Annotated in this window: 46 protein-coding genes (2 of these 46 cut by a window edge); 22 read left to right on the top strand and 24 right to left on the bottom strand. The window is 54.5% G+C overall.

The window, feature by feature from the left end; translation table 11 throughout:
* On the top strand, positions 1–1,192 hold the 3' portion of the coding sequence (gene guaA, locus C7M51_RS11670) for a glutamine-hydrolyzing GMP synthase (RefSeq protein ID WP_160621945.1). 389 nt of this gene lie to the left of the window's left edge; only the last 1,192 of its 1,581 coding nucleotides appear in the window; the start codon falls outside the window, past its left edge; its stop codon occupies positions 1,190–1,192.
* A 104-nt stretch (positions 1,193–1,296) separates the two neighbouring features.
* Here guaA and mgtE read toward each other — a convergent pair whose 3' ends face one another.
* Complete coding sequence (gene mgtE / locus C7M51_RS11665; protein WP_160621944.1) at positions 1,297–2,724, bottom strand: magnesium transporter; 1,428 nt, start codon at positions 2,722–2,724, stop codon at positions 1,297–1,299.
* 115 nt (positions 2,725–2,839) lie between these two features.
* On the bottom strand, positions 2,840–3,025 hold the full coding sequence (locus C7M51_RS11660) for a YfgG family protein (RefSeq protein ID WP_160621943.1): 186 nt from the start codon (positions 3,023–3,025) through the stop codon (positions 2,840–2,842).
* 263 nt (positions 3,026–3,288) lie between these two features.
* On the opposite strand from C7M51_RS11660, the gene C7M51_RS11655 reads away from it, so the two are divergent.
* On the top strand, positions 3,289–5,499 hold the full coding sequence (locus C7M51_RS11655; protein ID WP_244323725.1) for a sensor domain-containing phosphodiesterase: 2,211 nt from the start codon (positions 3,289–3,291) through the stop codon (positions 5,497–5,499).
* Here the strand turns inward: C7M51_RS11655 and tehB are convergent, their stop codons facing one another.
* Genes tehB through ppk1 form a run of 3 tightly spaced genes read right to left on the bottom strand, consistent with a single transcriptional unit; the run spans position 5,500 to position 9,754 of the window.
* Positions 5,500–6,102 (bottom strand): tellurite resistance methyltransferase TehB, encoded by a 603-nt coding sequence (tehB, locus tag C7M51_RS11650; protein WP_160621942.1) that lies wholly within the window; start codon positions 6,100–6,102, stop codon positions 5,500–5,502.
* A 58-nt stretch (positions 6,103–6,160) separates the two neighbouring features.
* Positions 6,161–7,687 (bottom strand): exopolyphosphatase, encoded by a 1,527-nt coding sequence (ppx, locus tag C7M51_RS11645; protein ID WP_160621941.1) that lies wholly within the window; start codon positions 7,685–7,687, stop codon positions 6,161–6,163.
* A gap of 6 nt (positions 7,688–7,693) precedes the next feature.
* Entirely contained in the window at positions 7,694–9,754 is a 2,061-nt protein-coding gene (ppk1, locus tag C7M51_RS11640) for a polyphosphate kinase 1 (protein WP_160623639.1), read from the bottom strand.
* Between the two features lie 152 nt (positions 9,755–9,906).
* On the opposite strand from ppk1, the gene C7M51_RS11635 reads away from it, so the two are divergent.
* From C7M51_RS11635 to pstB, 3 genes are read left to right on the top strand one after another with little or no spacing between them, the layout of a single operon-like run.
* The gene (locus C7M51_RS11635; RefSeq protein WP_160621940.1) at positions 9,907–12,042 is read left to right on the top strand and encodes an ABC transporter permease subunit; all 2,136 of its coding nucleotides are present in this window, start codon (positions 9,907–9,909) and stop codon (positions 12,040–12,042) included.
* Complete coding sequence (pstA, locus tag C7M51_RS11630) at positions 12,039–13,691, top strand: phosphate ABC transporter permease PstA (RefSeq protein ID WP_160621939.1); 1,653 nt, start codon at positions 12,039–12,041, stop codon at positions 13,689–13,691. The genes C7M51_RS11635 and pstA overlap by 4 nt, the downstream gene beginning before the upstream one ends.
* 11 nt (positions 13,692–13,702) lie before the next feature.
* The gene (gene pstB / locus C7M51_RS11625) at positions 13,703–14,470 is read left to right on the top strand and encodes a phosphate ABC transporter ATP-binding protein PstB (protein WP_160621938.1); all 768 of its coding nucleotides are present in this window, start codon (positions 13,703–13,705) and stop codon (positions 14,468–14,470) included.
* Between the two features lie 76 nt (positions 14,471–14,546).
* On the opposite strand, the gene purN is transcribed toward pstB, so the two are convergent.
* Together purN and purM are read right to left on the bottom strand one after the other, a co-directional pair.
* Positions 14,547–15,185, bottom strand: a complete 639-nt coding sequence (purN, locus tag C7M51_RS11620; protein WP_160621937.1) for a phosphoribosylglycinamide formyltransferase — start codon at positions 15,183–15,185, stop codon at positions 14,547–14,549.
* The gene (purM, locus tag C7M51_RS11615) at positions 15,182–16,219 is read right to left on the bottom strand and encodes a phosphoribosylformylglycinamidine cyclo-ligase (RefSeq protein WP_160621936.1); all 1,038 of its coding nucleotides are present in this window, start codon (positions 16,217–16,219) and stop codon (positions 15,182–15,184) included. Before purM ends, purN begins: the two co-directional genes overlap by 4 nt.
* A 232-nt stretch (positions 16,220–16,451) precedes the next feature.
* On the opposite strand from purM, the gene upp reads away from it, so the two are divergent.
* The 3 genes from upp to C7M51_RS11600 all read left to right on the top strand — a co-directional run bounded on the left by upp (position 16,452) and on the right by C7M51_RS11600 (position 19,262).
* Complete coding sequence (gene upp / locus C7M51_RS11610; RefSeq protein ID WP_141175999.1) at positions 16,452–17,078, top strand: uracil phosphoribosyltransferase; 627 nt, start codon at positions 16,452–16,454, stop codon at positions 17,076–17,078.
* Between the two features lie 63 nt (positions 17,079–17,141).
* Positions 17,142–18,425, top strand: a complete 1,284-nt coding sequence (gene uraA / locus C7M51_RS11605; protein ID WP_160621935.1) for a uracil permease — start codon at positions 17,142–17,144, stop codon at positions 18,423–18,425.
* 135 nt (positions 18,426–18,560) lie between these two features.
* On the top strand, positions 18,561–19,262 hold the full coding sequence (locus tag C7M51_RS11600; protein WP_244323839.1) for a DnaA inactivator Hda: 702 nt from the start codon (positions 18,561–18,563) through the stop codon (positions 19,260–19,262).
* A gap of 3 nt (positions 19,263–19,265) precedes the next feature.
* Here C7M51_RS11600 and arsC read toward each other — a convergent pair whose 3' ends face one another.
* Both arsC and bepA read right to left on the bottom strand, forming a co-directional pair.
* The gene (arsC, locus tag C7M51_RS11595) at positions 19,266–19,619 is read right to left on the bottom strand and encodes an arsenate reductase (glutaredoxin) (RefSeq protein ID WP_208852095.1); all 354 of its coding nucleotides are present in this window, start codon (positions 19,617–19,619) and stop codon (positions 19,266–19,268) included.
* Positions 19,620–19,632: 13 nt separating this feature from the next.
* Entirely contained in the window at positions 19,633–21,099 is a 1,467-nt protein-coding gene (gene bepA / locus C7M51_RS11590; protein WP_160621933.1) for a beta-barrel assembly-enhancing protease, read from the bottom strand.
* Positions 21,100–21,804: 705 nt separating this feature from the next.
* Between bepA and C7M51_RS11585 the strand changes: the two genes are divergently transcribed.
* The 3 genes from C7M51_RS11585 (at position 21,805) to C7M51_RS11575 (ending at position 24,353) form a co-directional block, all read left to right on the top strand.
* On the top strand, positions 21,805–22,407 hold the full coding sequence (locus C7M51_RS11585; RefSeq protein ID WP_160621932.1) for a DsrE family protein: 603 nt from the start codon (positions 21,805–21,807) through the stop codon (positions 22,405–22,407).
* A 51-nt stretch (positions 22,408–22,458) separates the two neighbouring features.
* Entirely contained in the window at positions 22,459–23,064 is a 606-nt protein-coding gene (locus C7M51_RS11580; protein ID WP_160621931.1) for a DsrE family protein, read from the top strand.
* A gap of 227 nt (positions 23,065–23,291) precedes the next feature.
* Positions 23,292–24,353, top strand: coding sequence for an AI-2E family transporter (locus C7M51_RS11575; protein WP_160621930.1), 1,062 nt, complete (start codon positions 23,292–23,294; stop codon positions 24,351–24,353).
* A 35-nt stretch (positions 24,354–24,388) separates the two neighbouring features.
* Here the strand turns inward: C7M51_RS11575 and bcp are convergent, their stop codons facing one another.
* Both bcp and C7M51_RS11565 read right to left on the bottom strand, forming a co-directional pair.
* Complete coding sequence (bcp, locus tag C7M51_RS11570) at positions 24,389–24,856, bottom strand: thioredoxin-dependent thiol peroxidase (protein ID WP_160621929.1); 468 nt, start codon at positions 24,854–24,856, stop codon at positions 24,389–24,391.
* Positions 24,834–25,427 (bottom strand): glycine cleavage system transcriptional repressor, encoded by a 594-nt coding sequence (locus C7M51_RS11565; protein WP_160621928.1) that lies wholly within the window; start codon positions 25,425–25,427, stop codon positions 24,834–24,836. Before C7M51_RS11565 ends, bcp begins: the two co-directional genes overlap by 23 nt.
* Before the next feature lie 157 nt (positions 25,428–25,584).
* Between C7M51_RS11565 and dapA the strand changes: the two genes are divergently transcribed.
* From dapA to ypfH, 7 genes are all read left to right on the top strand, one after another.
* The gene (gene dapA / locus C7M51_RS11560; protein ID WP_160621927.1) at positions 25,585–26,463 is read left to right on the top strand and encodes a 4-hydroxy-tetrahydrodipicolinate synthase; all 879 of its coding nucleotides are present in this window, start codon (positions 25,585–25,587) and stop codon (positions 26,461–26,463) included.
* A gap of 14 nt (positions 26,464–26,477) precedes the next feature.
* The gene (gene bamC, locus C7M51_RS11555) at positions 26,478–27,512 is read left to right on the top strand and encodes an outer membrane protein assembly factor BamC (RefSeq protein ID WP_160621926.1); all 1,035 of its coding nucleotides are present in this window, start codon (positions 26,478–26,480) and stop codon (positions 27,510–27,512) included.
* A 123-nt stretch (positions 27,513–27,635) separates the two neighbouring features.
* Positions 27,636–28,349 (top strand): phosphoribosylaminoimidazolesuccinocarboxamide synthase, encoded by a 714-nt coding sequence (purC, locus tag C7M51_RS11550; RefSeq protein WP_160621925.1) that lies wholly within the window; start codon positions 27,636–27,638, stop codon positions 28,347–28,349.
* 167 nt (positions 28,350–28,516) lie between these two features.
* Positions 28,517–29,380, top strand: a complete 864-nt coding sequence (gene ypfJ, locus C7M51_RS11545; protein WP_160621924.1) for a KPN_02809 family neutral zinc metallopeptidase — start codon at positions 28,517–28,519, stop codon at positions 29,378–29,380.
* 6 nt (positions 29,381–29,386) lie between these two features.
* Positions 29,387–31,381 carry a tRNA(Met) cytidine acetyltransferase TmcA gene (locus C7M51_RS11540; RefSeq protein ID WP_160621923.1) on the top strand — a complete coding sequence of 665 codons (1,995 nt, stop codon included), beginning with the start codon at positions 29,387–29,389 and terminating at the stop codon, positions 31,379–31,381.
* A 307-nt stretch (positions 31,382–31,688) separates the two neighbouring features.
* The gene (locus tag C7M51_RS11535; protein WP_160621922.1) at positions 31,689–32,120 is read left to right on the top strand and encodes a TOBE domain-containing protein; all 432 of its coding nucleotides are present in this window, start codon (positions 31,689–31,691) and stop codon (positions 32,118–32,120) included.
* A 215-nt stretch (positions 32,121–32,335) separates the two neighbouring features.
* The gene (gene ypfH / locus C7M51_RS11530; RefSeq protein ID WP_160621921.1) at positions 32,336–33,034 is read left to right on the top strand and encodes an esterase; all 699 of its coding nucleotides are present in this window, start codon (positions 32,336–32,338) and stop codon (positions 33,032–33,034) included.
* A gap of 35 nt (positions 33,035–33,069) precedes the next feature.
* Here ypfH and C7M51_RS11525 read toward each other — a convergent pair whose 3' ends face one another.
* From C7M51_RS11525 to C7M51_RS11515, 3 genes are read right to left on the bottom strand one after another with little or no spacing between them, the layout of a single operon-like run.
* A complete protein-coding gene (locus C7M51_RS11525; protein ID WP_141175983.1) occupies positions 33,070–33,258 on the bottom strand; it encodes a YpfN family protein in 189 nt (62 codons plus the stop codon).
* A 21-nt stretch (positions 33,259–33,279) separates the two neighbouring features.
* A complete protein-coding gene (gene dapE, locus C7M51_RS11520; RefSeq protein ID WP_160621920.1) occupies positions 33,280–34,407 on the bottom strand; it encodes a succinyl-diaminopimelate desuccinylase in 1,128 nt (375 codons plus the stop codon).
* Position 34,408: 1 nt separating this feature from the next.
* On the bottom strand, positions 34,409–34,789 hold the full coding sequence (locus C7M51_RS11515; protein WP_160621919.1) for an ArsC family reductase: 381 nt from the start codon (positions 34,787–34,789) through the stop codon (positions 34,409–34,411).
* Positions 34,790–35,077: 288 nt separating this feature from the next.
* On the opposite strand from C7M51_RS11515, the gene ypfM reads away from it, so the two are divergent.
* Positions 35,078–35,137: a protein YpfM gene (gene ypfM, locus C7M51_RS11510; RefSeq protein ID WP_141176202.1), complete on the top strand. Its 60-nt coding sequence runs from the start codon at positions 35,078–35,080 to the stop codon at positions 35,135–35,137.
* 133 nt (positions 35,138–35,270) lie between these two features.
* Here ypfM and acrD read toward each other — a convergent pair whose 3' ends face one another.
* The 9 genes from acrD to C7M51_RS11465 all read right to left on the bottom strand — a co-directional run bounded on the left by acrD (position 35,271) and on the right by C7M51_RS11465 (position 50,307).
* Positions 35,271–38,390, bottom strand: coding sequence for a multidrug efflux RND transporter permease AcrD (gene acrD, locus C7M51_RS11505; protein WP_160621918.1), 3,120 nt, complete (start codon positions 38,388–38,390; stop codon positions 35,271–35,273).
* 220 nt (positions 38,391–38,610) lie between these two features.
* Complete coding sequence (locus tag C7M51_RS11500; protein ID WP_160621917.1) at positions 38,611–39,243, bottom strand: response regulator; 633 nt, start codon at positions 39,241–39,243, stop codon at positions 38,611–38,613.
* A gap of 61 nt (positions 39,244–39,304) precedes the next feature.
* Complete coding sequence (gene narQ, locus C7M51_RS11495) at positions 39,305–40,999, bottom strand: nitrate/nitrite two-component system sensor histidine kinase NarQ (protein WP_160621916.1); 1,695 nt, start codon at positions 40,997–40,999, stop codon at positions 39,305–39,307.
* A 182-nt stretch (positions 41,000–41,181) separates the two neighbouring features.
* Positions 41,182–42,291 (bottom strand): alginate export family protein, encoded by a 1,110-nt coding sequence (locus C7M51_RS11490; RefSeq protein ID WP_160621915.1) that lies wholly within the window; start codon positions 42,289–42,291, stop codon positions 41,182–41,184.
* Positions 42,292–42,532: 241 nt separating this feature from the next.
* Positions 42,533–44,854 carry an aminoglycoside phosphotransferase family protein gene (locus tag C7M51_RS11485; RefSeq protein WP_160621914.1) on the bottom strand — a complete coding sequence of 774 codons (2,322 nt, stop codon included), beginning with the start codon at positions 44,852–44,854 and terminating at the stop codon, positions 42,533–42,535.
* A complete protein-coding gene (locus C7M51_RS11480; RefSeq protein ID WP_160621913.1) occupies positions 44,835–46,688 on the bottom strand; it encodes an ABC transporter ATP-binding protein in 1,854 nt (617 codons plus the stop codon). Before C7M51_RS11480 ends, C7M51_RS11485 begins: the two co-directional genes overlap by 20 nt.
* An 11-nt stretch (positions 46,689–46,699) precedes the next feature.
* A complete protein-coding gene (locus tag C7M51_RS11475) occupies positions 46,700–47,848 on the bottom strand; it encodes a glycosyltransferase family 4 protein (RefSeq protein WP_160621912.1) in 1,149 nt (382 codons plus the stop codon).
* A 6-nt stretch (positions 47,849–47,854) separates the two neighbouring features.
* The gene (locus C7M51_RS11470) at positions 47,855–49,102 is read right to left on the bottom strand and encodes a glycosyltransferase (protein WP_160621911.1); all 1,248 of its coding nucleotides are present in this window, start codon (positions 49,100–49,102) and stop codon (positions 47,855–47,857) included.
* A complete protein-coding gene (locus C7M51_RS11465) occupies positions 49,102–50,307 on the bottom strand; it encodes a glycosyltransferase family protein (RefSeq protein ID WP_244323724.1) in 1,206 nt (401 codons plus the stop codon). Before C7M51_RS11465 ends, C7M51_RS11470 begins: the two co-directional genes overlap by 1 nt.
* Before the next feature lie 957 nt (positions 50,308–51,264).
* On the opposite strand from C7M51_RS11465, the gene ansP reads away from it, so the two are divergent.
* Entirely contained in the window at positions 51,265–52,767 is a 1,503-nt protein-coding gene (ansP, locus tag C7M51_RS11460) for an L-asparagine permease (RefSeq protein WP_160621910.1), read from the top strand.
* A 37-nt stretch (positions 52,768–52,804) separates the two neighbouring features.
* Here the strand turns inward: ansP and narL are convergent, their stop codons facing one another.
* Positions 52,805–53,458, bottom strand: coding sequence for a two-component system response regulator NarL (gene narL, locus C7M51_RS11455; protein WP_160621909.1), 654 nt, complete (start codon positions 53,456–53,458; stop codon positions 52,805–52,807).
* Between the two features lie 355 nt (positions 53,459–53,813).
* On the opposite strand from narL, the gene C7M51_RS11450 reads away from it, so the two are divergent.
* Together C7M51_RS11450 and C7M51_RS11445 are read left to right on the top strand one after the other, a co-directional pair.
* Positions 53,814–55,208: a NarK family nitrate/nitrite MFS transporter gene (locus C7M51_RS11450; protein ID WP_160621908.1), complete on the top strand. Its 1,395-nt coding sequence runs from the start codon at positions 53,814–53,816 to the stop codon at positions 55,206–55,208.
* Positions 55,209–55,539: 331 nt separating this feature from the next.
* A protein-coding gene (locus tag C7M51_RS11445; RefSeq protein WP_160621907.1) for a nitrate reductase subunit alpha crosses the window boundary here: on the top strand, positions 55,540–57,671 show its 5' portion. Its footprint extends 1,630 nt past the window's final position; only the first 2,132 of its 3,762 coding nucleotides appear in the window; its start codon is at positions 55,540–55,542; the stop codon falls past the right edge of the window.

Genomic DNA, 57,671 nt, shown 5'->3' with positions numbered 1-57,671 from the left:
CAGCGCTGCCGGACTGCCGCTGCTGGATGTCTGGATGAGTCATGGCGATAAGGTTACCGCGATTCCGTCTGACTTCGTTACCGTTGCCAGCACTGAAACCTGCCCGTTTGCCATTATGGCTAACGAAGAGAAGCGTTTTTACGGCGTACAGTTCCACCCGGAAGTGACGCATACCCGCCAGGGGCAGCGTATGCTGGAGCGCTTTGTGCTGGATATTTGCCAGTGTGAAGCGATGTGGACCCCGGCGAAAATTATTGAAGATATCGTTGAGCGCCTGCGTGAGCAGATCGGTAACGATAAAGTGATTCTTGGTCTTTCCGGTGGCGTTGATTCATCAGTAACCGCTATGCTGCTGCATCGTGCCATTGGCGATCGCCTGACCTGTGTTTTCGTGGATAACGGCCTGCTGCGTCTGAACGAAGCAGAGCAGGTGATGGATATGTTTGGCGATCATTTCGGCCTGAACATCATCCATGTTCCGGCGGAAGCGCGTTTCCTTGATGCGCTGGCGGGAATTGATGAGCCAGAAGCGAAACGTAAAACCATCGGGCGCGTATTTGTTGAAGTCTTCGACGAGCAGGCAACCAGCCTGACCGATGTGAAATGGCTGGCACAGGGCACCATCTACCCGGATGTGATTGAATCCGCTGCTTCAGCAACCGGCAAGGCGCACGTGATTAAATCGCATCATAACGTCGGCGGCCTGCCGAAAGAGATGAAGCTGGGTCTGGTCGAGCCGCTGAAAGAGCTGTTTAAAGACGAAGTACGTAAGATTGGTCTGGAGCTGGGCCTGCCGTACGATATGCTTTATCGCCATCCGTTCCCAGGCCCAGGCCTTGGCGTGCGCGTGCTGGGTGAAGTGAAGAAAGAGTATTGCGATCTGCTGCGTCGTGCCGATGCCATCTTTATTGAAGAGCTGCGTAAAGCCGATCTCTACAACAAAGTGAGCCAGGCCTTTACCGTCTTCCTGCCGGTGCGCTCCGTTGGCGTAATGGGCGACGGGCGTAAATATGACTGGGTCGTATCGCTGCGTGCGGTAGAAACCATCGACTTTATGACTGCGCACTGGGCGCATCTGCCTTATGAATTCCTGGGCCGCGTCTCTAACCGTATTATCAATGAAATCAACGGTATTTCGCGCGTGGTTTATGATATTTCCGGCAAGCCACCGGCCACGATCGAGTGGGAATGATTTTACGTCTGGCAATAGCCTGCACGTATAAGCAGTAAAATACCGCTAAGCCCGCGTAATCGCGGGCTTTTTTTGGGCTGGCATTTTCTGGCTTCCATCCCCCATCAATGCAATAAAAACAGCGTCGCCAGCCCAAGGAAAATAAAAAAGCCGCCGGTGTCGGTCAGCGCGGTAATCATCACGCTGCTGCCAATGGCCGGATCGCGCTTTAGCTTCGTCATGACCAGTGGGATCAGAACACCCATCAGGGCTGCCAGTAACAGATTCAGCACCATTGCCAGCATCATTACGCCACCGAGCGCCAGATTGTCATACATCAGCCAGGTAATAGTGCCCATGATGCCGCCCCAGAAAAGACCGTTGATCAACGCAACGCCCAGTTCGCGCAAAAAGAGAAAGCTAAAGTTGCCTGGTTCCACCTGATGCAGCGCCAGCGCACGCACGATCATCGTGATAGTTTGGTTGCCGGTATTGCCGCCGATGCCCGCGACGATCGGCATCAGCGTTGCCAGTGCCACCAGCTGAGAAATGGTTTCCTCAAACAGGCCGATCACACGTGAGGCGATAAAAGCGGTACAGAGATTGATCGCCAGCCAGGTCCAGCGGGTGCGTACCGCCTTTTTTACCGGCGCGAAGACTTCCTCTTCCTGGCTCAGACCACCCATCTTACGAATATTGCTTTCGTTCTCTTCATTAACCAGATCGATAACATCTTCTACCGTTACGCGCCCGATCAACTTTCCCTGCGCGTCAATTACCGCCGCAGAGATCAGGTTATAGCGCTCAAACGCACCGGCGGCTTCTTCAGCCTTATCGTCAAGACGGAAAGTATTAGGCCGATCGTTCATTACGGAGAAAACCTGCGTCTCCGGCTGATTAAGCAAAATATCGGTCAGCGGCAGCTCGCCCAGCAGTACGTTATCTTTATCGGTAATAAACAGCTTATCGGTGCCTTCGGGGATGGCGCGACGGCGGCGTAAAAAACGTTGCACCGTTGCCAGCGTAATATCGGCGCGCACGCTGATAAAATTGAAGTCCATAATGCGGCCGACGAGATCGCGATCGAAATTGACCACGTTCAGCACGCGGGCGCGCAATGCCGGATCGAGCGAGGCCAGCAACCTGCCGGTAAGATCGCGTGGCAGATAACGGGCCAGATAAGCCTGATCGTCAATATCCAGCGGCGCGATCGCCTGTAAAATTTCCTTATCGCTCATTCCCTCGGTCAGGCTTTCCCAGACCGTTTCCGAGGCTTCCACCAGCACCTGACCGCGACGCGAGTTATCCACCAGCTGCCACAGCGCCTGTCGTTCATCTTCCGGCAGCGCCTCAAGAATATCGGCGATATCAGCCGCGTGAAGCAGCGTTAAATCCTGCTGCAGGCTGGTGATTTTTGCCAGGGTTTCAGGTGCGTAAGAATCGGGTGAAGCGGGAGGATTGAGTAAATCCTCAACCAGTTGCGGGCCATCAAGCAGAAGCGTGAGGATACGACTGCGGATATCAGCAAGCTGCTGTGCCTGAGATACAGACATAAAAAAATCCCTTGTGTCTGGAGGACGAGGCTAAAGATACTTCCTCATTTTCTACAGACATGAGGAAAAGGTAAGTTGCCCTGGTAAAGACAACTTGATGCTCGCGTCATGACCTTTACTGACCGCCAGGTTGGGTAATTACCGGTACTTCAGCGTTCTCTTTGTTGTTCTGATAATGCTGAAATGCGCCAGGTAAGGCATAAAACAGCCGTCCCAACAGCAGGATAAAGCTAATCAGCAAAATAATGCGGGTCATTCGGCCAGTTTTTGGACGTCTTCGTAACGACGTAACGCTGTTCACTCAGGGATTCCTGTATTAAGCCCGAAGGCGATAGGATAATTTAGGCACAGCCTAACCTTAAGGTCAATGACGCATTGCCGTTCACTACTGCTAATTTGTCGCACTGGTATCGCAGACAACGAATGAAATGTGCTGTGAACTATTTTTAATGATCAATTTTGACCTGTATCAAACCGGAATGCTTACCGGAAATTAGTATGGTGCGGTTTTTAAGCTTTATGCGGCTTATTTGTATAAGCCTTATAATTACTGGAGAGGCCGTTTTGTTTACCAGGTTAAAATTGCCTGCGCTAAGACGCTTTCGCTGTAGCTGGTGGGGCGTGCCTTTATGGCTGGCGCTGCTGCTGATGCCCCTTTCCAGTTTACTTTCGGTAAAGCTGACCTTACCCGATGGCCCTATTTATCTGCTGTTCTTGCCGATCACTTTAAACGTAGCGCTGCTGATGGTGTTTGACTGGGCGGCGCTGCCCGGCATTGCTCTGGCGTTGCTGTGGCGCTATATCACGCTTTTTTCACCAGGACATGCACTGCTCACCTGCATCGTATTTATCAGCGGGCTTAGTATCTGCTGGCTGGGCTATCGTATCTGGGCAGGGCGACACTGGGGAGCGGAACCCGGCATGCTGCAGCTGGGCGTGATGCGGCTGTTCTGGATCGGTTTTTTTCTGCCGACGCTGCTGGTCTTTCTGATGCAGATTACCGTTACCCTTAACGCTGTACCTGCTACCAACTCTATTTTTAACCGTAATCCGCTAACGCTGCGTACGCTAATCAACTATCAGGCAATTTTACTCTCCTGTGTTGCCATCATGCCTTTTTATTACATGGTGATACGCTGTTTCCGCCATCCGGGTTATCTTGCACGTCAGTTTGGCCTGCTGCGCCAGCAAATTGCCGATAGCGTTAGCACGGCGGAAATAAAAATCTGGCTTGTCTGGCTGGTTTTACTGGTGATGCTGCTGATGGTACTGCACAGCAAGCTGGAGAATCAGCTAATTGGTGATTTTGCCCTGTTACTGGTGCTGCCGACAATGCTCTGGTCAGCGGTGCGATTCGGCTTTTTGTTTACCGCACTGGTATGGGCGCTGGTTCTGATTGCGCTTTATCAGTTTCGTGCACAGCCGGATATCTCACTGCACCTGGCAGTAATCAGCACCAACCTGTTGGTGTGGACGTTAATCATCTATTTTATTGCCGTTAGCGGAGTACGCCAGCGCCAGCTGATACAAAAATCGCGTCAGGCCGCGCTCATCGATCCTATTATCGATTTGCCCAACCTGCGGGCGCTAAAAAATATGCTGGCGCAGCAGGCGTCATCTACGCTCTGCTTTTTACGCATTCCCGATATCGATCGGCTCAGCCGCACCTGGGGGCTGGATTTGCGGATTGAATATAAGCGTCGGTTAGCTGCACATTTGCAGCCGCTGCTGCATTCAAACGAGACCGTATACCACTTGCCAGGCTTCGATCTGGCGCTGCGGCTGAATAAATCGACGCATGAAGAGCGCATTCAGCAAATTTGCGCGCGGCTTGACGGCTACAGCCTGCGCTGGAAAGGGCTGCCGCTACAGCCTGACATCGGCATCAGCTATTGCCACGTGGTGCCGCCGGTGAATCATCTGCCGGGGCTGCTGGGCGAGCTGAGCGAAATGGCCGAAGTATCGCTGCACAGCCATCAGCCTGAAAGCCTGCAGCAGGATAATACCGGCGCACAGCGTCAGATCAGAGAGAAGCTGGCGCTGCTGAATGAAGTACAGCAGGCGCTGGATAATGAGCGCTTTATCATGATGGCGCAGCGTATTGAAGGGCTGCGCGGCGATGATTACCACGATCTGCTGCTTCGCCTGATTGACTCACGCGGTGAGCAGGTATCGCCGGAGCGTTTTTTGCCGGTAGTGCAGGAGTTCGGTCTGACATGGGAAATCGATCGCTGGGTGCTGAATCATGCGCTGAGCTTTATCGATCGCAGCCGCGAGCATCTGCCAGCCGCTCGCTTTGCGGTTAATATCCATGCGGTAAACCTGTGTCGACCTTTCTTCCTCAGCGAGCTGGAACGGTTGTTAAAACAGCATCAGGTGGAGCCCTGGCAGCTGATACTGGTCATTAGCGAAACGTCAGGGGCGGTAGAGTCGCTGGCGGGCCAGCGCACAATCAATCGGCTACGTCAGTTGGGATGCCGCATCGCCATCGAACATTTTGGCGTAAGTTATGCCAGCTATCTGCAGTTAACCACGCTAGAGGCGGATATGCTCAAAATTGACGGTGGCTTCGTTCACAATATGCTGAACAGTCCGCTGAACTATCAGATTGTGGAATCCATCTGTCGCGTCGCCCGGTTAAAGCGGATGCAGATCGTGGCGGAATCGGTAGAATCCCAGGCGGTGGCGGCGGCCCTGCGCGCCCTGGGCATTGATTACCTGCAGGGCGACGCCATTAGCGAGCCGCAGCCGTTAACGATGCTGGCGGATAGCTGATTATTCCGCAGGCGATTTTTGCGCCAGCAGAGTAGCGAAACGCAGGCTAATGCGGTTGCCGTTTTCATCGATTCTGTGCAACTGGCCTGGATTCTCATTATATTTAACGATATTCCAGTTGCGGTAGTAGTGGCTCAGCTCGCCCGATTTGAAAGTGAACGGGAAGGGCATGGTGCAGGGATAATCATCGGTATCCATCGCCGCGACGATCAGGTTATAGCCATTTTTTACCGTGCTGGCCTGCATATCGGCGATCAGCTGAGGAATGGTTTCCGGCTGCAGGAACATCATTACCACCGTAGACAGCACAAAATCGTATTCGCCGTTAAAGCGCGTGCTGTTCAGATCGGTGATTTGCGTGGTGATACCGCTGAGTGATTCCGCTTCTATAATCTGATTCAGGCGGGCAATACTCTGTGGATTTTTATCCCAGGCGGTGACCTCAAAGCCTTTCATATTCAGGAAAAGGCTGTTGCGCCCGTTACCGCAGCCAACATCCAGCGCTTTGCCTGGCTTCAGTAACGGCAGTGCTGCGACCACTTCGGAATGGGTAGCGGTGAGCTGATATTTTTCAGTGAAATAGTTATCGGGACGTGTCGTCATGCTTATCTGTCTGGTTGAGGCGGGCGGAGAAAGCGCCGCCCGAATTCGCTGGCGTTGGTTACGCCTCTTCTTCAATCACCAGTTTCCAGCCGGAAACATCTTCCCAGTAGGTCTGTTCACGCTCCAGATCGAGCTGCACCAGCGTATTCTGGCTAAAGTAGCCAGCCGGGAAGCGTAGCGTCCAGTGTCCATCCTGGGTAATGAGCGTCAGCCGCTCTGGATGACTGGTGGCCTGCCGCTGATTATTTAACAGCGTACCGAGCCGCAGTAAAAACACCAGTGGCACGATCTGTTTCTTTTTAAACAGCGTAAAGCGCGGCAGATCGTCAGTTTTCACCGCTTTACGGTGATAGCGTACCAGGGTCGCCAGCAGTAGCTGTTGATCCTGGTTAAACCCTGGCAAATTGGTATTTTGCAGAATATAGGCGGAGTGGCGCTGCATACCGCTGTGGTTGATAGTTAAGCCCACCTCATGCAGCAGCGCTGCCCAGCGCAGCAGTGCGGCAAGCTGCGGGTTGGCGAGTCGGGGATTCTGATCGCGCCACTGTTCCCACAGCTGATCGGTAGTTTCCAGCACGCGTCGCGCCTGGTCGCTGTCGATATTGTAGTGATTCGCCAGGCTTTGCGCAGTGCGACTGCGAATATCCTGATGGCGGAAGCGGCCTTCCATCTCATACAGCACCCCTTCGCGCAGGGCACCGTCCGACAGCCGCAGCTCGCGGATTGCCAGCGCATCAAACACGCCGCAAAGAATGGCCAGGCCGGGTACAAACACCGCCTGGCGCTCTTCCGACAGGCCCGGCAGGCTCAGCGCAGAAAAAGATTTATGCCTTATCACCTCGTCATACAGCCGCTCCAGCCGCTCAGGGGTAATCAGCTTCTCTTTTTCGCCCATCGCCTGTAGCACTTCGCAGGCAGCCTTAATGGTGCCGGAGGCACCCAGCGCGTATTGCCAACCGAGCAGGCGATACTGCCAGGCCAGCGTTTCCAGTTTTTGCGCCGCGGCAAGACGGGCGCGGCGAAAATTTTCCTGGTTAATTTCGCCTTTAGGGAAATAGAGATTAGCGAAGCTGACGCAGCCCATGCGGCGGCTTTCTACCAGCTTCGGTTCGAAATCTTCACCGATTACCAGCTCGGTCGAGCCGCCGCCGATATCGATCACCAGCTTGCGGCCTTTTTCCGGCTGCGTATGTTCCACGCCCATAAAAATCAGGCGAGCCTCTTCGTGACCAGAAATTACTTCGATCGGATAGGGGATCACTTCCGCCGCGCGCCGCAGAAAATCTTCTGCGTTCACCGCCTGGCGCAGCGTATGGGTGCCGACAATCGTCACGTTCGAAGGGCTAAAGCCCTGCAGGCGTTCGGCGAATAGCGCCAGGCAGTTCAGGCCGCGCTGGATAGCCGCCTCGCTCAGCACATTATTCATATCCAGCCCGTCAGCCAGATGCACGCGCTGCTTCAGGCGGCCCAGCACCTGCATCGCCCCATCCACCACGCGGGCGATGACCATGTGAAAGCTATTGGAACCGAGGTCAATAGCGGCAAACTCCTGCGGTCGGGGCATATTTTTATGGGATATCGGCATAGTGAATTATTCAGGTTGTTCCAGAGATTTGATGTAATCGTAAATGGCCTGCTGGGCCCGCACCTTACGGCGATTACCGCGCGGAACATAACGGTTACTCAGTTCTTTATCAATAATGCGGGCCTTCACAGTATCACTGAACAGGATGGCAATAATATCCAGGATGCGCTGTTTCAGAACAGGATCAAGGATCGCGACCGCCACTTCTATCCGGTAATCGATGTTACGAGTCATCCAGTCGGCGGAAGAGAGGAACACTTTTTTATCGCCGCCGTTCTCGAAAATATAGACCCGGTCGTGTTCCAGATAGCGGTCAACGATGCTGATGACGCGAATATTTTCGCTGATTCCTTCCAGATTGGGAATCAGTGAACACATGCCGCGCACTAACAGATTCACTTTCACGCCGACGCTGGAGGCGGCATAGAGCCGATCAACCAACCCTTTATCTACCAGGTTGTTAACTTTCAGGGTAATGCCCGCTGGCAGCCCCTGCTGTGCATTGGCAATCTCTTCATCGATAAGCTGGTAGAGCATACGACGCGAGTTTTGCGGCGAGACCATCAGATAGTCGAAGTTTACCGGGCGATAGGGGTTTTCAATAAAATTGAACACCCGGCGCACCTCGTTGGTGATGCGCGCATCGGCGGTCAACAGCGAGTAGTCGGTATAAAGACGTGCGGTCTTTTCATTAAAGTTACCAGTGCCAATGTGGGCGTAACGCACCACTTCATCACCTTCATGACGTGAAATCAGAAACAGCTTGGCGTGAATTTTCAGGCCCGGCGCTGAGAAAATAACATGCACGCCCGCCTCGGTCAGCCGCTTGGCCCAGTGGATATTGGCCTCTTCATCAAAGCGCGCCTGTAGCTCTACCACTACCGTCACCTTTTTACCGTTGTAGGCGGCATGGATCATCGCATCGATAATGCGTGAGTTTTTCGCTACGCGATAAATGTTGATTTTAATCGCCAGCACGCTGGGATCGAACGAGGCCTGACGCAGCAGCTCCAGCACATGCTCAAAGGTATGGTAGGGATAGTAGAGCAGCACGTCGTGATTACGGATCGCATCGAAGCCGTTGCGGAAGCCGTCAAACCAGATATGGCGTAGCTGCGGCAGCGGTTTATTCACCAGGTTAGTTTTACCAACGTTAGGGAAGCTGATGAAATCTTTGAAGTTATGATAACGTCCGCCCGGTACTACCGAATCGTAGTTAGAAATGCTGAGTTTGCCGCGCAGCAGCTCAACCATCGCGTTTGGCATATCGCGCTGGTAAACGAAACGCACCGGTTCCGCCGTCAGGCGCTGCTTCAGGCTGGAGGACATCAGTTCCAGCAGGCTCGACTCCATCTCTGTGACCAGGTCATATTCCGCATCGCGCGTCATTTTCATCGAATAGGCGTTGAGCGCGTCGTAATCGAAGAAGCCTTTAAAAATATCATCCAGACAGTAGCGCAGGATGTTATCCAGCAGAATCATCGGCTTACGACGACGTGGTGACTCCGCAGGCAGGTTGACGAAGCGCGGCACCTTATCGGAAGGAATTTCCAGCAGCGCGTAACGAATCTCCTCGCCGCGAATAATTTCTACCGCCAGATAGGTGTAATCATCCTTAAGGAATTCGGTCAGGTCGGTTTCATGGTTGATCAGAATCGGCGTCACATGCTGCCGTAGCTGATGTTTAAAATAGTGACGCAGCCAGCTCTGTTGGTTTGGCGACAGCTGGCGCTCGTTGATAAGAAAAATCTGGTTACGCGCCATTTCCAGCAGCAGATCGTTATAGAGACCGTCAAATTCCTGGTCGGCGCGCATTACCCGTTGCTGAATCTTTTTCAGCAGGTGGCGCGGTGTACTGGGCGACCCTTGTTCTTCACCAATCAGAATGCGCCTTTTCAAATCGGCGAAGCGTACTTTATAAAATTCATCCAGGTTGTTGGAATAGATACCAAGAAAGCGCATCCGCTCGATCAGCGGGTTAGTTTTATCCGCCGCTTCCTGCAATACGCGCTCGTTAAAGGATAACCAGCTCAGTTCTTTTTCAATATATAGTTTTTCCTGACCCATCATGGCTCCGTTGTGCTGATTAAAGACGAGGGTATCTATTTTCCTTGTTCATTATGGCGAGAGTATGGCAGCAATGTCTAACCTCAACAGTTGTCATATCAGAGAGCTACGGGCAACATAGCGGATTCACCTGAAAGGAATCCACAGGCACGATGATCGATAACCATATTCCCGTTCACTACAGCAATCGCTCGCGGCGTCTTGTCGACCGCCTGACCGCGCGCGCGATTGGTGCCTGCGGTATTGGCGTGTTGCTGGTCATGATGCTGCTGTTTGTCTGGCTACTGTGGGTGGTTATGCCACTGTTTGCCACACCCAGCATGCAGTCCGGAACGATTCAGCCTGCGCTTTCCGCTCAGCCTGCCGTGGCGCTTGGCGTTAACGGTAGCTGGGGATGGCGTATCGATGCGCAGGGCGCAGGCCGTTTCTTCCCGTTAAGCGGCGCTCAACCTGAACCGGCACTAAAACTGGCGCAGGGTCCCCTGGTGAGCGCAGCAAGCGCCGATAACAGCAGCGTACTGCTGTTACAGCCCAATGGCAATTTTCGTCTGGTCCAACCTGATTTCAGCGCGGCGGATAAACAGCCGCGCTGGAAATTTCCGTTAGGCGATGGGTTCATCACTGGGGTGAGCGGGCAGCTCACCCAGGCGGCGCTGGCTGCCGTTGCTGAAAATAGCTGGCTGGCGGCGCTCAGCGATGGGCAGCATATCCGTCTGCTGCGTTTGCGCGTGGGCCAGCCGGTAATCAGCGATACGCTGGCCAGCGGCCCGATCGATCATCTGCTGCTGACGCCAAACGGCAGGCTGCTGTTTGCCAGCGGTGGCGGGCAGCTGCGCGTCTGGCGCATTGATGGCGAACAGGTCACGCTACGCGATACGCTGCCGCTGACGCATCCACCGCGACAGATGGCGCTGCTGAGCGGTGGGCGTTCACTGCTGATTGCTGATGAGAACGGCATCAGCCAGTGGTTTGATATTGCCGATGAAAAAGGAGTGCATCTGCATCGCATTCGTGATGTTGACGGCGCGCGTGCGCAAGCGTTGCTGATTACCGAACCGCAGCGCCGGGTTTTCGCCACGCTGAGCGCCGAAGGAGACATGAAATTTTATGCCAGCAAGCGCGACGGCGCGTTTTACCACCGGGCGATTGGGAAGGATGTGCGTGCCGCCAGTTTTACCCCACAGGGCGACGGGCTGTTGGTTGAGCGCGGTAACGGCTGGCAATACTGGCGCATCGATAATCCCTGGCCCGATATCAGCCTGCGCAGCCTGTGGCAAAAAGTATGGTATGAAAACTATCCGCAGCCGGACTGGGTATGGCAATCAACGGCGGTGGAAGATCCTTTTCAGGCCAAATTCAGCCTGGTGCCAATGGTAGCTGGGACCCTGAAAGCGGCAGCGCTGGCGATGCTGTTTGCTACGCCAATGGCGATGGCTGCGGCGATCTATACCGCCTGGTTTATGTCGCCCGCGCTGCGTCGCTGGATCAAACCGGCGATTGAGATGATGGGCGCGCTGCCGAGCGTGGTGGTCGGGCTGTTTGCCAGCCTGTGGCTGGCACCGCATATCGCCTCTGCGCTCTCCGGCGTGCTGCTATTGCCTTTCGCGTTAACCGCAACGCTGCTGTTATGCGGCCCGCTGCTGCGCCGCCTGCCGCCACGCTGGCGGCAGCGGCTGGCAACGCCGGGGCGTGAGATGTGGCTGCTGATTCCGCTGCTGTTGCTGGTGAGCCTGTTTTGTCTGTGGCTGATGCCGTTGACGGATCGTCTGCTGTGGGGCGCACCGCTGGCCGATCGGCTGCCCGGCGGCTATGAGCAGCGCAACCTGTTGATTGCTGCGGTAGCGATGGGCTTTGCGCTGGTACCGCTGATTTTTACCCTCGCCGAGGAGGCGATTTTCAGCGTGCCGACCGCGCTGGGGCAAGGATCGCTGGCGCTGGGCGCAACGGCCTGGCAAACGCTGTCGCGGGTTATTTTGCCCAGCGCGGCTTCCGGTATCTTTGCCGCCGTGATGATCGGTTTTGGACGCGCGGTGGGGGAAACCATGATTGTGCTGATGGCGACCGGTAATACGCCGGTAACGGAAGGCGGCCTTTTTCACGGCGTGCGGGCGCTTTCCGCCAATATCGCCGTGGAAATGCCAGAAGCAGCGGCAGGTAGCGCTCATTATCGCATTCTGTTTCTCAGCGCGCTGGTGCTGCTGATCTTTACGCTGGTGCTTAACACGCTGGCAGAGGTGGTACGGCAGCGCCTGCGTCGTCGCTACGGACAGTATGAGGGGCAGGGATGAGCGCAATACGTCAAAACGATCGCTGGCGCTGGCTGACAGCGGGTGCGGTGGCTTTCAGCCTGCTGGCTTTTTTGCTGCTGTTGGGGTTACTGGCCTGGCAGGGGCTGCGTCATTTCTGGCCGCAGCCGATCACGCTGTTTACGCTGTCGCAGCCCGCTGCCGGTGAGGTGCGCGTGCTGGGCGAAGTGATTGACCAGCAGTCGCTGTCGCGCCAGCAGCTGATTGATGCCGGTCTGCCGCAGGCACAGCGGCTGCCGAAACAGACTACCCGCTACCTGGTTAAAACCGGCAACCGCGACTTCGCCGCACCCGATTTTCGTACCCTGCTGGAGAGCGATATCCGGCAGCGCGAGCAGCCGCGTGATGTGCTGGTGTTACAGCGCCGCGTTGGTGGCGTGGCGCTGGGCTGGTTTGCCGGACTGTTTGAAAATCAGCAGCCGCTCATCGCTCAGGATATGCGTCTCGCGCTTCAACAGCGTTTGCAGCAGACGCAGCAGCAGCTGGCGCTGGCCGAGCAGCTACGGCGCAATGAGATGGCGCGCATCACGGCGCAGCTTGACGCGCTGGAAGTCGAAGAGCTGAAGCGCAAGGCTGCGGGCCAGGAAAATGAGCAGAGTCGCTCGTTGCTGTCAGCCAATCGCGCCGAGCTACAGCGGCAGTTCGCTATCCAGGCGGAGCGCCGTGCTTCGTTGTTACAGGAGAGTGCGCGTAGCGCGCTGATGCTGCGTGATGCCAGCGGGCAGCTGCACCGCATTCCGCTGGCACAGATTGTGGATGCCTGGTATCCCAACGCCATGAGCTTTACACAAAAACTGCACCATTTCCTGCAACAGCTGTGGCGCTTCGTCGCGGATTCACCCGGCGGGGCTTCGCAGGGCGAGCAGAGCGCGTTCCCGGCTATTTTCGGTACGGTGCTGATGGTGCTGCTGATGTCGGTAGTCGTGATGCCGTTGGGCGTTATCGCCGCCGTCTGGCTGCATGAATATGCCGGGCAGAATACGCTCACCCGGCTGGTGCGCATCGCAGTGGTCAATCTGGCGGGCGTGCCCTCAATCGTGTACGGCGTATTTGGGCTGGGCTTTTTTGTCTGGCTGATCGGCGGCACGCTCGATCAGCTGTTTTATGCCACCACGCTGCCGAATCCCACTTTTGGCACGCCCGGCCTGCTGTGGGCCGCACTGACGCTGGCGCTGTTGACGTTACCGGTGGTGATCGTCGCCACGGAAGAGGGGCTATCGCGTATTCCCGCCGCGCTGCGTCACGGCTCGCTGGCGCTGGGTGCTACCCGTGCGGAAACGCTGTGGCATGTCACGTTACCGCTGGCGATACCGGCAATGCTGACCGGGTTAATCCTTGCGGTGGCCCGCGCCGCGGGTGAGACGGCACCGTTAATGCTGGTTGGCGTGGTAAAAATGGCGCCGGAGCTGCCGGTAGACAACGTCTTTCCCTGGCTGCATCTTGACCGTAAATTTATGCATCTTGGCTTTCAGATTTACGATCTGGCATTTCAAAGCCCCAATGCCGAAGCTGACCGTCCGGTGGTTTACGCCACGGCGCTGCTGTTGGTGATAATTATTCTTGGGCTGAACTTAACGGCGATGGGGTTACGCCATCGTCTGCGCGAGCGCTATCGCTCGCTGGTGCAATAACGGTGAGAACCATGACGGCTGATATCGAAACCGCGCTGATAATTAATCATCTTTCCCTCTGGTATGGCGATAAGCAGGCGCTGGATGACATCAGCCTGTCGATTCCGAAAAATCGTATCACCGCGCTGATTGGTCCTTCCGGCTGCGGTAAATCGACCCTACTGCGCTGCTTTAATCGTATGAATGATGTGATTGACGGCTGTCGTACAGAAGGGGGGATCTGGCTGGATCGACGCAATATCTTACAGGATGAAAGCGATCTTTCTGCGTTGCGCCGTCGCGTTGGGATGGTGTTCCAGCGTCCTAATCCCTTTCCCAAATCGATCTATGAAAATGTGGTTTATGGTCTGCGCCTGCAGGGAGTGCGCGATCGACGCATTTTGAACGAGGCGGTAGAACGGGCGTTACGGGCGGCGGCGCTGTGGCCGGAAGTCAAAGATAGCCTGCGGCAAAACGCCCTGACGCTCTCCAGCGGCCAGCAGCAGCGGCTGGTGATCGCCAGAGCAATTGCGATTGAGCCGGAGGTACTGCTGCTCGATGAGCCAACCTCGGCGCTCGATCCCATCTCTACGCTGGTGATCGAAGAGCTGATGACTACGCTGAAGCAGCACTTTACGCTGATTCTGGTGACGCACAATATGCAGCAGGCGGCGCGCGTCTCCGACTATACCGCCTTTATGCATCAGGGCAGATTAGTAGAGTTCGCCGATACCGATACGCTGTTCACCACGCCAAAGCAGCGGCGTACCGAAGATTATATTACCGGGCGTTTTGGTTAAGCTGAAGGAAAGGGCAGGGAACGGCTCTGGCTAAGCAGAAGAAAAAGACAGAGCCGGTTGGCTCTGTCTGATGAAACTAGTCGCCTGCGTAACCCTGGGCAGGCAGCCGCTGGCCGTCCAGCCAGGCGGCGTTATCGCGCATGATTAACCGCTCGTCGACAAACCAGCTAATGACCAGCGGGTAGATAGCATGTTCCTGATGCTGCACGCGTGCGGTAACGTCCTCTTCGCTGTCGTCAGCGAAAACCGGCACCTTAGCCTGTAAAATCACTGGCCCGCCGTCCAGCTCATCGGTAACGAAATGCACTGATGTGCCGTGCTCGCTGTCACCGTTTTCAATGGCCTGACGGTGGGTATGCAGGCCGGGATATTTCGGCAGCAGAGAAGGATGGATATTGAGCAACCTGTCATGATAGTGCGCGACAAAAGCCGGGCTGAGGATGCGCATATAGCCCGCCAGCACCACCAGATCGGGCTTATATTCATCGATTTCAGCCATTAGCTGATGATCGAATGCCTCACGGCTGGCGTAGTGCGTTGCCGACAGCGCGTGCGCCGCAATACCGCCTGCGCGCGCACGCTCCAGGCCAAACGCATCGGCGCGGTTGCTGAACACCGCGACCACATTCGCTTTTATGCGCCCCTGCTGGCAGGCATCCAGAATCGCCTGTAGGTTGCTGCCGTTGCCGGAAATCAGCACTACCAGCCGCTTCATTTGATAACCACGCGCTCTTCGCTGTCGGAGGCGTGAATCGCACCGATTTTCCACGCCTGTTCGCCCGCAGCGTTCATCAGCGCTATCGCTTTATCTGCTTCGCTGGCGCTGACGGCGATGACCATGCCGACGCCGCAGTTGAACGTGCGATACATCTCGTGGCGGCTGACGTTACCCGCCTGCTGTAGCCAGCTGAAGACAGCAGGCCACTGCCAGCTTGCTTCATCAATCACCGCCTGGGTATTTTCCGGCAGTACGCGTGGAATATTTTCCCAGAAGCCGCCGCCGGTAAGATGGGCGATGGCGTGAACGTCAATCTGCTCAATCAGGCTGAGAATATTTTTTACATAGATACGCGTTGGTGCCAGTAGGTGATCGGCCAGTGGCTTACCGTCCAGCTGTTTGCTGAGCGCGTCGGTCTGGCTGACCTGTAAAATCTTACGTACCAGCGAGTAGCCGTTGGAGTGCGGGCCGCTGGAGGCGAGCGCAATCAGTACATCGCCATCCTTAACCTTGCTGCCATCGATGATCTCTGCCTTTTCCACTACGCCAACGCAAAAGCCCGCCACGTCGTAATCTTCGCCGTGGTACATTCCCGGCATTTCTGCGGTTTCGCCGCCAACCAGCGCGCAACCTGACTGCAGACAACCTTCAGCAATCCCGGCGATAACGGCGGAGGCGGTATCCACATCCAGCTTGCCGGTGGCGTAATAGTCGAGGAAGAAGAGCGGCTCTGCGCCCTGAACCACCAGATCGTTCACGCACATTGCCACCAGATCGATACCAATGGTGTCGTGACGTTTAAGATCCATCGCCAGACGCAGCTTAGTACCTACGCCGTCGGTGCCGGACACCAGCACCGGCTCGCGGTACTTTTGCGGCAGCGCGCACAATGCGCCAAAACCGCCCAGCCCGCCCATAACTTCAGGACGACGAGTCTGTTTCACCACACCTTTAATACGATCGACTAACGCGTTGCCTGCATCGATGTCAACGCCGGCGTCTTTATAGCTGAGAGAGGTCTTGTCGGTCACAGCGGTTTCCCCACGCGGTTTCGGTTTGAATTAAAGCGCGGCAATTCTAACAGCGCAGGCAAACGTTTGCGAGCGCCATCTGCGGCTGACATTGCGGATTACCTCTTTTTGGCTGATGCTTAGCACAGCACTTCTCTTTTGCGCTTTATTACCCGATCGCATATGGCGCTTTTAAGAAAAGGCGGTATAATCCCGCGATTTTTTTTCAGCTCAACACTCCGGGAGTACAACAATGAAGATCGTGGAAGTCAAACACCCGCTCGTCAAACACAAACTGGGCCTGATGCGTGAGCAAGATATAAGCACCAAGCGTTTTCGCGAGCTGGCGTCGGAAGTGGGAAGTTTGCTGACCTACGAAGCTACCGCCGATCTGGAAACAGAAAAAGTAACCATCGAAGGCTGGAACGGCCCGGTGGAAGTAGATCAGATCAAAGGCAAGAAGATTACCGTTGTTCCTATCTTGCGTGCCGGTCTCGGCATGATGGAAGGGGTGTTGGAGAACGTACCGAGCGCGCGTATCAGTGTGGTTGGCGTCTACCGTAATGAAGAGACGCTGGAGCCGGTGCCCTATTTCCAGAAGCTGGTTTCCAATATCGAAGAACGTATGGCGCTGGTGGTTGACCCGATGCTGGCAACCGGTGGTTCTATGATTGCCACTATCGATCTGCTGAAAAAGGCGGGATGCAGCACGATCAAGGTGCTGGTGCTGGTAGCGGCCCCGGAAGGTATCGCGGCACTGGAGAAAGCGCACCCGGACGTGGAGCTTTACACCGCCTCTATCGATCAGGGCCTGAACAGCAAGGGCTACATCATCCCCGGTCTCGGTGACGCGGGCGACAAGATTTTCGGAACAAAATAACCTATTCAGCCGACCGCCAGAGTCGGCTTTTTTTTTGCCAAAAACATCTCAAGGGGATAATTCATGACTCGTCGCGCGATTGGCGTTAACGAACGCCCACCGCTCCTGCAAACGATTCCGCTCAGCTTACAGCACCTGTTTGCCATGTTTGGCTCAACCGTGCTGGTGCCGATCCTGTTTCACATCAATCCGGCAACGGTATTGCTGTTTAACGGTTTTGGTACGCTGCTCTATCTGTTTATCTGTAAGGGTAAAATCCCCGCTTACCTCGGTTCCAGTTTTGCCTTTATTTCACCGGTTCTGCTGCTCCTGCCGCTGGGTTATGAGCTGGCGCTGGGCGGCTTTATTCTCTGCGGCGTACTGTTTTGCCTGGTTGCGCTGATTGTAAAAAAAGCGGGTACCGGCTGGCTGGATGTGATGTTCCCTCCGGCAGCCATGGGGGCGATTGTAGCGGTTATCGGCCTGGAGCTGGCGGGTGTGGCGGCCAATATGGCGGGCCTGCTGCCTGCCGATGGCGCTGCGGTTGACAGCACCACTATCACTATTTCATTGGTGACGCTGGGCGTAACGGTTTTCAGCTCTGTGCTGTTCCGCGGTTTTCTGGCCATTATCCCGATTCTGATCGGCGTGGTTGCAGGCTACCTGCTTTCCTGGGCGATGGGTATCGTTGACTGGAGCGGAGTAGAAACGGCGCATTGGTTCGCATTGCCAACCTTTTATACGCCGCGTTTTGAATGGTATGCGATGCTGACCGTTCTGCCTGCCGCGCTGGTGGTGATTGCCGAGCACGTAGGTCATCTGGTTGTGACCGCGAATATCGTGAAAAAAGATCTTATTCGCGATCCGGGCCTGCATCGTTCCATGTTTGCCAACGGCTTCTCTACTATTATTTCCGGCTTCTTCGGCTCGACGCCCAATACTACCTATGGTGAAAACATCGGGGTGATGGCGATTACCCGTGTCTACAGTACCTGGGTTATCGGCGGCGCGGCGATTCTGGCCATCCTGCTCTCCTGCGTTGGCAAACTGGCGGCAGCGATTCAGGCGATTCCGGTACCGGTGATGGGCGGCGTTTCGCTGCTGCTGTACGGGGTGATTGGCGCTTCCGGTATCCGCGTGCTGATTGAATCGAAAGTGGATTACAGCAAGGCGCAGAACCTGATCCTGACCTCGGTGATTCTGATTATCGGTGTTAGCGGGGCGAAAGTGCATATTGGCGCCGCCGAGCTGAAAGGGATGGCGCTGGCAACCATCGTCGGCGTGGCGCTAAGCCTGATCTTTAAATTGATCAATGTGCTGCGTCCGGAAGAGACGGTGCTGGAACCTGACGAAGAAACCACCGAATAGAAAGATAAACAGGGCGCGTCAGGTTGCTGACGTGCCTTAATGGCAGCCCGTCAGGCGCAGCGCTGCCATTTCATATCGTATGAAAAGATGTGTTAAACTACCGCCGTTTTTAGCCCGTTCACGCTTGAGGTGCTTCTGAACACGCCGGCACAACTGTCACTGCCACTTTATTTACCGGATGATGAAACCTTCGCCAGTTTCTGGCCCGGCGAGAATTCGTCCCTGCTGGCCGCGCTCAAAGGGGCACTGACGCAGGAACACGGCAGCTACCTTTATTTTTGGTCGCGTGAGGGCGGTGGACGCAGTCATCTGCTTCATGCCGCCTGTGCTGAAATGTCTACCCGCGGCGATGCCGTCGGCTATGTACCGCTGGATAAGCGTACCTGGTTTGTGCCGGAAGTGTTGGATGGCATGGAGCAGCTGGCGCTGGTTTGCATTGATAATATCGAGTGCATCGCCGGAGATGACGAGTGGGAGATGGCGATCTTCGATCTCTATAACCGAATCCTTGAAACCGGTAAGACGCGCCTGTTGATTACTGGCGATCGTCCGCCGCGTCAGCTGAACCTGAAACTGCCCGATCTCGCTTCACGCCTCGACTGGGGACAAATCTATAAGCTTCAGCCGCTATCCGATGAGGATAAGTTGCAGGCATTACAGCTGCGCGCCAGCCTGCGCGGTTTCGAACTGCCGGAAGACGTGGGGCGCTTTTTGCTGAAACGCCTCGATCGTGAAATGCGTACCTTATTTACCACGCTGGATCGGCTCGATCGGGCCTCGATTACCGCCCAGCGTAAGCTAACCATTCCTTTCGTTAAAGAGATTCTGGCGCTGTAAAGCTTACAGGATCTCCAGCACCTGTTCCGGTGGACGTCCCAACCGGGCGCTGTTTTGCTTCACCACAATAGGCCGTTCGAGCAGTTTAGGATGCGCCGCCAGTGCTGCCAGCAACTGCTCCTCGCTTAATGCCAGGTTGTCCAGCCCAAGCGCCAGATATTCTTCTTCTTTGCTGCGCATCAGATCGCGCGCGCTGTTCATGCCAAGCGCGTGCTGTAACTGCCGCAGGGTAGCGACATCGGGGGCCTGTTGCAGATAAAGCACGATTTCAGGCTCGATGCCGTGCTGTTGCAGCAGCGCCAGCGTTTCGCGGCTTTTGGAGCAGCGTGGGTTGTGATAGATCGTTACCTTGCTCATGATGTCCTCTTCATTAACGCCCTTTCTGATACTGGCGGAAGCGCTGCTGTAGCTGACGTAGCTGATCGATGCGTGCGTCATAGCGCGCCTGCTTCAGGCTACCCAGCGGCACCAGCGCGCTGGCGCTGCTCAGCGTACTAATCGCCTGAGCGAGCTGCCCCGTCAGCGCCAGGCTTTCGGCGCGCGCGGAAAGCTCTTCGTCGCGCAGGTTTTGCGCCGCCGACGCCTGTGCTAGCAGATCCCAGCCGTTACTGTCATCCGGATGTGCCCAGCTGTAGCGATTCAGAATGCGGCTGGCGGCGGCAGGCTGTTTTGCTTCCAGTAGAGCGTTCGCCAGATTAAGCTGCAATACCGGATCGCTGTTGCTGGCTTTCAGCGCGGAGAGTCGCTGAACTGCCTGCTGAGGCTGATTCAATCCGATATCAATATCGGTCATCAGGTCGAGATACCAGACATTGCCTGGCGCTTTGGCCAGCAGGGGTTCGATGATTTTTTTCGCATTATCGAAGCTTTTTGCTTCCAGAAACAGCAGCGCCCGCCCATATTGCGCTGCCTGCTGCTGTCGCGCATTGCCTTTCGCCCACTCGTTCAACAGATCGTCGCCGAGCTGGTTCTGGCCGGTTGCGTACATGCCCAGCGCACGCGCCTTCGCCATATAATAGTCCTGCGAAGATTGCACGACGATCGGACGCATCTGGTTAGCGCGGTTGCGCGCGTCGGCAAGGCGGCTGTCGGGCAGCGGGTGAGTCAGCAGAATTTCAGGAGGTTTGGAGGTAAAGCGTGACTGATCCGCCAGCTTTTGCAGGAAAACCGGCATCGCCTGCGGATCGAAACCGGCGCGCTGCAATACCTGAATGCCGATGCGGTCCGCCTCCTGCTCATTATTCTGGGTGAAGGAAATAATGCCCTGCTGCGCTCCGGCCAGCGTACCGGTTAGCCCGGCCATACCTGCCTGCGGGTTAGCCATTGCCAACAGAATCGAGCCGAGCGCGCCAACCCAGGTCAGTGGCGCGTTGCGCTGCTGATCTTCCATCGCGCGCGCCAGATGACGCTGGGTGACGTGCGAAATTTCATGCGCCATTACCGAGGCAAGCTGGCTTTCATCATCGCTGGTGCGGAACAGCGCTGAATGCAGTACCACGTTGCCGCCGAAGAAGGCAAAGGCGTTGATATCGTCGTTGCGGATCAGATAGAAATGAAAAGGAGTACGCACCGAATCGGCGTGAGCCACCAGGCGCATCCCCAGCTGATTAATGTACTGATTAAGCAGCGGATCGTTAATCAACGGCGCGCTGGCGCGTAGCTGGCGAACATAAAAATCGCCCATCTGTAATTCCTGATTGATGGACAACGTGCCGCCCGCGGTTGTACCGATATCCGGCAGCGAATCGGCGACATCAGCCTGAGAAGGAAGCACGTTGCCCGCCAGCAGCGTGACGACCAGCGAGGCGATGACATTTTTCTTCAAGCGATTGAACATACTTCTTCCCCAGACCAGAGAGTAACGTTTTGACCGTGCACGGCTCCGATTGTTCCGACATTAGCGCGATCCAGGCGCTCAGGGCGCTATCTTAGCGGCCCCGACTGCATAAAGAAATGGTTGTTTCAGGAGGAGACCAGAAGATGAAAACAGGGGCCAAAACGGAAGCTAAAGTTCAAAGTTCTGTAAACTTATTCAGAGAAATTGAAAGTGGCACGCTATTTGATTAGGTAAGTTCTGAAAATAGAAAACCCTATACAGAGTAATATTTTAAAAACCTTCAGAAAAACTGTTGATAAGGCATTTTTTTATTAATTTATTTTATCCAAAATTGGAACGGTAATTTACCGCTTAATCACCTGCATCTAAAAATTTCAGGTCCAGCATTAATAAATGTTAGCTATCTATTTGCTCTTTGCAGCGGCAGATATTGTGCTTTTAACTGTTTTTTCATGGTTTTTTATTTCCTGAGTTTATTCTTAAAGTATATTGCCATTGATAAATAAGCCAGTCAGAGTAATCCATAAAGAAAAAGCATGTAGTTGTTGTGATTAATTATTTTTCTATGAAATGATGCCATTTATACCGTTGAGTAAGCAGTATTTCCCACCTGTTACTCTGTGATATAGATGAAAAAGGCCGCGAGGAACCAGAGTTAATCCTCCCTTCGTCGCCCGCTGAATATTAATCCGGAGAGACGTAAAAATGCGTTCTGCAGTAACCTGTTTTTTCATTGCTGTCGTAGGTGGCGTGGTGGGCGTTGGATTGACCAAAAGTCCGGAGCTTATCGATAAAGTCTCCGCGCATTTTCATTCCGATGAAGAACCTGCCGGATTCTGGAGTACACCCGCCATTAGCGGCTATGGAAAAATACACTATGAGCCTGATGCGCAATATCAGCCGACATCAGGCCTCAGCAATAAAGTGGTTTTTCAAATTACCCGCAGCGAAGGGGGAATGAAAATTCCTAACCTCGGTCTGGAACGCGTGGCGCGCGTGGTGAATTTATATGTTGCCGCTGGCGTTCCGCGTGAACAGCTGCATTTTGTGGTATCCGTTACCGGTGATGCCACGCCAGCCATGCTTAATAATCAGGAATTTCATCGCCTGTACGGTTTTGATAATCCCAGCCTTAAGCTTATTCAGGCGCTGAATGACGCGGGCGTAAAGGTTACCGTCTGCGATCAGTCGGTTGCCTTTCATCATTTTAAACGTGACTGGATCGATCGTTCAGTCGTGCATGCTTTATCCAGCCCCACAACGGTATCAACCCTGGAAAACCAGGGATATGCCCTGCTGCAAATGTAACAAGTTCGGCCTTTTTATGACTAACATCCTCTTTTAAAGGAGTGCTTTTTTATGCGTCCCGTTTCTTATATCGTTGTCGCGGCTCTGGCCGGATTTATTGGCGGCAATGTGCTTCAGGCACCACAGCTCTATGATAAAGTCACTAATCACTTCAGCGAGCAACCGGAGCCGGCTGGTTTCTGGTCAACGCCAGCAATTACAGGTTATGGAAAAATTCATTACGTCGATACGCCCGCGTATAACCCGCGTAACGATCCCAATCTCAGCAATAAAATTGTTTTTCAGCTGAATAAAAACGATGGCGATATTAAAGACCCGCATCTGGGACTGGAACGTGTCGCGCGCGTAGTAAATCTTTATTACGCTGCGGGTATTCCGCTGAAGAAGCTTGATTTTGTGGTATCCATGAACGGCGATGCGGTGATTGCTGCGCTGAACAACGAGCAGTTCCACAAAGCGTATGGTATCGATAACCCGAACCTGAAAATGATCAGCGAGCTGGAAAAGGCGGGCGTAAAAGTCTCCGTTTGCGACCAGTCGGTCGCTTTCCATCATATCGACCGCGAGTGGATTGATAAATCTGTTACCCACACTATTTCCAGCGGCACTACGGTAGCAACGCTGCAAAACCAGGGCTATGCGCTGTTGATGCTCTGAGTGAAAACGGCAGGCGTGGCGCTTTATAACCCGCTTGTTTTTTTATCCCGGAGAGTCCCTGTACCTTTTAAGCGGACCAAACAAACTGACACGCCTGCGGGCGTGTTATTTTTTGCGCAAAACTTCGAAAAGTTGTTCTGGTTAATGCTTCGCATTCAGGTAATCCTGTCTTCTCTCGTGCAATTCAGTACAATCATCAGCCTGGTTAACACAGGGAAGGGAACGCCATGCTGGCTCTTCTGATTCAATGGTATCGCCGTCGTTTTAGCGATCCCGAAGCCATTGCTCTGCTGGCCATTCTGCTGGCCGCTTTTTTTATTCTGTTCTTTTTTAGCGATCTGCTGGCACCGTTGCTGGTGGCGCTGGTGCTTGCTTATCTGCTGGAGTGGCCGACGGTGCGTCTTGAACGGCTTGGCTGTTCGCGCAGCTGGGCGACCACTATTGTGTTGGCGCTTTTTGTCGGCGTGCTGCTGCTTTTTGTGTTGGTGGTGGCCCCGGTTGCCTGGCAGCAGGGTATTAATTTGCTGCACGATACGCCTAACATGCTGAATAAGCTGTATCTCTTTTCTGCGGGATTGCCTGCGCGCTTCCCGGCGCTGGCCGATGCCGGCATTGTCGATATCGTTATCGAAAACCTGCGTAGCCGCCTCTCCGGGTTAGGCGAATCGGTATTGAAGTATTCCCTGGCTTCGCTGGTGGGGCTAATTACGCTGGCGATCTATTTGGTTATCGTACCGCTGATGCTTTTCTTCCTGTTGAAGGATAAGCAGCAGATGCTGGATGCGGTGCGGCGCATTCTGCCGCGCAACCGCGGGCTGGCGGGGCAGGTGTGGAGCGAGATGAACCAGCAGATCACCAACTATATTCGCGGCAAGGTGCTGGAAATGGTAGTGGTCGGCGTGGCGACCTGGATCGCTTTTTTAGTGCTGGGTCTTAACTATGCGTTGCTGCTGTCAGTGCTGGTGGGGTTTTCCGTACTGATCCCCTATATCGGCGCACTGGCGGCAACGCTGCCGGTTATCTGTGTGGGGCTGTTTCAGTGGGGATTGGGCAGCGATTTCTGGACGATGATCGTGGTTTATCTGATCATTCAGGCGCTGGACGGCAATGTGCTGGTGCCGGTGCTGTTTTCCGAAGCGGTTAATCTGCATCCGCTGGTGATTATCCTGGCGGTCGTGATTTTCGGCGGCCTGTGGGGTTTCTGGGGCGTCTTTTTCGCAATCCCTCTGGCGACGCTGATTAAGGCGGTGGTGCACGCCTGGCCAGATACGCCGCGCGTAGAAGAGTAGCAGACGTTGTGGCGTCCAGGACGCCACGCGTTATCTCAGGCCGATTTCAGGTAATCCATAACGATGTCGTAATGGTTGCTGGTTTTGAAATCATCGAAGACTTTTTCAATTTTACCTTCAGCATCGATTAAAAAACTGATGCGATGAATACCATCATAGGTTTTGCCCATGAACGTTTTCTCTCCCCAGACGCCAAATTGCTCGCTGACCTTGTGATCCTCATCGGACAGCAGCGTAAAGTTCAGCAGCTCTTTTTCAGCGAAGCGCGACAGCTTTTCCGGCTTATCGGTACTGATTCCCACCACATCAACACCCGCTTTTTTCAGCTCATCCATATTGTCGCGCAGACCGCATGCCTGCACAGTACAACCGGGTGTCATCGCTTTGGGATAGAAATAGACCAGTACGCGCTGTCCCTGGAAGTCGGTCAAATTTACTTGTTCGCCATCCTGATCGGGCAAGCTAAATTTCGGTGCAGTATCACCGGCTTTCAGTGGATTCATTACTACTCTCCATTTTTTCGTCATGCTGTGGATAATTCACAACGCTAATAGTGCCCTGTGCATCAAGTTCTGTACATAGGGCATGAAATGCCTGCTCAATTAATGTCGCGTCCCGATGGGCCGGGCTGTGGGCGGTGATCTGAATATAAAGCAATGGCGGGCGATTTTCTTGCGCTGGCTGCGTACGTGAGACCAGCTCCGCAATATGCATTTGATGTGAGTCAAACAGATCGGTAAAACGCTCAATAATGTGTGGCGAATCATTGACCTCTACCTGTACCCAGACGGTTTCCGGCATCGGAGGACGGATAGCTGCATTTGTGCGCTTCATCACAATCAACAGCTCCATCTCTGCGCCTTTCAGCGGCAGCGTTGATTCGATTAGCGTAATGGCGTTCCAGCTGCCGGACAGCAGCATGATAAAGGTGAACTCATCGCCCAGCATTGCCAGACGGCTATCTTCGATATTACAGCCGCAGCTGCTGACATGGCGGGTAATGGCATTGACAATACCTGGACGATCAACGCCCAGCGCCGTAATGACCAGAAAGTGTTGCGGTGTCTGCGGCAAAATTAGTTTTCCTGTCGGATAAGATGATAAGTAATAGTTATACCGCGTAGGTAAACATAAAAAATACCCTCTGCCAAGCGCTCCCGGCCTCTGTTTGCTTGCTTTTATCTGCCGGTCAAACGTACCATGAAGTACTTGTTTGTCGAGGGGATGGCCAATGTTCACGGGAAGTATTGTTGCGCTCGTTACGCCAATGGATGATAAAGGTAATGTCTGCCGTACGAGCCTGAAAAAACTGATTGATTATCATGTCGAGAGCGGAACATCCGCTATCGTTTCTGTGGGAACGACCGGCGAATCCGCGACGCTGAGCCATGACGAACACGGCGACGTGGTTATGATGACGCTTGACCTCGCTGACGGACGTATTCCGGTGATTGCCGGTACCGGCGCGAACGCTACCGCCGAAGGCGTCTCTCTGACTAAACGCTTTGAGAATAGCGGCGTGGTTGGTTGCCTGACCGTAACGCCGTACTACAACCGTCCTACCCAGGAAGGGCTGTATCAGCACTTTAAAACCATCGCGGAAAGTACCAGTTTGCCGCAGATGCTGTATAACGTTCCGTCGCGCACCGGCTGCGATATGCTGCCCGAAACGGTTGCGCGTCTGGCGAAGATCGAAAATATTATCGGAATCAAAGAGGCTACCGGGAACTTATCACGCGTTAGCCAGATCCAAGAGCTGGTTGATGATGCGTTCGTGCTGGTCAGCGGCGATGACGCTACCGCGCTCGATTTCATGCAGCTGGGCGGCCACGGCGTTATTTCCGTTACGGCGAATATTGCCGCACGTGAAATGGCGGAGCTGTGCCGACTGGCCCGTGCTGGCGAATTCGCCGAAGCGCGTCGACTTAACCAGCGCCTGATGCATCTGCATCAGAAACTGTTTGTTGAACCTAATCCTGTTCCGGTGAAATGGGCCGCGAAGAAACTGGGATTAATCGCGACCGATACCCTGCGTCTGCCAATGGTTCCGTTATCCGGGGCAGCGAGTCCGGTTGTGGAGCAGGCGCTAAAAAACGCGGGTCTGCTGTAATTTAGGGAGAATTGATGGCTTATTCAGTAAAGAAGTCCACGCTGGCGACTATCGTTGGGTTATCCACGGCGATGCTGCTTGCGGGCTGCTCCAGCGATCAGCGCTATAAGCGTCAGGTCAGCGGTGATGAATCCTACCTGCAGGCAGGTGAATTGCAGGATCTACGCGCGCCGGCAGGCATGATTTTGCCGCTGCAAAACGGGGACTACGATGTGCCACGCGTTGCCGGCAACGGCGCGGTTGGCAAAGAGCTGGATATTCGTCCGCCAGCACAGCCGCTGGCGTTGCTGAACGGTGCGCGCGCGCAGTTTAACGGTAACACCGGCGTATTGATGATGGAAAACAGCCGCAGCGGTTCAATCTGGCCGCAGGTAGTCAGCGTGTTGCAGTCTTATCATTTCCCTGTCGCTAACCGTCAGGATGCCAGCCAGCAGCTGACCACCGACTGGGTAGAGTGGAATCGCGCAGATGAAGATAACCAGTATCGCGGACGCTATGAGATCGGCGTGCAGCAACAGGGTTATCAGCAGGCGCTCACCGTGAAGCTGGTGCAGTTGCAGCAGGCGGGCAACGACGTGACGTCGCCGACGCAAATCCAGCGTTATACCGCACAAATGCTGAACGATATCAGCGCTGGGCTGGATAAGATGGAAAGCGCCGCTTCCGACGCCGCCGCCAGCCGTAGCGCCTCGCAAATTGATGTGCAGAGCGGGGCAGATGATACCGGCCTGCCAACGCTGATCCTGCGCGCGCCGTTTAACGTCGCCTGGCAGAAACTGCCTGGCGCGCTACAGCGCATCGGCATGGAAGTGACCGACAGCAATCGCCCGCAGGGCAGCATGAAAATCACTTATAAAGCGCCGGGCGACAGCACCTGGGATGAGATTGGTGCCAAAGATCCGCAGTTGCCGAACGGCGACTACACGCTGCAGGTAGGCGATCTGGATAACCGCAGTAGTCTACAGTTTATCGATCCGAAAGGTCATGTCCTGACGCAGTCGCAAAACGATGCGTTGGTGGCGGTCTTCCAGGCCACGATGAACAAATAAGAAAAAAGGCCGGAATTTTCCGGCCTTTTTCTTTTATCTTTGGCATAATAGCGCACGGCGACGTAAACGATTGCGTCGTCCGGTTATGGCCTTTCACTATCTACCAGTTTGGAGTTTATCAAGATGCAAAAGCTAGCTGAGTTGTATCGCGGCAAAGCGAAAACCGTTTACAGCACCGAAAATCCGGATCTGTTGGTACTCGAATTCCGCAACGATACGTCAGCAGGAGACGGAGCGCGTATCGAACAGTTCGATCGCAAAGGCATGGTGAACAATAAGTTCAACTATTTCATTATGCGTAAACTGGAAGAGGCGGGCATTCCGACGCAGATGGAAGCGTTGCTCTCTGATAACGAAGCGCTGGTAAAAAAACTGGAGATGGTGCCGGTTGAATGTGTGGTGCGTAACCGCGCGGCAGGTTCGCTGGTCAAACGCCTTGGCGTGGAAGAAGGTATGGTGCTGAACCCGCCGCTGTTCGATCTGTTTTTAAAAGATGACGCCAAACACGATCCGATGGTGAACGAATCCTACTGCGAGACTTTCGGCTGGGTCAGCAAAGAGAACCTGGCGCGCATGCGTGAGCTAACCTATAAAGCCAACGACGTGCTGAGCAAGTTATTTGATGAGGCTGGTCTGATTTTAGTGGATTTCAAGCTGGAGTTTGGCCTGTTTAAAGGCGAAGTGACGCTGGGCGATGAATTCTCACCGGATGGTGCCCGTCTGTGGGATAAAGAAACCATGGATAAAATGGACAAAGATCGTTTCCGTCAAAGCCTTGGCGGCCTGATTGAGGCTTACGAAGAAGTGGCTCACCGCCTGGGTGTGAAGCTCGACTAACTCTGTTTTACCGGTCGGCTGGCGCACGCCGCCGACCCGTTTCCTGACATTGTGCCCGCTACTTTTTTCCGTTACCCTCCCATCCCGCGCAGCGCGTTCTGGTTATTCAGCGCCGCCGCGACTAGAATTTGCCGTATCCGCCAGTTAGTGAACAACAGGGGAAAGTTATGCGTTGGCAAGGGCGTCGCGAAAGCGACAATGTAGAGGATCGTCGCAGCCAGTCACCCTCCATGGGCATGGGCGGCGGGCGTATGCGTATTCCGCGTGGCAAGGGCGGGCTTATCCTGCTGGCGATCGTGATGGTCGCTGGCTATTACGGCTATGATTTGACGCCGCTGCTCACCGGCGGTGAACCGGTTACCCAACAGAGCCGTTCACAAAGTATCAGCCCGCGGGATGATGAGGCGGCGAAATTTACCTCCGTCATCCTTGCCACCACGGAAGATACCTGGCAAAAACTGTTTAACCAGATGGGCAAGCAGTATCAGCCGCCGCGCCTGGTCATGTATCGCAACGCGACGCGTACCGGCTGCGGTACAGGGCAGTCGGTGATGGGGCCGTTCTACTGTCCGGCTGACGCCACCGTGTATATCGATCTCTCTTTTTATGATGATTTAAAAAACAAAATGGGTGCCGATGGCGATTTTGCCCAGGGCTATGTGATCGCGCATGAGGTCGGCCACCACGTACAGAAACTGCTTGGTATTGAGCCGAAGGTGCGTCAGATGCAGCAGGGCGCGTCGCAGCGTCAGGTCAATCAGCTGTCGGTAAAAATGGAGCTACAGGCAGACTGCTTTGCTGGCGTCTGGGGTCACTATATGCAACAGCAGCAGATTCTGGAGCCGGGCGACTTGCAGGAGGCGCTGAACGCTGCCGAAGCGATTGGCGACGATCGCCTGCAACAGCAGAGCCAGGGACGCGTTACCCCAGACAGCTTTACTCATGGAACTTCCGAACAGCGTTACAGCTGGTTTAAACGCGGCTTTGACGGCGGCGATCCGGGCCAGTGTGACACCTTTTCCAGTCGCTAAAACCTGATGCTGGAAAACCTGACCGCCGGAATGCGCCGCACCGGTATCCGGCGGCTGGCGGTCATTAGCGGCGAGGCGCACTGGTGCCGTGAACAGGCGCAGCACTGGCGAGCGATCCTGCCGGGCGACTGGATCACGCTTGGCGAGCGGGATGATTTGCCTGATGCGCTGCCGCCCTCCGCGCTGCGCAATCTGCTGGGACAGGAATTTCAGCATGCTATTTTTGATGCGCGCAGTGGCTTTCACAGTGAGGCGTTTGCCGCGCTGGCCGGAACGCTGAGTGCCGGAAGCTGGCTGCTGTTGCTGGCTCCGCCCTGGACGACGTGGTCACAAACTCCCGATAATGATTCGTTGCGCTGGAGCGAAAGCGAAACGCCAATCGCCACTCCACGCTTTATACATCATCTGCAACAACAGCTGCTGGTGGATGAGCAGGTGCTTATTCATTCACAGCATCAGCCGTGCCGGGAACCCGCAGCGCTGACGCTGAGCGACTGGCAGCCTGGTGGCGCAAAGCAGCAGCAAAGGCTGCTGTCGCAGTTATTAAGTGCGAAACCTGGAATACATATCCTGACCGCTGCCCGCGGGCGCGGAAAATCTGCACTTGCTGGAATGCTGATTCATCGCTGGCCAGGTAACTGTCTGGTCACGGCCCCCGCTAAAGTCTCTACGGCGGTGCTGGCGCGCTTCGCTGGCAAACGCTTCAACTTTATTGCTCCCGATGCGCTGCTGGCCGAAGAGACGACGTCCACCGTCGACTGGCTGATCGTCGATGAGGCGGCGGCGATTCCCACACCGATGCTGCAACGTCTGCTCAGGCGTTTTGCGCGAATACTCCTCACTACTACCGTTCAGGGCTACGAAGGCACCGGACGCGGCTTCCTGCTGAAGTTCTGCGCGTCGTTGCCGCAGGCGTATTTTTATCAGCTCGACGAGCCACAGCGCTGGCGACAGGGCGATCCGCTGGAGCGCGTGGTTGATAGTGCACTGTTGCTGGAAGAGGCGCAGAGCGAAAGCGTTGCGCTGCCGCAGGAGGCTGAGGCTATCGCTTTGATTGCATGCGATCGCGATCGTCATCCTGAACGGTTATTAAAACTCTATCAATTACTGACCAGCGCGCACTATCGCACTACGCCACTCGATTTTCGACGCCTGATGGATGCGCCAGGACAGCAGTTGATCGCGGCGGAAGATCAACGCGGTGAGATGGTGGGCGCGCTCTGGCTGGTAGCGGAAGGCGGTCTGCCTGAGCGGCTGGCACAGCAGGTCTGGGCCGGTCTGCGTCGACCGCGCGGTAGCCTGGTTGCACAGTCGCTGGCGGCGCATGCTGGCCTGCCGCAGGCGGCGCAGCTGCATTCCCGCCGCATCAGCCGCATCGCCGTGGCACCGGGATGGCGTCGACAGCGCATCGGCAGCCGCATCATCGCTTTTGCCGCTGCACAGATGCATGGGCTGGATTACCTCTCCGTCAGTTTTGGTTTTACCGATGAGCTGTGGCGTTTCTGGCAGCGCTGTGGCTTTACGCTGGCGCGTCTCTCTACGCAGCGCGAGGCCAGCAGCGGCTGCTACAGCGCGATGGCAATCTTGCCGCTGAGTCTGGCGGGTAAACGGCTCAGCCAGCAGGCCGCATGGCAGCTGACACGCGATCTCTGTTGGTTACAGCCGCTGATTGATGATGAGATTCCGCTGGTGGCGAATAGCGATTACTCGCTGAATGAGGCTGACTGGCAGGCGCTGGCGGGCTTTGCTTTTCTCCATCGTGCCTTTGAGGTAAGTCTGCCTGCGCTGGGCAGGTTGCTGCTGGCGACGGAAAGTTCCGGGCTGGCGCTACATCAGGCAATTATCGAGCGCAGGCCGTCAGGCGAAATTGTCGCCGCGTTTGGCCTGAGTGGGCGTAAGGCGCTGCTGGTGCGATGGCGTGAAGAGGCGCAAAGGCTTATGCAGCAGCTGGATGATGCGCGCTGTCAGCACTGGCGTCAGGCGCTGATGGCTCTGCTATAGTCTTAGCATCACTTGTTATATTTTCGTTATGTTACTGATTATATAAGGAGTGAAATCCACGATAACTTAGCGCAAAAGGACATGGTCGCGCTATCTCTGGATGCTTTATCCTGGTAAAAATGTCGGCAAGTCGGATAGGAGAACAGGAATATCCAGTTTGTTGCGGCATATACGCCGGAAGCTGCCTGACCTGCGACGTTATCTGGTTCTTTATCCGTGGCGGTTTATTTGTCACGGCGCGGTGTACCGGCGCATTGTAAACTTTCATGAAATAGAGCTTTCATCGTTATTTATAAAGGAGAGAAATATGTCGGTATCCGCACGTAATCAGCTGTCAGGTAAGGTGTCCGCCGTTCGTCCTGGTTCGGTAAATGATGAAATTGAAATGACTCTCGATCAGGGCGGCAAACTGGTGGCGGTCATTACCAGCAATAGCCGCAAGGCGCTCGGTCTGGAAACCGGTAAAGAGGCGGTGGCGCTGATAAAAGCGCCCTGGGTGATTCTGGCGACCGAAGAGAGTGGATTACTTTTTTCCGCCCGTAATCAGCTTGCGGGCAAGGTTACCTCGGTAGAAAGGGGCGCGGTAAACGCTACGGTGCAGGTGTTGACCGATGAAGGGGCAACGCTGACTTCGATTATTACTAACGAGAGCGTGGAGGAGATGGCGCTTATCGTCGGCAAACGTGTTATCGCGCTGGTAAAAGCCTCTTCCGTTCTGCTGGCAGTAAAAAAAGCCTGACTGTTGGCACGACTTTCAACACCCCCGCTTCAACCAGTTTAAATGCGTTAAAAATGTCCCCGTTGCTGATGAATATGGTTGTATTTATCAGCAACAGGGTCATTCTTTTTTCTGATAAACGGAAATGATTAACGTGTGGACAGCTATTGTTGACGTCATGCTTAACAGGCTGCGGCTAATCATCATCTACGCTTAAAGACAAGGGAGGAAACATTATGATAACTCATCACTTTGTCGTACAGCGTCCGTCCACGCCTCCGGCGCAGCTGTTTCTGCTTTATCACGCCGCTGGCGATAATCCGGTATCAATGGGAGAGATCGGCTGTTGGTTTGCTGAAGCTTTTCCGCAGGCGCTGGTGGTCAGCATTGGCGGCCCTGAACCGGGCGCTGAGGCACCGGGGCGGCAGTGGTACAGTGAGGCCAGTCTGCATGATGTCAGCCTGCAACAGCGTGTGGATCAAGCGATGCCACCGTTTTTGCAGTCGGTTGCTGAGTGGCAGCAGCTCAGCGGCGTTGCGCCAGAGGCCACGGCGCTGGTTGGCTTTTCGCAGGGCAGCATCATGGTACTGGAAGGCAGCAAGGCGCGCCCGGCGTTAGCCGGACGTATCGTTGCTTTCAGCGGTCGCTATGCCAGCCTGCCTGAACAGGCGACGGCGAAAACCACTATTCACCTGATTCATGGCGAGGAGGATGAAATCTATCGGGCCGAACATGCGCAGCAGGCGGCGGCGCGTCTCACTGCTTTAGGCGGCGACGTGACGCTGGATCTCGTTGAGGGTCTGCCACATGCTATCGATCAGCGCAGCATGAACCTGGCGCTGAATCATCTGCGTTATACCGTACCGCGTCGCTATTTTGAAGAAGCATTAAGCAGCGGCAAGCCGCGCGATGAAGATGTGATTGCGTTGATATAAATGGTAGAGGGGCAGCGCTGCTGCCCCGGAAAGGATTATTTCTTTTTCGGCCAGTCGTCTTCATCGTCCCACTTGTCGTTAAAGTCACGATGGGGCGGCAGCTCCGGCTTATTGGCCAGATATTTTTTAGGATCGATTCGCTTCAGATCCTTATAGACGTTGACCATGACGCCAACCAGCAACAGGATCACAATAATCCACCAGTACTCTTTTACCCATTCCATGATGGCTCCTCCTGAGGACGTTTAGGCGATCAGCTGTTCCATAATGCGTTGATACATGCGGCTTAGTAGCTGCAGATCGGATGCCTTCACGCACTCATTAATTTTATGAATGGTGGCGTTTACCGGGCCCAGCTCCACAACCTGAGCGCCCATCCGCGCGATAAAGCGTCCGTCTGAGGTGCCGCCCGTGGTCTGTAGCTCAGGCCTGCTTTCAGTATAGTGCTCAACGGCTTTGGTTACCGCATCTACCAGTCGCCCGCGTGATGTCAGGAAAGGCTGCCCGGAAAGTTTCCATTCGATAGTGTAGGGCAGCTGATGGCTCTCCAGCAGCGCCTCGACGCGCTGACGAATATCACCATCGGTCAGTTCGGTACTAAAGCGGAAATTAAACTGCACGAACAGCTCGCCGGGAATAACGTTATTGCTGCCGGTTCCCGCCTGAATATTGGCAATTTGCATGCTGGTCGGCGGGAAAAATTCGTTGCCACGATCCCACTCTGTCGCGACCAGCTCGTTTAGCATTGGCAGGGCGCGATGCACCGGATTATCCGCCAGGTGCGGATAGGCGACGTGCCCCTGTACGCCATGAATCGTCAGGTTGGCAGTAATCGAACCGCGACGTCCGTTCTTTACCACGTCGCCCACCTGTACCGTGCTGGATGGCTCCCCAACCAGACAGTAATCAAGACGCTCATTGCGTGCCATTAAATGTTCAACCACTTTTACCGTGCCGTGGGTAGCGTTCGCTTCTTCATCTGAAGTGATCAGAAATGCCAGCCGTCCACGATGATGCGGATTGGCCGCGACAAAGCGTTCTGCTGCGACGATCATCGCTGCCAGCGAGCCTTTCATATCAGCCGCGCCGCGACCAAACAGCATACCGTCACGAATGGTCGGTTCAAATGGCGGATTGCTCCAGCGGCTGGTATCACCGGGCGGCACCACATCAGTATGTCCGGCAAAGGCCAGCGTTTCGCCCTGACCGCGCCACGCCCAAAAATTTTGCGTATCGGCAATATTGACCGGTTCGATGGTGAAGCCAATCGCTTTCAGGCGCTCAATCATCAGTGCCTGACATCCGGCATCATCGGGGCTAAGTGAAGGGCGACGAATGAGCTGCTGTGCCAGCTCAATGACCGGACAAAACATATTATGACTTCTCCTGAAGAAACTGCTGATAGTCGGATTCATTAAAGCCCAGCAGCATAGATCCGTCTGCGGCAACGAGCAATGGGCGTTTAATCAGGGCAGGCTGCGCCAGCATCAATGTTTTCGCCGCTGTCGGGCCATCGATCGCCGCTTTTTCTTCCTCGGTCAGCTTACGCCAGGTGGTGCCGCGCGTGTTCAACAGCGCCTGCCAGCCCAGCGTATCGATAAAGGTTTGCAGGCAGTCTGCCGTCAGGCCATCGGTGCGGTAATCGTGAAAACGGCAGGGGATTGCCTGTGCCTCGAGAAAGCGGCGCGCTTTTTTTATCGTGTCGCAGTTTTTGATACCGTAGAGGATGAAGGCGTCAGGAATTGAGTTTTCCATTACTGTGCTGTCCATTAAACAATAAATCGTTAAGGAATAATGCATCAGTTAGCTGCAAGAAGCTATGACTCTCTGTTGCCGACTATTTCAATAAACTATTTTTAATCTACAGAACGGATTTATTAATTAACAAAGAAAGTAATTACTTTTGCTGAAATGTGCGTCAGTACGCAATTATAAAAAGACGTAATGTTTTCTCTTACTCTGCCGATAGTAATCATAGGAAAAGACGATTCACTTGCAGATAAAACAGGCGTAAAATAAGCGTTAATAACAAGAGAGGTAGGTATGATTGAATCAGAATTGGGGAACTGGAAAGACTTTATTGACGCTATGTTACGCAAGTAAGTATGCCGAATAAAGAGTAGCGTGACGAACACAGCAATCGTCTTTGCAACTGACAGTCCATAATAATAAATAAGGCAGCCAGATTAGCGGCTGCCTTTGTTATTTATGCATCAAGAATGCATGAGAATATAAATTAACTTTTCGCGTGTTGCGCTTTTTTTAGTGGAAAGCGTCGTCTGATTAATACAAAAAACAGAGGAACAAAAAATATCGCCAGTAAAGTTGCTGAAAGCATGCCGCCTATTACTCCTGTGCCGACTGCATGCTGACTGCCGGAACCGGCACCGTTACCGATCGCCATCGGCAGCACGCCAAAGATAAAGGCCAGCGAGGTCATTAAAATCGGGCGCAGACGCTGGCGGCACGCTTCCAGCGTTGCGGCCATCAGCTCGCCGCCGCGGCTGTTGATATCATTGGCGAACTCCACAATCAGTATCGCATTCTTCGCCGACAGGCCGATGACTGTCAGTAGCCCTACCTGAAAATAGACGTCATTTTCCAGCCCGCGTGCCCAGGTTGCGATAAGCGCACCCACCACGCCCAGCGGCACCACCAGCATCACGGCAAATGGGATCGACCAGCTTTCATACAGCGCCGCCAGACAGAGAAATACCACCAGCAGGGAGAGGGTATAAAGCATCGGTGCCTGCGAGCCGGAAAGACGCTCCTGCAACGAGGCACCGGTCCACTGTAGCCCAACGCCGAGCGGTAGCTGGCTTACCAGCTGTTCCATTGCTGCCATTGCCGTACCGGTACTGATACCGGGCGCGGCCTCGCCAACGATCTCCAGCGCCGCATAGCCGTTGTAGCGTTCCAGACGCGGCGAGCCGGTTTCCCAGGCGGTAGTGGCGAAGGCGCTGAACGGCACCATGCCACCGGTGTTGTTACGCACATACCATTTACTGATATCGTCCGGCAACATGCGATATTTCGCCGCCGCCTGCACGTAGACCTTCTTCACGCGCCCGCGATCGATAAAGTCATTAACGTAGGTGGAACCCCAGCCGGTTTTCAGCGTGTTATTAATATCGTCAATGGAAACGCCGAGCGCCTGCGCCTTGCGCTGGTCGATATCAATACGCAGCTGCGGGCTGTCATCCAGGCCATTATGGCGCACGCGTGCCAGCCGTGAATCCTGCGATGCCATTGACAGCAGTCTGTCACGCATCTGCATCAGCTGTGAATGGCCGATTCCGGCGTGATCCTGTAGCTCCATATCGAAACCGGCGGAGCTGCCCATGCCGGTAATCGCTGGCGGGCTGCTGGCGATAACGCGCGCTTCCTTAATCTGGCTGAAGGCTTTCGTTGCGCGTTCGATGATGGCAAAAGAGGTACGATCGGCATCGGCACGCGCTTCCCAGTTTTTCAGACGCACAAACAGACGCGCCACATTCTGTCCGTTACCGCCAGGGCCGGAACCAACGGTGGCAAAGACGGACTCAATATTTTCCTTTTCATGCGTCAGATAATAGTTCTCTACCTTTTCTACCACTTTTAGCGTCTGCTGCTGCGTTGAGCCAGGCGGCAGCTGTACCTGGGTAGTGAAAATGCCGCGATCTTCCAGCGGTAAAAAGGAGGTAGGGAGATGTAAAAAGAGAAAGATCATCACGCCGATAATGGTCAGGTAGAGCAGCAGCCAGCGTCCCGCCTGGCGCAAGATCTTCGCCACGCCCCGTTCGTAACTCAGAGTACCGCGCGTAAAGGTTCGATTAAACCAGCCAAAGAAGCCGCGTCGATGTTGATGGCCTTCCGGCATCGGTTTGAGCAGCGTTGCGCAGAGTGCCGGGGTCAGGATCATTGCCACCAGCACTGAAAGAATCATTGCTGATACCACGGTAATGGAGAACTGGCGATAAATAGCACCGACGGTGCCGCCAAAAAAGGCCATCGGTACAAAAACGGCAGAAAGCACCAGCGTGATTCCCACCAGCGCGCCCTGAATTTGCCCCATTGATTTGCGCGTCGCCTCGCGTGGCGATAATCCTTCCTCGCTCATCAGGCGTTCAACGTTCTCTACCACCACAATGGCATCATCCACCAGCAGACCGATCGCCAGCACCATGGCAAACATCGTCAGTGTATTGATGCTGAAACCGCAGGCGTAGAGGATTGAGAAAGTGCCCAGCAGTACCACCGGTACGGCAATGGTGGGAATCAACGTGGCGCGGAGGTTCTGCATAAACAGATACATCACCAAAAATACCAGCAGCACCGCTTCCAGCAGGGTTTTTACCACGTCTCGGATCGAGGCGGTGACAAAGGGCGTGGTTTCATAGGCGACTTTGGCTTCCAGGCCATGCGGAAAATAGCGCGACAGTTCCTGAATGCGCGCACGCACCAGCCGATCGGTTTCCAGCTCATTGGCCCCGGAAGCAAGTTTAACGCCCAGGCCTGATGCCGCCATGCCGTTGTAACGGCTGAGATAGTCATATTTTTCCGCGCCCAGCGCCACATCGGCAACGTCGCCCAGCGTCACCACCGAACCGTCGCGGTTGGTGCGCAGCGTAATTGCCCTGAACTGATCCGGCGTTTGCAGCAGCGACTGCGAGTTAACCGTGGCGTTCAACGCCTGGTTATCCATAGATGGCGTGCCGCCAACCTGGCCGACGGCGACCTGGCTATTCTGCGATTTGATGGCGTTCACGACATCCTGAGTGGTCAGCGCATAGTTAATTAGTTTGTTAGGATCGAGCCAGATGCGCATCGCGTACTGTGAGCCGTAGGCGTCAACCTGGCCGACGCCGCTAATGCGGCTGAGCGGATCCTGAATATTACTGGCGACATAGTCAGCGATATCCTGTTTATCCATACTGCCATCGGTAGAGACAAAGGCGAGCATCAGGATATTGCTCTCGCCGGTTTTGTTTACCGTCACTCCCTGCTGTTGAACATCCTGCGGCAGCTTGCGCAGCGCCGATTGCAGCTGGTTCTGCACTTGCTGTCGCGCCTCATCGGGATTTGTTCCGGCGGAGAAGGTGAGGGTGATAGAGGCCTGGCCGGTATTACTGCTCTGCGATGACATATACATCAGATTATCGATGCCGGTCATACTCTGTTCGATAATCTGCGTAACGGTATTTTCCAGTGTTTGCGCCGAAGCGCCGGGATAGTTAGCGGTAATACGTACGTTAGGCGGTGCCAGATCGGGATATTGTTCTACCGGCAAGGTTTTGATCGCCAGAATGCCGGTCAGGCACATCATTATTGCCAGCACCCAGGCAAAAATGGGGCGATCGATAAAAAAATTCGCCATGCAAGCGGCACTCCTCAGCGTAATGTGATAAACCGCAACAAAACTGCCGGTCGCGCGGGCATCGCGACTGGCAAAGTCATGTTAGGCGGTATTTAAATCGATTCAGTCCGATCGGCTATGGCATAACTTTACGCGCCCGCGAAACAAGAATCGTGGAGAAAAAGAGGAGAAAATGTAAATTATCGTGCCGAAACTCCGCTATGTCTCTGGCGCGTCAGCGTTAGCGGTGTTTATTTTCCAGCCACAGTACGGTTGCGGCCACGCGTGAACGCACGTCCAGCTTGCGTAAAAAGTTACGGATATGCACTTTCACTGTCTCTTCAGAAATATGCAGCGCCGCGGCGATTTCTTTATTCGACAGACCGCGCGCCACCTCCTGCAACACATCAAGCTCGCGTTCGGTCAGCGTCTGGAACGGGTTCGCGTTGTGCCCGCGTGTCACCAGATAATCACGTACCACGCTGCTGTAAACGTTCGCCCCCTGAGCGCCGTCGATAATCTGCTGTAGCAGCAGCTCCGGCTCGCTATCTTTTAGCAGATAGCCATCCGCACCGGCGTCCAGCATGGCGTAAATATCGCTGCGCGTATCGGATACGGTCAGCACCAGGATGCGCGCCGCCACGCCTTCATTGCGTAACGCTTTTAACGTATCAAGCCCGGACATTCCTTTCATGTGCAGATCGAGCAGAATAACATCCGGCGACAGCCGACTGGCTTCCGCCAGGGCTTCAGTGCCGTTGTTAGCTTCGGCTACTACGTCAAAACGGTTATTCAGCTCCAGCAGCTGACGAATCCCCCGGCGCATAAGCGGATGATCGTCGACCAGCATCACGGTAAAGTGTCGATTGTCCATGTTACTCCCTGGAGTAGAGCGCCAGCCGGAGCTGGCTTGGGTAAAAAGATAGCGAGTGGAATTAACTCGCCACTGTTTCTGCCGCCGCATCGGGAAAGCGCAGCCGCAGCTGTGTTCCCACGGTGGGCGTGGTATCTAACTGTAAGGTGCCGCCCAGCCGCTGCGCCCGTTCATGCATGATGGTCAGGCCATAGTGACCGGCAGGTTCTTCAACGGTAGCGAGGCCGCAGCCGTCGTCGCTGATAATGATTTCATGTTCGCCGTTTTCCAGCGTGGCGCAGTTTACCTTGATATGACGCGCATCAGCATGACGGATCGCGTTCAGTACCGCTTCGCGCACTATCTGTAAAATATGTACCTGCTGCTGTGCCGTTAGCGCATCAAAGCCGGAGGCGCAGTGCAGAGAAATCTCCGCCGAGGTCTGCTGTTGCAGCGGCGTCAGCATCGCCTGCAATGCCGCAGGCAGACAGGCTTCATCCACCGACAGCCGAAATGTATTCAGTAACTCGCGCAGCTGGCGGTAGGCTTCTGCCAGCGCCTGATCGAAATCGGTAATAATCTGCTGTGCTGGCTGATTATCAGGGGTAATGGTGCGCTTCAGCAGCGTAAGCTGAATGCGTAAAAACGACAGCGCCTGCGCCAGTGAATCGTGCAGTTCGCGCGCGATCGTCGCGCGTTCTTCCATCAGCAGCAGCTGTTGTTGTTGCTTTTGCGCCTGGTGAATCCAGATAGCACGCGACAGCAGAATGCTTACGCTCTGCATCAGCGGTGCGGGCGTCTGCTGGGCACCTTCCTGCCAGCGCAGTTCGCCGTTGGGCTGATTTTCCTGACGCAGCGGCATCCGGTGCCAGCTTTTATCCTGCTGTGGCATGCCCAGCGAAATCTGCCAGCCTTCGCCTGCATCCAACGCCAGAGCGGTCAGCTGGGCGCGGGTAAACACAAACTCCATTACTTCTGTAATGACAGAGCGGCTGAGGCTGCTGACCGCCAGCGCCTGCGAAGCTTCATACAGAATCGTCATGGTTTGGTTCGCAACCATCAGATCCGCCGTACGGGCCTTAACCGTATTTTCCAGTACGCTGTAATGTCGCTCCAGCTCGCCGGACATACGATTAAAAGTATGTGCCAGCAGGCCCAGCTCGTTCGCCAGCGACGTATCCAGCGGCGGATAGTGAAAATTGCCCTGCTCGATATAGCGACTGGCGGCGACCAGCTGGTTCAGCGGCTTCACTACCTGACGCCGGATCAGGCGAATAGTCCAGATGGCAAGGGCAAGAATAGCGATAAAACCAAGGGCGCTGGTGACGGCAACCAGCTGCATTTTGCGTTCCGCGTAGCGCTGTAAATCGTAGACGAAGCGATCGATTTCACCGACGTAGTGCGCTACATGCTGCGAATAGCGCCGCTGTTCATGATTTTTCAAATCGGCTTCCAGCATCGGCCAGGAAAGCTTTAACTGGCGATAGCGTTTGCGCACGTTGTCCGGCACGTAAAAACGATTCAGATGTTGCAGCACCGGTGCGTCCAGCGACTGTCGGTAATAGCGAAGATGTGCCTCCAGATCGGGAGAGTGGGTATCTGAATCCCAGGCCAGCCGATAGCTTTGCATTCGCAATGAGCCAGCAAGGTTGATCATTTCCGCATCGCGCAGGCTACCAGAGAGCGTCAGCAAGGCCAGGCTGGTGGAAAGCACCGACAGAATAACGATGCCAGCCAGCGCGCGGGCGATAGAACTGGTCACTGAACGTTTTAACATGGGAAAAATTAATTCAAAAAAGAGAACAATAATAGCCTGAAACTATCGGACGCGCAGTGGGGCTAAGTCAAATTAGCGACAGGTTATTAAAAACCAGACGCGCCGGATGCAGAGGAGGCATCCGGCGCTGAGAATACGTTGCTGAAGCGCGCAAATGAAGCGACTTCTGCTGTATCAGGTTGTTAAAAGGCGATTTTTAGCTCCAGGGCGGCGAAGGTGGCGGGCTGGCTACGCGGGCTGCTGGATTTTGAACCGGAGGAAAACCGCGATGAAGGATTGAAAATACCCAGCCGGGTTTCCAGTTTTATGGCTGCGCTGGGTTTCCAGCCGTAAATAAGATCGATGCCGTAACCGAGGCGACGGGTAGTTTGCCGATCGTATTTCGGGTTTAAGGCGATAGCTTTATTGGCTATTTTTGCCCGCCTTAGCTGGCTGTAGTCGTGATAAACCAGATCCAACGACGCCTTTTTACCGATATGAGTGCCGAGGCCGAAAGTAAATATTTGCAAATTACGCAAGATGGGATCGAGCGTTTCGCCATAGATTTTAAATTTAGTATCGCCGCCGAATTTAGCTTCATTACCATGCAGCCCCGTCTGAGTATAATTTTTACTGCTGGCGGTATAGCCCAGGGTAAGGTATGGCTTGATACCGGACATTTTAAATGCATAGGTGCCACCGATATCAATAACATATCCCTGAATACGATCGTTTTTGTTATGGCCTTTAGCAAAACCCGCTTCCAGCCAGTGATTAAATTTTTTCGCCTCCTCGCTGTAAGAACGAATACCGTAATGGCTCTGCCGAAAGCGGTGATTGCTGATATTTTGCTGATTAAAACCGTAGAGACCCAGATGCCAGTCATCGGTTAGCTGACGACGAAGCAGTACACCAATAATATTAACCGGATCCGTATTACGACTGGTGCGATCCATTAAATCCTTTTGCCACAAATTAAGGCGTCCCAGCAGTATATCTGCCGACCAGTCAGCATATTTCCAGTTAAAGGCTAAGCCATCCAGATTTTCATCGATTAGCCATTCGCGTTCGTCGCGATAGAGCCAGCGGCCCAGCTTCCATTCGGTATGGGGAATCACGCTATCGGTTAACCGCATCCAGACCTGATTAAGATTCAGACGCGTTTGCTTACGCGCGGGCTTTGCCGATTCGCGCTTAATTACCCGCTGCCATTCAAGCTCCAGCCCGCCATCGATAGGGTGATTTTTCATCAGCTGTGCGTTCAGCCGTAATAGCGGTTCCAGCTCCAGCTTATTCGTTCTTTTGTCGCCCATGCGCAATCCTTTATTACGCAGATTAACCGCTTCTGTTTCTGCTGCGAGCTGAAAGGTCAGGCAAGAAGGCGTGTCAGATTTTTCTGGGTCATGCCAGAAAATACAGCGCGTTGCGCTTTCCGGGCGGGCAGAGGCTGACGTCGCTTGTTCTTTAGCGATATGTTCGGCGGCGGCTGAAGCAGAAAACAGTATCAGCAGTGCACTCGAAACAGCGTGTTTATCAGATATCATGTAATGCGTTTCATCCCTGATTAACGGACATATTGCCGGAGGTGTCAGGCTGACGGTTTAATAACCATTCACAACGTTCCAGGAGCGGCAGAGTGGTATGCGTCCGCTCGGGAAAACGGGTGCTGAGAAAAATATGGCGCGCTAACGACAGCACGGTGAATTTCTCAATGTCTGCGATTGCAACGTCAGCGCTGTGCGCCAAAAAAGCACGGGTAAATGCCTGCCCGTGCCGATCTAACGCCGTTGCCGCGCCATAATGGCGTAGCGCCAGTTCTTCTACGTGCGCCAGATAATTACCGGCGTCCAGTGCGGCAAAGCTTTGGCAGCAGAGATCAAAATCAACCAGGATAACCTGCTGCGGTTGATGGTGGTTGATCATCACCTGATCGGGATAAAAATCCCGGTGTACGGAGCGCGTAATGGCCTGTGTTAAAGAGGCTGCCAGCGTTTGACAGGCATTAAACAGCTGGCTAAGCCGCTCCTGCCATTGCGGATAATCGGAGGCAACGTGTTGCAAACCCTTCTGCAACACTTCCAGTTCATCTTCCAGCGTCCATTTCCGGGTTTCCGTTACCTGACGCAGCGCCTCGTTTTGCTGTAAAACTGCCAGCGCTTTGCCAACATCATTACCGGAAAGCTCCAGCCGGGGATAGCCGGGCTGAAGCCACGCTGTTAACGGCGTGGCGTTAACTTTTTCCTGGAGCCACAGATGCCAGTCAGGTAACGTTGCCAGCGGTTGCGGCACCGCGATAGCCGCCGTCGCGTCGAAACCGTGTTGCCACAGCGCCTGCTGACAGCGAAAAGCGTGCCGATCCATGCCCTTAACACGATACTTGCCGATGATCGAACGCGAAGATTGGTCGGGTAACCTGAACTGATATTCAATCAGCGCCCGGCGGCCTGGCTTGTGTCGACGCAGCAGACATTGCTGTAGCTGGCTACCGGCTGGCAGACGTAGCGCCTGTAACAGCGGCTGACTAATGAATGCTGGATCGGAGAGGGCCGCCAGCCTTTGCTGCGGTTCCAGTGATTTGCCGCCGCTCAGCCTCGTTTCAGCGCCTTTTTCCACGAGCTGAGCCGCGCGTGCCAGCAGCGCTTCCGTTTGCTGTGCCCAGCTGGGAACACGTAAACGAAAAGGTTCTGTCGCCAGGCAGAGCAGCGCCGAGGCGCTGTACCAGACCAGGCCGTCAGGCAGTGACCGCTGCGACTGATAGCCAGCCAGCAGAGCATCAATGGCGTTCACCGCCTGATGTGCGTCCAGCAGACCAGTAATCACCTGCATTTCCAGCCGGGCCTGGAAACTGGCGATATCGGCCAGCGCGTTACCGCTACAGCAGCGATCCCAGTCAATAAAACGCAGATCGCCAGTATCGGTTTTGACAATCTGATCGGCGGAGAAATCGCCGTGTAGCAGTACCGGCGCGCTATTACTGGCGGCGAGATATGGGGTAATGCGCTGCATCAGCGCGAGAAAGCGATCCGCGCCGGAGGGATAAATAGCGCTGAAGGTATTGAAAACGTCCCGTAGCGTCTGCGCATCCTCTTTGCCCTGTCGTGCCAGCGGCGGCAGTAACGGCGTTTGATGCAGTCGCGCCAGCTCACGGCCAACGGCGGTAAGCGTTTCTGCTTCCAGGCGGGCACCTGACTCAGGTGCCAGACTTTGTCCAGCCAGCCAGTGCGTTGCCAGCGCGCGTCGGCTGCGATCAAACCCGGCAAGAGAGAGGTGGCCCAGCGCGGTTCCTATCGAGCAACCCTGCAAAATACGCTCGAATTCTTTTGCGTTAGCGATACGCACCACCGCCTGCGGCTTATCATGCCGGGTCAGGGCGATAACGGCGCGCCGCTCCGGCTTGTAGCGCAGAAAACGCGAGCGCAGAATGCAGGCGTCAGGATTGCCCGGCAACAGTTTTTGCAGCAGGTCCATCCGTTTTTTGTCATCGGTCAGGCAGCTTAAGTAGCGAATGGAAAAGTCGAATTCCGGGTATTGCAGCAGAATAGCTTCGTCGTGCAGCGCCTGCGGAGCATGAGGATGAGCCTTAGCGATAAGTGCTTGGCGGCGAGGGTGTTGCCAGGATTGCTGGAAACGCGAGGGCGTCATCGCTTTGGCATAGCAAAGCTGCTCTTGTCCATCGGCCAGCGTCAGCGTCAGACCGGCAACGCAGCTGGTGCCCGGTTTGTAACGCAGATAGTTAATTTTTAGATGGCGTATTTCACCTGAAACCAGATTAGCATGCAGCCTGTTCAGCAGGCGATGCGGTTCCAGCAGCAGCCCCAGACCGGGCAGGGCGCGATCGTTGGCGATAAGCGCCGCATCATGCATATTCATGTTCATTTCTCACTTCTTTTGCCGCATCCGAAGCAGTGTTCTGCTGCAGACGCCACATCTCCGCATACCGTCCATGTCGCTGCATTAGCTCTTCATGCGTGCCCTGTTCAGCAATTTTCCCTTCGTGGATCAGCAGAATGTGCTGCGTCCTGGCGGCAAGTGCGAGGTTATGCGTGATCATTAAGGTGGTGCGCTGCTGCATCAGCTGCAACAGCGCCTGATTGACCTCGCGCTCGTTCTTGCTGTCGAGCCCGACGCTGGGTTCGTCAAGAATCAGGAAAGGGGTCTGACGCAGCGCGGCGCGTGCCAGCACGATGCGCTGTCGTTGCCCGCCAGACAGCGTGGCACCATACTCGCTTAAAACCGTGTCGTAACCGTGCGGCAGCTGCATAATAAAGTCGTGCGCGTTGACCAGACGCGCCGCAGCGATCAGCTCCTCATCGCTGACCGGCTGGTGTGCCGCCAGCACAATATTTTCCCGTACAGAGAGGCCGAACAGCAGATTTTCCTGAGGGACGTAGCCGATCTGCTGGCGAAGAGTGCTGACGCTAAACTGGCTGATATCTTGTCCGTCAAAGGTAATGGTGCCGGAGTCGGGAATACAAAGACGCAGTAGCAGGCGAGTGAGCGTAGATTTACCTGCGCCGGAAGGACCAACGACGGCGACGGATTTGCCTGCCGGGATAGTAAAACTGATGCCACGTAACACGGCTTGTTCTGGCGACCTCCTCCCGTAGGAGAACCAGACGTTTTCCCAGCGGATAGTTGCGGGCGTTGCCGGAAGTGCCTGCGCATCGGGACGATCGACGATTTCGGGCGGCTGGCATAGCAGTTCGGTAATGCGTTCGGCTGCGGTAATCGCCTTGGCCAGGCGTCCGGTATACTTGGCATATTCACGAATCGGGCGGAAAGCGTTTTTAAGGTAGGAGAGGAAAATCAGCAGTTCACCCGGTGTCATACGCTGGAGCAGAACGTCATGCGCTCCGTTCAGCAGAACTATCGCGGTAGCAAATGCAATCAGCAGCTCGGTTTTACGTTCCAGTCCGGCAGCCAGGCGCTTGGCCTGCACGTTGTGTTGCAGGCTTTGCCCATCATTTCCGTTAAAACTGCGCTGCGTAATTTCTTCCAGCGAGAGCGCCTGTACCGTTGCGATGCCGCTCATATATTCCGCTACTTTTGCCGCCAGCTGGCCTTCGCGCTTGCGCTGCACCCGGCTGACATCGCGTATCTTTTTGCCGGAACGGCGGCTGCTCCAGAGTAATATCGGCATCGGCAACAGTGCGATCAGCGTCAGCTTCCAGTCAAGAAACAGCATCACGCTGAACATGCCGATCAGTACGATAACGCTGGAAAGCAGCGGCATCAGGGCGGTCACCGCCACTTCGCGCAGCATGCCGATATCGTTGCTCAGGCGGATGGTTAAATCGCCGGTTTTACACTGTCGATGAAAGGAGAGAGGAAGGCGCAGCAGATGGGCAAACAGATCGCGTCGCACTTCGCTGAGCACATGGCTACCGGCTATCGCCAGCCCAATGGTGCCCGCGTAGCCGATCGCCGCCTTTAACGCGGCGATAACCAGCACGCCGGCACCACAGAGCCAGAGCCAGGTAACGGCGTCCCATTGGGCGATTGTCGCTATTCGGCTGGAAATTTTTTCGCCGGAAAGCGTCTCCATAATCAGATCGATGGCGAAAGATAAGGGCCAGGGCTCCAGCAGACGGATCAGCGCGCTGAGTAGCAGCATCAGAAAAGCGATGCAGAGCCGCCCCCGCTGACGGCGAAGATAGGGCAAAAAAATGCGTAGCAGGCTGAGTTTGTCGTCAGGGCTTTTTTGTCGCATATCATTTTATCTCAGGTTAGTTCAGCCAGTTGTAAAATCCGCGTCACTACCCGATCCCAGCTGTGTTCCTCCGTGGCCTGGCGCTTAGCGGCGGCACCCAAGCGCAGGCAGAGGGCACGATCGTCCAGCAGGCGCTCCAGCGCTGCGCATAGCGCGACGGGATTATCTGGATCAACTAACAGCCCGGTTTGCCCTTCGCTGACTATCTCCGCCAGATGCCCGGTGCGCGTAGTGATAACCGGCAGACCGGCAGCCATATATTCATAGATTTTTAGCGGGGAAAAATAGAAACCCTCCAGCTGGGGATAGGGCGCTACGCCAATATCCATTGCTGCCAGCAGAGCAGGAACCGCAGCCGGAGAAACGGCACCGGAAAAGCGCGCATAATCCAGCAGGCCGAACTGCGTCAGCCGCTGCTGAATAGCTGGATATTCCGGACCATCGCCGACGACAGAAAGCTGCACCCGACGCCCGCGTTGATGAAGCAGGGCGAAAGCGTCAATCAGCGTTTGCAGGCCGTGCCAGGGCTTCAGCGTACCGAGGAAACCGATGACCGGCAGGTGATTGGGCTGTCTGACTGCTTCGCTAAAGCGCTGTGGATTAACGCCGTTTGCCACCACGTGCGTGCGGCTGGCGCAGAAAGGCGCGAAATCATCCAGCCAGCGTTTTACACCGGGTGAAACGGCAACGATGGTTGCGGCTTGCTGAAGGAGCCGCTGTAGTACCTCCTGTGCCTCTTTTTCACAGGGAAGCACACGCCATGTGCGCTGCTCCTCAATTAATGGCGCATTGACCTCCAGCACGCTTTTGCAATTCGCTTCGTGCGCGTAGCTGATGCCGCCATGACTCCACAGTGAATAACGTTCATAAACCAGATCGAAAGGGGCCGTTTTTTTCAGCAGAGCGACGATCTGCGTATTGGCTTTGAGCGCGGCGTAAGCGCGCGCCTCGGCGTCGGCGGTGGAGGGGAGCGCGGGGAGGGTTAATACCCTGATACGCTGAAACTCTTCCGGTACGGCACCGCCTAAACGTTGGGCTATTAGCGTGATATGCGCATTCTTCTTCAGCAGGGCACGCAGCACCTCCTGAATATGAATGGATGCCCCTTTATTGCCAAAAACAGGGATACCGGGATCGGCGCAGATATAGGCTACGTTCATCGTTGTTTACGCCAAAAGTGAGGGAGTGGCAGCGTTATTCACGCCGGAGCAGGCAAAAATCTCACGCATTCTGGCGCTGTTGCGGTCGATATCGAAGCGTTCCTCAATCCGGTGCCGCGCCTGTAAGGCAAGCGAAAGCTGCAGGGCCGGATTGTTTAACAAACGCTGCATCGCATCAGCCAGCGCCAGCGGATCGTCAGGTGCCACACAAAGCCCGGTGCCACCATCGCTAACCAGTTCCGGAATACCGGCCACCTCGGTCGAAACCACCGGTGTTCCTAATGCCATCGATTCCAGCAGCACCGTTGGTAGCCCATCCCGATCGCCTTCTTCGCTGATCACCGAAGGCGCTACCACCATCGCTGACCGTTGAATCGCCGTCTTAATTTCAGGCTGTGGACGCGAGCCCGATAGCGTCACGCAATCGCTCAGACCGAGCCGCTGAATGTGCGCTGCCAGCGCCGGATAAAGCGGGCCGTCGCCGGTCAGCGTGCAGGTGAACGCTTCATTGCGCGCCCGCAATATATGCAAAGCGTCAATCAAAACATGAAAGCCTTTTTTCGGTACCAGACGCCCAATAGCCAGAATATGCCGGGGCCGCTGCCTGGGTGCCAGATAGGTAAACTGAGTGAGATCGAGGCCGTTATAAATTCGCGTAACTTTCCCCGCCAGCATCGGCGACTGGCTCTGTAAATAGTCGAGGTTATAATCGGAAACGGTGATGGCCCGTAGCGCATCGCGCAGCTTTAACTCGATTTGCGTCGGTTTTTCATAGGGGAAATAGATATCTTTCGCGTGGGCGGTAAAGGAATAGCTTATGCCGCTTAACTTCGCCGCCAGGCGGGCAACCGTCGTGGCGCGCGTGGCGAAGTGAGCATGCAGGTGCCGGATGCCGCGTTCCCGTACGGCCAGCGCCAGCATAAGCGCCTGGGCGACCTCATGTACGCTGTAGGTGTAAAGTACCGACATGCGCGTAGTAAAGTCAGGCAGCGCCTGACTCGCCTGTTGCCACAAGGTCCAGTATGCTTCGCTGCTGCGCTGTTTATCCGCCAGGCGCGTTACCGGCGCTCGCACGCGCGCAATGCCGTCCTGAAAATAGGCTTCTTCCACCGGACCGAGGGCGAATATATCGATTTTCAGCCCGCTCCGCTCATGGGCCAGTATTTCATTAACCACAAAGGTTTCGGAAAAACGCGGATAGCGCTTAAGAACGTAGCCAATATACCCCTGGTTTTGGGCTCTCTCCTGATGCATTAAATCAGCTCCTTGCTGGCTAAATCGAGTTGTAACGCACGCTGTTTTAACAGCCGCCGGATATTTTTTACAAAGTTGCCCAGCCCGTTAAAATTCAGCAGGATAAAGGGATCGGGCGGCGGCAGGGTTTCGGACAGCCACTGATTTAATCGCAGTACGCTGAAGCGTTCCGGATGAATGCAGGTCACCAGCTGATATTTAGCTAACTGCGTGGCGCGTATCCATTGTTCCTGACGGGGCGTCACGCGGGGGACAATCAGCGCGCGTTTATGGAAAGAAAGAATTTCCGTTACGGTGTTATAGCCACCCATCGCTACCACCGACTGCGCCTGACGCAAAAGCTCAAGCGGTTCCGATACAAAGCGCACCAGCGCCAGATCGTTACGACGCCGGGCGTGTAGCGCCAGGGCGTCATATTCCGCCTGCGGCATCATAGATCCCGCGATCAGCACGCCCATTGTGCCGCTGGGAAAGGTTGCGCTGGCGAAAGCGGACGCCAGTTGAAATCCATCCTGACCGCCACCGGCGACGCACAGCGAATAGGGCCGGTTGATATCGGGCACAATCGCCTGTGGCGGAAGATTTTTTCTGGTGCGAAGCTGGGCGTTCAGGTAGCCAAGAAAGGTGAGTTTCTGCCGGATATCCTGGTCAAATTCATAAGCGTCAACCAGATCGTAAAGTTTATTATCACCATATACCCAGATCGCGGATATGTAATCGCGAATATTGGCGTAGTTATTCAACTTCCGCCACTGGCGCTTTACCGTATCTGGCGTATCAAGGATATCACGCAGCCCTAAAACTACGTTGACGCCTTTTTCTGCCAGCATGGGTAACACCGGCTCTAATTCTGATTGTGCGCCGCCGGGAACATTATCAATAACGAAAATATCGGGTTCAAACGCCTCCAGTGCTGCATAAATAACCTTGCTTCGCAGCGCGGTCAGGCGTTTTACATCGCAGCCCAGCGAACGCGGTGAGTAATTACCTGCGGCATCTTTAAAATATGAGGGCAGCGTGACGACATCGGCTCCGGCAGGTAAAAAGAAACGCCCGGCTTCACGTACGCCGTTGATCAGCAGCACTTGTGTATCCGGCATGGCCTTTATTACTGCATCTACCAGAAGTAAATTTCTTCGGATATGTCCTAATCCCATCGTATCATGAGAATAAAAAACCAGACGAGGCGAACGTTTTTTTTCCATTTTAGATCGTTCCTTCTTTTAACTATCCGCTAAGATAAAGCAGACGATATTTAAGAAGAGCGTCATCGCCTGCTGTTACTGGCGTAAAGCCTGTTGCGCCGCTATTTTGCTGTGCAGAAAGTTTAAAGATGAAGCGATAAAGTCATTTTATCCTGTCCGGCAATGACTAAACGACAGACTTTCTGATTAACCTTTATTTAATCGACGGCTACGCAATAAGCTCACCGATTAAATTGGTGATGCGTTAAAGGTATTTTACAATTCCCGGCGTTAATTTTTAACACGTAAAAAACGTTAGTGATACGGTACTACTTTGCGGCGTAATTGATTATGCAATGAGGCAATTATAAACACAATATAGCCAACCAGCGTTTACGTTAAACTGTATTTTTCTTTTTTAAATGGTTTTCTCTGGTTAAATACAATTTAATTCGCTGGCTAACCGTAAAAAACAGACTAAAGAAGAACTGCTTTTTAGATAAATCTTATATTTTTTTATTACTGCTATGAGGTTTTTACTTTTTGATCTCCCTTTATCTGGCGGGAAAGTGAATGACAGAACTTTTATTTTCAGATAAATAAATATTATCCCATTTTGTTTGTCGCTTTTCTGTCGGCAGGTATGGCGTTTTTGGCTCAATACAGACGTAATTAAATAAGAAAAAAACGTATTGACGAAAGACGGTAATATACCGTCTGACTTCGGCCCAGCGGCTGTCGGTTTGTCAGCGGTTTAACTGGAGCGAAAAGATGACAGGAGCGCAAAAAATTCGCCATGGGGGTTTTGCTTCCCCACAAGAGAACGGTTAGGATTCATTGCCGTAAATTCGCTGTGTCGCCACACTACAATACCCAGACCTACGGCGAATTTACTCCCTCGCGCAATCGTTTGTTTTGCAAACGTAAATGGGCCGAGCGGAAAAGCGCCCCATATCGGACAGGACAACAGGAAAGGCAATGAAAGCAACCAAGAAAACGGCAGCGGAACAGCGCGCTGCCAGAAGACGCTGGCTGAATTCACATGATGCTGGCTACCATAAAGCAATGGGCAATCGTCAGGTACAGATGATTGCTATCGGCGGCGCCATCGGAACCGGACTGTTTCTCGGTGCGGGTGCGCGTTTACAGGCAGCAGGACCGGCGCTGGCGCTGGTTTATCTCGTCTGCGGTATTTTTTCCTTCTTTATATTACGTGCGCTGGGTGAACTGGTGCTGCATCGGCCTTCCAGCGGCAGCTTTGTTTCCTATGCGCGTGAGTTTCTTGGAGAAAAGGCCTCCTATGTGGCAGGCTGGATGTACTTCGTGAACTGGGCGATGACCGGTATTGTGGATATCACCGCCGTCGCCCTCTATATGCACTATTGGGGTGCCTTTGGCGATGTGCCGCAGTGGGTATTCGCGCTGGGCGCGCTGGCAATTGTCGGCACCATGAACCTGATTGGCGTTAAGTGGTTTGCCGAGATGGAGTTCTGGTTTGCGCTGATAAAAGTGCTGGCAATTGTTATCTTCCTTATTGTCGGCGTGGTTTTCCTCGGCAGCGGCAAGCCGCTGGATGGTAACGCCACAGGCTTTCATTTGATTTCCGATAACGGTGGGATGTTCCCGCACGGTTTGCTGCCTGCGCTGGTGCTGGTACAGGGCGTTGTTTTCGCCTTTGCCTCTATTGAACTGGTGGGCATTGCCGCAGGCGAATGTAAAGAGCCGAAAAAGGTGCTGCCGAAGGCGATCAACAGCGTGATCTGGCGTATCGGCCTGTTCTATGTCGGTTCCGTAGTGCTGCTGGTGCTGTTGCTGCCGTGGAACGCCTATCAGGCAGGGCAGAGTCCGTTTGTGACATTCTTTTCTAAACTGGGCGTGCCCTATATCGGCAGCATCATGAATATTGTGGTGCTGAGTGCTGCGCTCTCCAGCCTTAACTCCGGCCTTTACTCAACCGGGCGTATTTTGCGCTCGATGGCGATGGGCGGCTCCGCGCCACAGGCGCTATCAAAAATGAGCAGCCAGCAGGTTCCCTATGCCGGGATTCTGGTAACGATCGCCGTGTATGTGGTTGGGGTAGTGCTGAACTACTACGTGCCGTCGCAGGTGTTTGAAATTGTATTGAACATCGCCTCGCTGGGGATTCTGTCAACCTGGGCGTTCATTATTGTCTGCCAGATGCGGTTGCGTAAGGCGATTAAAGAGGGCAAGGCGGATGATGTCAGCTTTAAGCTGCCCGGCGCGCCGGTAACGTCATGGCTGACGCTACTGTTCCTGCTTAGCGTGCTGGTCCTGATGGCGTTCGATTATCCTAACGGCACCTTTACCGTGGCATCGCTTCCGCTGATTGCCATTCTGCTGGTTCTTGGCTGGTATGGCGTGCGTAAACGCGTTCATTCTATCGCCATGACGGAGCACGAACATCATGAATCGGCGGCATCTGAGGAACAGGCACCGCTGAACGAATCATCGTCTAAATAATCTCTTCCTGCCGGACGGCAGTAACGTCGTCCGGCGCTTAAGCGCCGTTCTTATTCTGTAAATACCATACTGCGGCTTCAACGCGCGATTTCAGCTGCAATTTTTTCAACAGATGTTTTACGTGAACTTTAACCGTACTTTCCGTAATGTTAAGCTTGCGGGCGATGGTTTTATTGGGCAGGCCGCGCGCAATCTGGCGCAGAATGTCATGCTCCCGCCGCGTGAGCTGTTGAATATCCCGCTGTGTAGCAGGTGGCGTTTCGCGCAGGCTGCTGATGAGCACCGAAGTAAGGGTATCGCTTAATACCATTTGTCCCGCGGCAGCTTGATGCAGAGCGCTAAGCAGCGCTTCCGGCTCCATATCTTTCAGCAGGTAGCCATCGGCACCGCGCTTCAACGCGCTGACGACATCTTCTTCATCGTTTGAGACGGTAAATACGACGATCCGGCCTGAGAGATCGATACGACGCAGGCGGTCCAGCGTTTCCAGCCCGTTTATGCCCGGCATGTTCAGGTCGAGTAACACTAAATCGGGATCGTGCTGTTCAGCCAGCGCAATGCCCTGTTCGCCGTTGCCCGCTTCGGCGATAACCTGCAATTGTGGGTCAAGATGAATCAGTTGCTTAACGCCGTTGCGTAACATAGGGTGATCGTCAATCAGCAGGATAGTGGCGGCGTCTTGGATACTCATACTGGCTCCGGTTAAACAGGGTGTTGGCAATAGTGGTAAAGCGTGACGAAAAAGGCTCCCTCAGCGGGAGGAAAAAACCGTCCGCTATTTTTCAGTATGCTTGATGTGTTATTTATACCTCAAAAGGGGTAGTCCGAATTAATCCATGGTAAAAATTAACGACCCGAAGCGGTGAGTGTAGCATTTTAATGTGCTGTTTTTCCTCATGTTGAGCCAGCGAAAGACACTACTCATTTAGTGTAGCAGGCACAATTGCGGCCTGAAACTAACTGTTCACACGTTGATTTAAGTCAACTCTGGCCCCTAACCGACCCGGCAGGATGTGCTCAATTTCCATTCCTTCACCGGGGTTATTATGTCAAATCTAACCACGCCAACAGAAAAATCATCAGGTGGCGTTATACAGGATTGGCGGCCAGAAGATGCACAATTCTGGCAGCAAAGCGGTAAGCGTATTGCTAACCGTAACTTGTGGATTTCCGTATTTTGCCTGCTGTTGGCCTTCTGCGTCTGGATGTTATTCAGCACCGTTGCGGTCAATCTCAACAAGGTAGGCTTTAACTTTACCACCGATCAGCTCTTCCTGCTGACGGCGCTGCCTTCCGTTTCCGGCGCTATTTTGCGCGTCCCTTATTCTTTTGTCATTCCTCTCTTTGGCGGACGCCGCTGGACCGCTTTCAGTACCGGTTTTCTGCTGGTGCCTTGCCTGTGGCTTGGGTTTGCGGTGCAGAACCCGGAAACGCCTTTCTTTGTGTTTGTCCTGATCTCGCTGCTGTGCGGTTTCGCCGGTGCGAACTTTGCGTCAAGCATGGGTAACATCAGCTTCTTTTTCCCGAAAGCACAGCAGGGCGGTGCGCTGGGCATCAATGGCGGCCTGGGTAACCTGGGCGTAAGCGTGATGCAGCTGCTGGCACCGGTAGCTATTTCATTTGCGATTTTCGGTTTCTTTGGTGGACAGGGGCAGGTCACTGCCGACGGCAGCCAGATGTGGCTGGAAAATGCCGCCTGGATTTGGGTACCGCTGCTGTTGATCGCCACCATTGCCGCCTGGTTTGGCATGAACGATCTGGCTGCGTCTAAAGCTTCTCTGCGTCAACAGCTGCCGGTACTGAAACGTGCGCATCTGTGGGGGCTGAGCCTGCTTTATCTTGCCACCTTCGGTTCCTTTATTGGGTTCTCCGCGGGCTTCGCTATGCTGTCAAAAACGCAGTTCCCGGACGTCGTGATCATGAAATACGCTTTCTTTGGTCCGTTGCTGGGTGCGCTGGCGCGTTCCGCTGGCGGCGTGATCTCGGATCGCTTCGGCGGCGTGCGCGTAACGCTGATTAACTTTATCGCTATGGCCGTGTTTACCGCACTGCTGTTCCTGGCGTTACCGGATGAAGGTCAGGCAGGCTCCTTCGCGCTGTTCTTCGGCATCTTTATGGTTCTGTTTTTAACTGCCGGGCTGGGTAGCGGCTCAACCTATCAGATGATTGCGGTGATTTTCCGCAAAATCACCTGGGACAGAGTTAAAGCGCGCGGCGGCAGTGATAAAGAGGCGCAGCAGGAAGCGGTAACCGATACGGCAGCGGCGCTGGGCTTTATCTCAGCGATCGGTGCGGCGGGCGGTTTCTTTATCCCGCAGACTTTCGGCATTTCGCTGGCAATGACGGGTTCACCCGCTGGCGCGATGAAAATCTTCCTGGTGTTTTACATCATATGCGTACTGATTACCTGGCTGGTTTACGGACGTAAGGCAGCGCGTTAATCGCAAAAAAACCGGCTTCCTCTTTCTGAACGAAGCCGGTTTTTTATTTATCACCACTTTCACTGTGGCTACTCCCAAAAAGCCGACCACCTCTTCAGGCAGAGCACTTGCCCGGCTTTTTATGGTTTTAATAATATTTTTCAATAGGTTATAAAATCTCGGAGAGTGCTACTTAAGTGGTAGTCCGGTGCGAGAGGGTTGTACGGTAACCGTGCTGACTTGATCGCAATCAAGCGGCCAGCCTCACCAGCTAAGTAGGCTGTTGCCCACATCATAAGCAATGTCGTTTAGCCATTCATAAAACAACACCGAGCCTTCAGGAGAATTCCAGATGAGCAAATTTCTGGATCGGTTTCGCTACTTTAAGCAGTTAGCAGAACCTTTTGCTGGTCAACATGGCCAGACACTTAACACTAACCGAGACTGGGAAGATGGTTACCGCAGCCGCTGGCAGCATGACAAAATCGTGCGCTCCACGCACGGCGTCAACTGTACCGGTTCATGTAGCTGGAAAATCTACGTAAAAAATGGTCTGGTTACCTGGGAAACCCAGCAGACCGACTATCCACGTACCCGTCCCGATCTGCCTAACCATGAACCGCGCGGCTGTCCTCGCGGTGCCAGTTACTCCTGGTATTTATATAGTGCCAATCGCCTGAAATATCCACTGATGCGCAAACGCCTGGTAAAACTGTGGCGTGAGGCTAAAGCGCAGCACAGCGATCCGGTAGAGGCCTGGGGCTCGATCGTTAACGACGCGGAAAAAGCGAAAAGTTACAAAGTTGCCCGTGGACGTGGCGGATTCGTGCGTTCCAGCTGGCAGGAAGTTAATGAAATTATTGCGGCATCCAATGTCTACACCGCGAAAACCTTCGGACCAGACCGTATTATCGGCTTCTCGCCGATCCCGGCAATGTCCATGGTTTCCTACGCGTCAGGCGCGCGCTACCTCTCGCTGATTGGCGGCACCTGCTTAAGCTTCTATGACTGGTATTGCGACCTGCCACCGGCATCCCCGCAAACCTGGGGCGAGCAGACCGACGTACCGGAATCTGCCGACTGGTATAACTCCTCTTATATTATCGCCTGGGGCTCTAACGTGCCGCAGACGCGTACCCCGGATGCCCACTTCTTTACGGAAGTTCGCTACAAAGGGACCAAAACTGTTGCGGTAACGCCGGACTATGCAGAAGTCGCTAAGCTGTGCGACCTGTGGCTGAATCCGAAGCAGGGTACCGACAGCGCGATGGCGCTGGCGATGGGCCACGTCATGCTGAAAGAGTTCCATCTCGATCGTGAGGTGAGCTATTTCCGCGATTACGTACGTCGCTACACCGATATGCCGATGCTGGTGATGCTGGAACCGCGCGAAGGTGGTTACTATGCTGCCGGTCGTATGCTGCGCGCCAGCGATCTGGTGAATAACCTCGGTGAAGAAAATAATCCAGAATGGAAAACCATCGCCATCGACGGCCTGAGCGGTGAACTGGTCGCTCCGCTGGGCTCCATCGGCTATCGCTGGGGCGAAGAGGGTAAATGGAACCTTGAAGCGCGTGCGGGCCAGGACAAGCGCGACGTCGAACTGCAGCTGAGCCTGCTGGGCAACCATGACGAGATTGCCGAAGTGGGCTTCCCGTACTTTGGCGGTATCGAAAGCGAACACTTCAAGAGCGTGACGCTGGATGAGATCCTGCTGCACAAGCTGCCGGTTAAGCGCCTGCAGCTGGCCGACGGCAGCGAAGCGCTGGTTACCAGCGTATACGATCTGACGCTGGCTAACTACGGTCTCGATCGCGGTCTGGACGACGCCAACTGCGCCACCAGCTACGATGAAATCAAAGCTTACAGCCCGGCATGGGCAGAAAAAATCACTGGCGTATCTCGTCAGCAGATTATTCGTATCGCACGTGAATTTGCAGAGAATGCGGAAAAAACTCACGGTCGTTCAATGATCATCGTGGGGGCCGGTATGAACCACTGGTTCCACATGGATATGAACTATCGTGGCCTGATCAACATGCTGATATTCTGCGGCTGCGTCGGTCAGAGCGGCGGTGGCTGGGCTCACTATGTTGGCCAGGAAAAACTGCGTCCGCAGACCGGTTGGGCACCGCTGGCGTTTGGTCTTGACTGGCAGCGTCCGCCGCGTCACATGAACAGCACCTCTTTCTTCTATAACCACTCCAGCCAGTGGCGTCATGAGACGGTAGAAACCGCAACATTGCTGTCACCGCTGGCGGATAAATCGCGCTTCCAGGGGAGCCTGATCGATTTTAACGTGCGTGCCGAGCGTATGGGCTGGCTGCCATCTGCACCGCAGCTGTCAATGAACCCGCTGCATATTGCTGCAAAAGCGAAAGCAGCTGGTCAGACACCGCTCGACTACACCGTAGAAAATCTGAAAAACGGCGCGCTGCGCTTTGCCGCTGAACAGCCGGATAATCCGCAGAACTTCCCGCGCAA

Origin of the sequence: Mixta intestinalis (assembly GCF_009914055.1) — a bacterium.
In the GTDB taxonomy this organism is placed as follows: domain Bacteria; phylum Pseudomonadota; class Gammaproteobacteria; order Enterobacterales; family Enterobacteriaceae; genus Mixta; species Mixta intestinalis.
The sequence above is the reverse complement of the archived record's forward strand: the minus strand, read 5'-3'. Positions and strand labels throughout refer to the sequence as shown.

Bases quoted from the DNA above. Each gene is read 5' to 3' on its own strand.
- mgtE (WP_160621944.1), bottom strand. From the start codon at position 2,724: ATGTCTGTATCTCAGGCACAGCAGCTTGCTGATATCCGCAGTCGTATC.
- tehB (WP_160621942.1), bottom strand. From the start codon at position 6,102: ATGACGACACGTCCCGATAACTATTTCACTGAAAAATATCAGCTCACC.
- ppx (WP_160621941.1), bottom strand. From the start codon at position 7,687: ATGCCGATATCCCATAAAAATATGCCCCGACCGCAGGAGTTTGCCGCT.
- ppk1 (WP_160623639.1), bottom strand. From the start codon at position 9,754: ATGGGTCAGGAAAAACTATATATTGAAAAAGAACTGAGCTGGTTATCC.
- C7M51_RS11635 (WP_160621940.1), top strand. From the start codon at position 9,907: ATGATCGATAACCATATTCCCGTTCACTACAGCAATCGCTCGCGGCGT.
- pstA (WP_160621939.1), top strand. From the start codon at position 12,039: ATGAGCGCAATACGTCAAAACGATCGCTGGCGCTGGCTGACAGCGGGT.
- pstB (WP_160621938.1), top strand. From the start codon at position 13,703: ATGACGGCTGATATCGAAACCGCGCTGATAATTAATCATCTTTCCCTC.
- purN (WP_160621937.1), bottom strand. From the start codon at position 15,185: ATGAAGCGGCTGGTAGTGCTGATTTCCGGCAACGGCAGCAACCTACAG.
- upp (WP_141175999.1), top strand. From the start codon at position 16,452: ATGAAGATCGTGGAAGTCAAACACCCGCTCGTCAAACACAAACTGGGC.
- uraA (WP_160621935.1), top strand. From the start codon at position 17,142: ATGACTCGTCGCGCGATTGGCGTTAACGAACGCCCACCGCTCCTGCAA.
- arsC (WP_208852095.1), bottom strand. From the start codon at position 19,619: ATGAGCAAGGTAACGATCTATCACAACCCACGCTGCTCCAAAAGCCGC.
- bepA (WP_160621933.1), bottom strand. From the start codon at position 21,099: ATGTTCAATCGCTTGAAGAAAAATGTCATCGCCTCGCTGGTCGTCACG.
- C7M51_RS11585 (WP_160621932.1), top strand. From the start codon at position 21,805: ATGCGTTCTGCAGTAACCTGTTTTTTCATTGCTGTCGTAGGTGGCGTG.
- C7M51_RS11580 (WP_160621931.1), top strand. From the start codon at position 22,459: ATGCGTCCCGTTTCTTATATCGTTGTCGCGGCTCTGGCCGGATTTATT.
- C7M51_RS11575 (WP_160621930.1), top strand. From the start codon at position 23,292: ATGCTGGCTCTTCTGATTCAATGGTATCGCCGTCGTTTTAGCGATCCC.
- bcp (WP_160621929.1), bottom strand. From the start codon at position 24,856: ATGAATCCACTGAAAGCCGGTGATACTGCACCGAAATTTAGCTTGCCC.
- dapA (WP_160621927.1), top strand. From the start codon at position 25,585: ATGTTCACGGGAAGTATTGTTGCGCTCGTTACGCCAATGGATGATAAA.
- bamC (WP_160621926.1), top strand. From the start codon at position 26,478: ATGGCTTATTCAGTAAAGAAGTCCACGCTGGCGACTATCGTTGGGTTA.
- purC (WP_160621925.1), top strand. From the start codon at position 27,636: ATGCAAAAGCTAGCTGAGTTGTATCGCGGCAAAGCGAAAACCGTTTAC.
- ypfJ (WP_160621924.1), top strand. From the start codon at position 28,517: ATGCGTTGGCAAGGGCGTCGCGAAAGCGACAATGTAGAGGATCGTCGC.
- C7M51_RS11540 (WP_160621923.1), top strand. From the start codon at position 29,387: ATGCTGGAAAACCTGACCGCCGGAATGCGCCGCACCGGTATCCGGCGG.
- C7M51_RS11535 (WP_160621922.1), top strand. From the start codon at position 31,689: ATGTCGGTATCCGCACGTAATCAGCTGTCAGGTAAGGTGTCCGCCGTT.
- ypfH (WP_160621921.1), top strand. From the start codon at position 32,336: ATGATAACTCATCACTTTGTCGTACAGCGTCCGTCCACGCCTCCGGCG.
- C7M51_RS11525 (WP_141175983.1), bottom strand. From the start codon at position 33,258: ATGGAATGGGTAAAAGAGTACTGGTGGATTATTGTGATCCTGTTGCTG.
- dapE (WP_160621920.1), bottom strand. From the start codon at position 34,407: ATGTTTTGTCCGGTCATTGAGCTGGCACAGCAGCTCATTCGTCGCCCT.
- C7M51_RS11515 (WP_160621919.1), bottom strand. From the start codon at position 34,789: ATGGAAAACTCAATTCCTGACGCCTTCATCCTCTACGGTATCAAAAAC.
- acrD (WP_160621918.1), bottom strand. From the start codon at position 38,390: ATGGCGAATTTTTTTATCGATCGCCCCATTTTTGCCTGGGTGCTGGCA.
- C7M51_RS11500 (WP_160621917.1), bottom strand. From the start codon at position 39,243: ATGGACAATCGACACTTTACCGTGATGCTGGTCGACGATCATCCGCTT.
- narQ (WP_160621916.1), bottom strand. From the start codon at position 40,999: ATGTTAAAACGTTCAGTGACCAGTTCTATCGCCCGCGCGCTGGCTGGC.
- C7M51_RS11490 (WP_160621915.1), bottom strand. From the start codon at position 42,291: ATGGGCGACAAAAGAACGAATAAGCTGGAGCTGGAACCGCTATTACGG.
- C7M51_RS11485 (WP_160621914.1), bottom strand. From the start codon at position 44,854: ATGAACATGAATATGCATGATGCGGCGCTTATCGCCAACGATCGCGCC.
- C7M51_RS11480 (WP_160621913.1), bottom strand. From the start codon at position 46,688: ATGCGACAAAAAAGCCCTGACGACAAACTCAGCCTGCTACGCATTTTT.
- C7M51_RS11475 (WP_160621912.1), bottom strand. From the start codon at position 47,848: ATGAACGTAGCCTATATCTGCGCCGATCCCGGTATCCCTGTTTTTGGC.
- C7M51_RS11470 (WP_160621911.1), bottom strand. From the start codon at position 49,102: ATGCATCAGGAGAGAGCCCAAAACCAGGGGTATATTGGCTACGTTCTT.
- C7M51_RS11465 (WP_244323724.1), bottom strand. From the start codon at position 50,307: ATGGAAAAAAAACGTTCGCCTCGTCTGGTTTTTTATTCTCATGATACG.
- ansP (WP_160621910.1), top strand. From the start codon at position 51,265: ATGAAAGCAACCAAGAAAACGGCAGCGGAACAGCGCGCTGCCAGAAGA.
- narL (WP_160621909.1), bottom strand. From the start codon at position 53,458: ATGAGTATCCAAGACGCCGCCACTATCCTGCTGATTGACGATCACCCT.
- C7M51_RS11450 (WP_160621908.1), top strand. From the start codon at position 53,814: ATGTCAAATCTAACCACGCCAACAGAAAAATCATCAGGTGGCGTTATA.